Consider the following 57,671-nt stretch of genomic DNA (forward strand, 5'->3'; position numbering starts at 1 on the left):
TTTTTCATTATTCTAAGATATTTGTTTTTAGTTAAATAGTCTTAAAATTTCTGTCCGAGTAAATGTAGTAACTCCAGCTATAATGTAGTGCTACGATGCTTCCAGCGCTTGTGGGACCATAGGTAGAATTGAGGCTTTTTTTTGATCTGCTTTTCAACTTCATCTAAGAACAGTCTTGTAATTTGATATTCTTTGAGGTCTGAAGGATTTTCAGCTAGCGGAACAAAAGTGGCTTTATAATAGCCTCGCTTTAGTTTTTCGGTTTTTAGGTACATAGTTGTAAAATCCAACTTTCTTGCTAATTCTTCCGTACCCGTAAATACCGGAACTTCAATTCCCATGAAAGTGTCACGATGTTTAAAAGCACCGGGTTTTGGAGTTTGGTCGGCAACAATAAGTGTCATGGTCTTTTTTCCTTCCTTATGTAGCCTGAATAATGTAGACACTATTTTTTTATTACTAATAATAGTTGGTCCAAACCGGCCTCTAATTTTTTTGACTAATCGGTCAAAATAAGGGTTGTCCAGTTTTTTGTAAACAGCAAATCCCTCGTATGGATTTTGATTGTTCAAAATTCCGCTCCATTCCCAATTTGCATAATGGCCACACAATAGTAAAATACTTCTTCCATTTTCATATTGGGATCTTACAAGCTCAAGATTTTCAAATACAAATCTTTTGGAAGCCTCTGCTTTAGAAATAGTGAGGCCCTTAATGGCTTCAAAAATGAAGTCGCAAAGATGCTTGTAGAATAGTTTTGCAATTTGTTTTCTTTCGGCTTCTGTCTTTTCAGGAAAAACCAGCCTTAGATTATCCAAAACCACTTTTTTTCTATACCTGATTATATAATATACCAAAAAATACAAACAAGTTGATTTTAAGTACAATATAGGCATTGGCAATACAGAGGTAAGCCAGAGAAAAGGATATAATAATATATAAAGTAGTCGCTGCATAGGTAAATTTACCGTAAAACTAACTAAATTTATTGCATTACAAACGTAGGTTCAAAATGATTATTTATGCAAAGCATTCATATTGCTACCCTGGTTATTATTTTAGCTAACATAGCTGTTTCCATAAAGGGTTTTAAAGATTTCTCTTTTTTCGAAAAATACAAGTTTAACATAGCCGGGATTCGTCGCGGTGAGCAAATACGAATGATATCTGCAGGTTTTTTGCATGTAGACTTCACTCATTTGCTTTTTAACATGCTAACGCTTTATTTTTTTGCGGACGTAGTGATTGGAGCAGTTGGAGTGGTTAAATTTGTATTGATTTATTTGGCTAGCTTACTGGTTGGTAATCTATTATCATTTTACTTTCATAAAGAAGAGTATCATTACAGTGCTGTAGGGGCGAGTGGTGCGGTGACAGGAGTTTTATATTCGGCTATACTGTTTTTTCCGGATATGGGACTATATTTGTTTTTCGTCCCTATTGCTATTCCGGCATGGATTTTTGGCCTTTTGTATTTATTATATTCCATTTATGGAATGAGAAGCCGTATGGGTAATATTGGCCATGATGCACACTTTGGAGGTGCAATAGCCGGTTATGTATTAACCATCGCATTTGTACCTGCTTTGTTAGAGACCAGTTTATGGATTGTCGTTGTTTTGGCAGTTCCCATTCTATTATTATTTGTATTACACAAACTTGGAAAAATTTAAAATATATTATTATGAAAAAGAGAAGCACATTATTAGTAGTATTATTAACAACGTTATTTATGACAGCTCAAACACAATCATTACCTACTGTAGATGTTACGGGAAAAGGGATTGTACGTGTAGTCCCGGATGAAGTGACTATTACTGTACGTATTGAAAATACAGGAACGAATGCAAAAGAAGTCAAGCAGGAAAACGACCGGATTGTCAATGAGGTGCTTTCTTTTGTAAAGCGCATGAAGATTAAAGACAAAGACGTAAGTACACAGTACATTAGGCTTAGTAAGAACTATGAATACAATACAAAGACTTATAACTATGCAGCCAATCAGTCTATTGCCATAAAACTTCGGGAGTTAAAAAAATATGAAGAACTTATGAATGGGTTATTGGAAAGTGGTATTAATAGGATTGACGGAATTTCATTTTCAGCTTCCAATAAAGAGGAATTAGAATCTGAGGCCCGGAAAAAAGCAGTTGCCAACGCAAAAACAAAAGCTGAGGAATACGCTGGAGTTTTAGATCAAATTATTGGAAAAGCAATTTCCATTAGCGAATACAGAGCAAGCAATACTCCATCACCTATGTATAGAACAATGGCTATGGAGAGTCAGGCTTCTGCAGGCCAACAAACTATAGCTGCCGGCGAAATGGAAATTGTTGTAACCGTAAATATTAGCTTTTTACTGAACTGATTACTGACCTAACAGAGAAGCGATTTTTGCCTGTAAAGCATTTCCTCGCAAGTTTTTATCAATAATGTTTCCCTCTTCATCAAGTAAGAAGGTAGCCGGGATCGAGCGGACATTATACATTTTGGCTATTGGGTCATTCCAGAATTTCAGGTTAGAAACATGGTGCCAATCCATTTTATCATCTTTAATAGCTTTAAGCCATCTGTCCTTTTGGTTTTCTTTATCCAAAGAAACACTAATGATATTTAAGCCTTTATCATGGTATTGATTGTATACTTTTACCACATTCGGATTCTCTATTCTACAAGGTCTGCACCATGAGGCCCAAAAATCTATTATCGTATATTTTCCCAATACATCATTTAATGCAAGCATCTCTCCTGAAGGAGTAGGGGCAGAAAAATCCGGAGCTTTAGATCCAACATCCGCTTTTTTTGCATTAGCAACGGTTGTTTTAAGATTATTTGTGATTTGTGATGCAGCTATTTTTGGCGAGAGTGTATTTACAAAATCATTTGCATCTGCCGCAGTAATTTCTTTTCTTGAAAGCATTTCAGACATTAACATTACTGAAAATATAGAGTTATTATTGTCTGTAGCAAATTGTTTTTTATAATTAGACTCCTCTTGAATAAGCATCATGTTCTCTTTTTGAATATCATTTGCCAATAGGTTGTCCTGTTCATTTCTAGCTTGCTGATAACGTTGCACAATGTCCTGCTTTCGTTTGCCAAAAGATCTTATTTTTTCCGAAAAAACTTTATATGATTCATTTTGAGGGCTTCCAGAAAAGTATGATGAAACTAGGCTATCTTTATAAATTGTAGCCTTTATATCTTCGTTTTCAAGAAAGAAGATATGATTTACTTTATTATCGCCAACTTTTAGATAATGTAAAGCGATCTCATCACTCTTAGGGTAGCTGGTCATAAACTTTCCAGCGGTTATAGTAAGTGTATCTATTACTTCCGGTTGATTTCTTTCAACTTTATAGATATATACGGGAGTTCCATCGTCAAAACCCGCGGCAGTACCTTCAAATGTAAATGTATTGGAATCTTTTTCACATGAAAACAAAGAAATTGTAAGAAATACAGCTATTAATCGTCTCATAGTTATAGTATAATTTCGAACAAAAATAGTTACATTTTTTTCTGAAAAAAAATACAAGCCTCAAATTATTGTTAATATTCAATAATCTACAGCAATATTGCTTAATTTTATTGTACTAATTGATTTAAAATGAAAACTGAGAGTAATGACTTTCCATTATTGATAAAGATTAGCTTTTCAAAATTATTTGAAAAATATGAAGCTAACCTTACTTCTGAAAGCGAACTTGTTAGGCAACGCGCTCAGCGTGTGTTGGATATAGCAAAAAAACATCCTAAGCTTTCTGAAGGATTTTTAAATGAAAAGCAAGTGATCAAGCATCAGGCAGAAATAGATTTGGTATTGGAAGATTTGTTTTCTACAGTATTGCAGGACAATGAAATAAAGATTGCATCGATTCCGTATCAATATTTTATCATTAAATCGTCACAGCGGTATAAGAACATAGTTGCAACTGCCGGAGAGGATTACCAATTACAGCTTACGGATTTTGATAGTGACCAGGCATATATCATGGGTTGTGCCATGATCCTAAATATGTATTATGGTTATAAAGTAGATTTTAGAAGGCCTTTTTACTACAACATACCTGATAAACAAGGTATTATGAGATACTATAAGATGTTGTATAATGGTGACTTTATACATATTGAAAAGACAAAGAACTCTATTGAAATTACCCCTGAAGATGTTGCGGAACTAATTGAAAACTTTGATAACATTGCTTTGTGGAAAGAGAAATTCCCACCACATAGCTGGCTCTTTAAAGGGTTTGTAATTGCGAATATGTACGATGCCACTACAGATGTAGCCCTTTCTAATTTTAAAGCGAATTTATTAAAGGATGATGCAAAGAATGAAGATTTTGTTGAAGAGTTTCAGTCCATCATAAGAGCCATTTTTAATTTACCTGAATTAAAAGTAGGATATACCCTTTTTAACGATGAAGATGAACAGCTAGAACAATTACCTTATTTGGCCAATGCAGAAAGCTATATTTTGAATGGAAAAAATAACGCATCCTGTGGCACTGCACTTTGTGACCATTCAATGGATTCTTTGTTTAAAAAAAATGAGTTTTATTGTATTTCTGATGTTAAGAAATACCATAAACTATACCCGGATAACATACTTTACAAAACATTGGACCGGCAAAAGGTACAAAGTGCTATCATGACCTCACTTGTATTGGATGGTAAGGTTCAGGGTATTATGGAGATTGTTTCTCCTAACAAACAAGAGCTAAATACCATTAATGCTAATAAGTTGCATGATATTATGCCTTATTTGATCGACTCTGTAAGGCGATCCAAAGAAAAAGAAGAAAATGAGATTGAGTTGCTAATCCAGAGCGAATGTACTTCTATTCACCCAAGTGTTCACTGGAAATTCAGAAAAGAAGCAAAACGCGTTATCAAGGAGCATTTAGTTGGAAACCAAGTAGCTTTTAAAGAGGTGGTTTTTGACAATGTATATCCGTTATATGGGCAAATAGATATTAAAGGATCTTCTGAAGCCAGAAATGTGGCAACTCAAAAGGACCTGATATTGCAATTGAAACATGTTCAGAAAATAGTGAAGAGAATTTATGAATTGGAATCACTACCAATTTATGAGCAAATTGACTACAGGATAAATAGTTACCTGGAAGATGTAGATGAGCATTTGCAAGTAGATAGTGAACGCTCTGTTTTACGTTTTTTACGTACAGAAATCCTCCCTTTATACTCGCATTTAAAAGGAAAGAGTCCTGCACTCAAAGAGCTAATAGACGAGTATTATGAAATAATAGATGAAGACAAAGGTTTTATTTATCAGCACCGTAAGGACTATGATGAATCTGTGATGCTGATCAATAAAAAAATGGCTGCTATTTTAGATAAAAAACAAATAGACGCACAATTGATGTACCCTCACTACTTTGAACGTTTTAAGACAGATGGGGTAGAGCATAATCTTTATATTGGAGAATCGATCACAAAAAATAACAGTTTCCATAAAATATATCTGTACAATTTAAGACTATGGCAGTTACAGGTTATGTGTGAAATGGAAAACAGTTTCTATAAACTGAAAGAACAACTCCCGATTCCTCTCAATGCAGCTTCAATGATTTTAGCTTTCAATACATCGCTCTCCTTGCGTTTTAGAATGGATGAAAAGCGTTTTGATGTAGATGGAACTTATAATGCACGTTATGAAGTCATAAAGAAGCGTGTGGATAAAGCCAATATAAAGGGGACGAACAAACGAATTACCCAGCCGGGGAAAATCACTATTGTATATTCTCAAAACGAAGATGAAAAAGAATACCTGAAATATATTGCTTTCCTACAGTCCAAAAAGCAATTGGTTGATGACCTGGAAGTAGTGGAAGTGGAGGATCTACAAGGCGTTACCGGACTTAAAGCGATTCAGGTGAGTGTATTGTATTCAAAAAAGAAAGACAACACCAAAGAGTACTATACCTATGAAGATTTAATTAATCAGCTTACCTAAGCAGTTGGGTCTACAAGCTGTTTTACCTCTTCAACCGAAATGTCTGCAACATTGAACGAGATTCCAAATGCCACTATGGAAATTATGGTTCCAAGTACAAAGAAGGTATAAGTTAGACGCAATATCCTATACTTTCGATCCAGTACTTTTCCTAAAAAATACAAATCTTTTGTTAAGGAAGAATAGATATAATCCCGATCTTTTAGTAACTCGTTAATAGCCCATTGATATTGAGACAGTTCCATCTTGTGAAAATTTCCAAAAAAGGTTAGGTTTACCTTCTTATTAATTACATCTTCTTTGGTAAATTCTCCACGGGTTACATTAGGCCTCGTTGCAAAAACGGCCAACACCATAGTAACAGCACTCGAGATCACAAAAATAGCAGTAGGCCATATTAAGTATGGGTTGGTATCGAATTTAGAAAATAAGTTACCTATGGTAACCGAAATGATAATTGCATTAACCGAGAGCAAGATGTTAGCTTTCGTATCCGCAATGTCACTGAGCTTTATATGATTTCGCAGCGCAGTTCTGTAAAATGTTTGTATGCCTCTGTCTGGACTTGCGTCCTTATACTTCATTTTTAATTGTGCCTTGAGATCCTCATTCTTGAGCTTTTTCTTATCCTTTTTTCTGCTTTTAATAAGTTTGGCAAGGTTGTCCTCTTTTTGTTTTTGCCAGTTTTTTAGAGCATAATCGCTATAAAATTGATGTTTTTCAATTAGGACTCTTATATTCTCATTTCTCCACTCTCTTGGAGAATAGTTCTTTATATTTTGAGATTTATACTCCTGACGTAAAAACTCACTAGCTTCATGGAAATATTCTTTCCCGAAATGAGATGAATCAGCATCGCGAATGATCTCTTCCAGTTTTCCATCTGGCGTACCTTTAAATTTTGTTGCCATGATACATTTTTCTACTCCGTCAATAATATCCTGCTCAACACCTTGAGATTCCAGAAATTCTTTGGCGATTTTTACACTTTCCTCTTCATGGCCATCTCGTTTAACAATATAACCGGTATCGTGTAGCAATGCTGTAAGCCTTAGTATGGTTGCATCTTTGTCATCGATTTCTGAATCTTCAATAATTTCATTTATACTTTTATAAACTCGCTTTGAGTGCGTATAATTATGATAAACAAAGGTATTTGGGAGCTTTTCTTTGAATAAATTTATAATAAAATTATCTGTATCCTCAATTATATTACTCATAAAGTATTAATTTAATGGTCCAAATTACTAAAATTTTTTCTAGGACAATTCTTATGAACAAAATTAACAACATAATAATTTTTACATACACATTCTTATTTTTTGGGTGCGCTACCTATCAACCAAAATTTAAAGCGGAAAAGGCTTCTCATGATGTTATAAATGAAGAAAAAAAGGTAGATAGAACATTTTACCTGATAGGAGATGCCGGATATAGTGTTAGGTCCGAAAATAATATCGGCCTGAATTCTTTTCAGCAATACCTTCAAAAAAATAATAGTGCCAAGAATGACTATATTTTGTTTTTAGGTAATAGTTTTGATCCGGCAGGAATCCAGTCTGAAACCGTTGTAGCTGTTAAAAACCTTCAGCCACAGTTGAATGCTATAGAAGGCTTTAAAGGAAAAGTAATTGTACTTCCGGGGAATCTTGACTGGAAGGCTGGTGTTGATGGTTTGGAAACAGAAGAGGATCTTTTAAAAGATAAAATTAAAGGGAAGGACATATTACAACCTAATAACGGTTGTCCGATGGAAAGTATTGAGATAGGAGATAATATTCAGCTGATCTTGGTCGATACACAATGGTATATAGAAAACTGGGACGACCACCCAAAAATGAATGACAAATGTGAGATCAAAACACGTTCAAAATTGTTTGTGGAAATAGAAGGAGAGCTTAAGAAGGCAAAAGAAAAAATAATTGTATTTGCAATGCACCACCCTTTACTTACCAATGGGAAACACGGTGGCAAGTATCCCGCTAAAGATCAACTACTGCCAATTCCCGGGCTTGGAACTTTACTTACCCAAATACGCAGCCAGGGTGCTATTTCAAAACAGGACAGATATAATGAACGCTATGATGATTTTATGAAGAGGCTCCAGGTAATGGCAAAAGACCACGATCAACTCGTCTTTGTTTCGGGCCATGATCATTCGCTTCAATACATAGAAGATTACAATACCAAGCAAATTGTTTCAGGTTCAGGAGGAAATGCTACTGCAGCATCTTTAGGGCAATATGGAGAGTTTAGCTATGGAGGAGAAGGATTTGCAGTTTTAAAGTTATATGAGGACAGCTCTTTGGCTGTACAGTTTTATAAAGCTGAAGAAAATGGCGGTGCTACATTACTTTTTCAGAAAGAAATAATTAAAGCTCCGAAAAAATATGATACTTCTTCCTTGCCAGACAGTTTTTCCGAAACGGTGAAAGCATCTGTATATGAGGATGAACGTGTAGAAAAAACAGGATTGTATAAAACCGTTTGGGGAGATCACTACCGCAAGATATACGGAACCAATGTTACAGCAAAAGTGGCACTTTTAGATACCCTTTATGGGGGGCTCAAAGTGATTAGGGCAGGAGGAGGGCACCAAACACGCTCTCTGCGTTTACAGGATAAAGATGGTAAAGATTACAACATGCGCGCACTTAAGAAAAGCGCAGTGCAGTTTTTACAGACAGTTATTTTAAAGGACAAAGAGGTTGAGGAAGATTTTAAGAATACAATTCCTGAAGACCTTATTTTAGATTTTTATACTGCTGCTCATCCATATGGTGCATTTACCGTCCCAAAACTTTCAGAAGCAGCCAATGTATTTCATACCAATCCGAAACTATTTTATGTGCCTAAGCAAAAGGCACTTGGTCAATATAATACCGAATATGGCAACGAATTGTATATGATTGTGGAGCGCCCTGATAAACCTTATGATGGAGCAATATTCAATTTTGCCGATGATATAGAAAGTACGGACGATCTGTTAGATAAAATTCGCAGCGATGAAGAGAATGTAGTTGATGAAAAAGCATACATTCGGGCAAGAGTGTTCGATATGCTTTTAGGCGATTGGGACCGCCACAGTGATCAATGGCGATGGGCTGAGTTCAAAGATCGCAAAGGCAAAGACGTTTTTGTACCGATTCCACGTGACCGGGACCAGGTCTATGCCAATTTTGATGGAGGCTTACTGGATGTAGTGAGAGGTTTGTTTAGTGTCTCAAGACAGTTTCAGGTGTATGATGCCGAGTTGAAACATACGAAATGGTTCAATGCTGCCGGAATCAAATTAGACAGAGCCTTGATTGAAAATGCAGGAAGAGAAGAATGGTTGGCACAAGCAGAATTCCTTCGGAAGAGTATAACAGACAAAGTAATTGAAGAAGCTTTTGGGGACCTCCCTGAAGAAGCCAAAGATGCTACTGCTATGGAGATAAAGGAAAAACTGAAAGGGCGTAGAGATAATATTGTAAAGATCGCAGGAGAATATTTTGACTACTTTTCACAATTGCAGATAGTAACCGGAACCGATAAGGATGATTACTTTGAGATCACCCGCCTTCCGGATGGTAAAACAAGTATTAAGGCTTTCAGAATAAAGGACGGTAATAAAGCTGATGTTTTGGTTGATAGAACCTTTGATCGAAAAGAAACCTGTGAGATCTGGGTCTACGGCCTGGATGATGAAGATATCTTTGAAGTAAAAGAAAATGGAGATAATCCTATCTTCATTCGCATTATCGGAGGACAGAACAACGATATCTATAAAATTGAGAATGGACGTAAGATAAAAGTGTATGACCATAAGTCTAAAAAGAATACTATCGAAGAAAAGGGAGGTGCGACATTCAGGTTGACAGATAATTATAATTTCAATACCTACGATTATCAAAAACAGATACAGTCCACTAATCTGTTATTGCCATCTATTGGTTCTAATCCCGATGATGGTTTTAAAGCAGGAATTAGTTACGTTTACACTGTTAATGGTTTTCAACGTAATCCTTTTGCGAGCCAGCACAGGTTTGCAGCCGGTTATTATGTAAAAACACAAAGTTTTGATATTAGCTACGAAGGTGAATTCGCAAATATTTTTGGAAATTATAACTTTGTGATTGGAGGCCATTTTGAGAATCCGAATTATTCTAAAAATTTCTTTGGCTTCGGAAATGAAACCACGAACGCCGAAGATGCTGATCCGGACAACTTTGATGAAGAATACAACCAGGTACGTATAGGTGGTTACGGAGGACACTTTGGAGTTCAAAAAGATTCTCCATATGGGAGTTTTTATAAGTTTATTGCTAAATTTGAAGGCTTTGAAGTGGAAAATACCCCCGGTAGATTTATAACTATGTTTCCGCCAACTTCCTTGGGTGAAACCAAATTCTTTGCAAGTATGGACGGTACCTATGCCTACGAAAGTTATGACAACAGGGTGAACCCAACACGGGGAATGAAGTTTGAGCTTAATACCGGTGGGACGCTCAATGTTGAAGAAACAGATAATTCCTTCGTATATGTAAATCCGTATTTGAACTTTTACAATGCACTATCCGCCAACAGGAAGCTAGTCTTAAAAACTATTGTACAGGCACAGATGCGATTGGGTGATGGCTTCGAATTTTATCAGGCAGCTCAATTAGGAGGTGATAATGGATTGCGAGGGTATAGAGACGAACGATTTACGGGACGTAATTCTTTAGTTGGACAGGCAGACCTTAGATATAGTTTTAATAAATTTAGAACTGGACTAACTCCCATTCAGTTTGGAATTTTTGGTGGTTATGATGTAGGTAGAGTCTGGGTTAAAAATGATAGTTCTAATGTTTGGCATACTGATTATGGAGGCGGATTATGGGTAAATGCAGCCGATGTGTTAAGTGGAACTTTAAATTTATTTACTTCTGAAGAAGGGTTACGATTTACCTTCGGTATATCAGTATCAATGTAGGCTTATGTTAAACAAAGTAGTATTTATTATAGTAGCAATTATTCTATTAGGATCCTGTGCAGCTTATGAACCACAATATCGTGAGCCTGAAATACAAGCTATATTTCCTTTGGAAAAGAAAGTAGAAAAAACATTCTATTTGGTTGGAGATGCCGGAAAATCACCCATGGGAGGAATGAGCGATGCGCTTACAACTTTACAGAATTTACTTAAGGAGAAGGAAACCAAAGGAGATTATGTTATTTATCTGGGTGATAATATATATCCCGATGGAATGCCTCCCAAAGAAGATCTGAAGCGAAAATATGCCGAAAACCATATTGATGCTCAATTAAAAGCACTGAGCTCATTTGAAGGCGAAATTATCTTCATACCCGGAAACCATGATTGGTATAATGGAGGCCTTAAAGGATTGCAACGAGAAGCAGAGTACCTTAAAGAAATATCCGGCAATGACCTTATGAAGCCCTCCGGAGGTTGTCCTTTGGAGAGTATTTCGGTTTCGGAAGATATTCAAATGATCATTATAGATTCGCAGTGGTATCTGGAAGATTGGAATAAGGATCCTAATACCAATAAGCATTGTGAGATTAAGACCCGCGAAAAGTTTTTTATAGAAATTGAAATTGAACTCAAAAAACATCAAAATAAGACTATTCTTTTTGCAATGCATCACCCCATGTTTACTTATGGTACTCACGGAGGGCATTATGCACTTGAGAAACATCTATATCCATTACAGAAAAAGATACCTATGCCTGGTTTGGCCTCACTCGTAGCGCAAATAAGATCACAAGGAGGTGTTTCTGTTCAGGACAGGTACAACGAATTGTATAATAAACTTATGACCAGACTGGCATCCATCGCGAAAAATAGTGATAGATTGGTGTTTGCTTCCGGACACGAACATACGATGCATCATATTGAAAATGAAGGTCTTATTCAAATTCAGACCGGAAACGGGGCAAAATCCAGTTTTGCAGATCTGGGTCGTTTTGGTGAGTTTAGCTACGGTGGACAAGGATTTGCCGTAATGGATGTTTTTGAAGATGGTTCGTCTTGGGTTCGATATTATGGAGTAGGAGAAAATTACTCTCCAAAATTGCTTTTTCAGAAAGAAATGATTCCATCACCTATTTCTTATGACGTTAAAAGTTTACCGGAAATTCCTTTTAGTGAAAAAACCAGGAAAGTGGCCATCTACAAGCAAGATTCCATTAACGAAGCTCTTTTCTTTAAAACAACTTGGGGTAGAAAATATAAAGACGTTTACGGAAGGGAAGTTGATGTAAATATTGGTAGGCTGGATTCTATTTTTGGAGGCTTATACGTGATAGGAGAACGAAGTAATTCAAATTATAGAACCTTAATTTTAAAAGACAGGATTGGAAATGAATACCGAATGAGAGCCCTTAAAAAGAATGCCTTAGATTTTATTGGAAGAACAGAACCTGCCATTGACCCTCAAGAAGCGGAAGCCACCAGAAATATAGAAGTGAAAAAAACAGTTACTTTACCTGAATCCTTTGATAACGATTTTTATACCGCCACACATCCCTATGCACAAATGGCTATTCCTGCCTTGGCTGATGCTATTGGTATCTTCAGTACGGATCCTAAGCTATTTTATATTCCTAAGCAGAAAAGACTGGGAAACTATAATGAAAGTTTTGGAGACGATTTGTATTTTATATCCATTCAGCCTAATGAAGAAAGTGAAGGACAGTATACTTTCGAATATCCGGACGACATTGAAACTACAGACGATATTCTAATAAAATTGCGCAGACGTGGTGATATTTCCATAGATGAAGAAAATTATATAAAATCCAGATTATTTGATATGCTTATTGGCGACTGGGATCGTGAAAGTGACCATTGGCGTTGGGCTGAATATTATAATAGAGATAGTTTGAATGTCTTTGTACCCATACCCAGAGATAGAGATGATGCCTTTTCCAGCTTTGAAGGAAGTATTTTAGATGTTACAAAATCTATTCTTGGAAGTAATAACCAAAAGCACATTTATGGAGAAGATCTGAACGACCTGCAGTTTTTTAATAAAGAAGGGATCATATTGGATAGAGCACTGGTTGAAAGATCGGGAAGGACTCAATGGAAGTTGTTGGCTCAGGAAATTCAGAAATCTTTAACTGATTCGTTAATTGATTCAGCCTTTAAAATAATTCCTGAAGAAGTACAGGAAGAAACATTGAGTGATATAATTAAATTATTAAAGGCGCGCCGTGAAAATTTAGTAACTATAGCCGATAATTACTATACGTATTTAGCAACGCAGCAAACCATTGAGGGTAGCAATTTTAACGATGTGTTTGAAATTACAAGGTTGCCAAATGGAGACACCAATGTTAAAATGTATGCAAATTATAAAGATGAAACTTCCAAAGCAGTAATCGACAGAAATTTCCATAAAAGAGATACCGATGAGATCTGGATCTATGGTTTGGACGGTAAAGATACCTTCGAGATCAAAGGAGAAGGCGATGACTTAATTTTTGTGCGTATGATAGGCGGACAGGGAATAGACACTTACAAAATGATAAATGGTAAGAAAGCTAAAGTCTATGATCATGAAACCAATGAGAATATTGTTGAGGTTAAAAATGGGGGGAATGTTCGTTTTACAGATGTCTACAACCTAAATGTCTATGACTATAGAAAACAGATCAACAGGCAGAACTCATATGCGGCCCTATTGGGTTATAATCCCGATGACGGTATTTCAGCAGGGCTTCAGTATACATACCAGATAAACAGTTTTCAGAGAAACCCGTTTTCGCAAAAACATACGGCCAGAGGCGACTTTTACTTTGATACTTCAAGTTTTGATGTAGAGTATACGGGAGAATTTGCCAATATTCAAAATGATAAGAATTTAAGTATTGGAGTTTATTTCACCAGCCCTAATTATGTTGTGAATTATTTTGGTTACGGGAATGAAACTGTCAATCCGGAAGCAGACAAGAGTATTGACTTTAACAGGGTCGAACTCCAAACAATAACAGCACAGGTAGGCCTGGTAAGAAACTCAAATTTTGGTAGCTTTTTCAGACTGCAAACCAGGTTTAACGCAATTACACTCCATACTATGATCCCAACCTCCTCTTCTCCAAATGCTAGTTTTGTGCTGAATGAAACTGACTATTATGGAACACTGGAAGGAATTTATAATTATCGTAGTTATGATAACCCATTGAACCCTGCAAAGGGAATGATGTTTGATCTTAGTCTTGGTGCGACCGATAATTTACAAGACCTGGACAGATTATACGGTTTCTTAAAAACCCGCCTTGGGTTTTACAACGCTCTTACCAAAAATAATAAGCTTGTTTTAAAAACCAATATTCAAGCAGCGTTTAATTTTGATAATAATTTTGAGTTCTACCAAGGGGTGAAACTAGGCGGAAGTAACGGACTGCGTGGGTACAGAGAAGATCGGTTTACAGGAAAATCGGCTTTAGTGGGGAGCGCAGATATACGTTATAGTTTTAAGGAACTGAAAATAGAATTGGTTCCATTACAAATTGGAATATATGCCGGTACCGATCTCGGTAAGGTATGGATTCCGGGGCAAGTTTCAGATAAGTGGCACAATTCTGTAGGCGGCGGCCTTTGGGTTGATGGCTCGGGAGGCTTAAACGGAACTTTTAAAGCCTTTCATTCAACGGAGGGTACAAGATACACATTTGGATTTGGCCTATCATTTTAATACATAATAACATTTACATGAGATTATTTCCATATTTTGTTTTGGTATGTTTTATTCTAATGCTGGGTTCCTGTGCTTCTTCAGGGACTATTGTAAAAAATGAAGACACTGCGGTCGATTTTCCTGATAATACTTCAGAGCCAACAAATTTTTATGTGGTAGGTGCCGCATCCCGAAATTCGGCTCAACCGGTTCTAAATAAGGTTCGGAAGGCTATTAATAATGAAAGTACAACCAAAACACACGTTCTTTTTATAGGTGATAACATCAATGAAAAAAAGGAAGCTGCAGTTAAAGAAGATCTGGACAGGTATATTGAAATAATAAAAAAGACAAATACCACTCCCTATTTTATTCCCGGAAATTACGATTGGGGATTTGATGATACCGATGGTTTGGAAGTCATAGAAGATTATCTGGAAAAAGAGCTTGGTAAAGACAATGTTTTAACGCCAAATAATGGTTGTCCTTTGGAGAGTATTGAAATATCCGAAGATATTCAACTTGTTACAGTAGACAGTCAGTGGTATTTACAAGATTGGGATAAGCATCCCGGAATGAATGATAAATGTGAGATTAAGACTCGCAAGAAGCTTTTATTGGAAATAGAAGGAGAACTCAAGAAACATGCTAATAAACTTGTTTTATTCGCTATACATCATCCACTCTATACTAACGGATTCCATGGTGGACGGTTTTCGACACGGGACTATCTCTTTCCATTTCAAGGGAACATACCTTTGCCCGGGCTAGGCGCCCTGGTTACCCAAATTCGTTCTCAGGGTGCGCCATCCATACAAGACCGATTCAATATAAAATATAAAGAACTGGTTGACGAGCTATTACTAATGCTGAATGAAGAACAAAAGCGAATCCTTATAATTTCAGGACATGAGCAAAACTTACAATATATTGAACAGGGAGCGATCAAACAGTTGATCTCTGGAGCTGCTTCTGAAACAAAACCTGCAGGAATTAGTGATAACGGATTGTTTTCCCATGGAGGAAAAGGGTATGCGAAAGTTACAGTTTTTGACAACGGAAGTGTTTGGGTCTCTTTTTATGGAGTAGATGAGAAGAATAATGAAGCACTTTTGTTTCAGAAGGAGGTTTATACTGAAAAAAAGGAACCGGACCTTTCACATTTACCTACTGCTTTTCCTAAAACTGTAAAGGCTTCGGTATACAATTTGGAAGCAATAGATAAATCAGATTTTTTTAAATCGTTCTGGGGAAATCACTATCGCAAGGTTTATAGTACTATGGTGGAAGCCAATGTAGCCGTACTTGATACTTTGTACGGAGGATTGGAAGTAGTACGTCCCGGTGGAGGTCATCAAACCAAATCCCTGCGTTTGGTTACAAAGAATGGAAAAGAATATAATATGCGGGCGCTGAAGAAGAGCGCCACCCAGTTTTTGGAAACAACAGCTTTTAAAGGAATTGACGGGGAAAAGTACTTTTCGGGTACGGTTACTGAAGACCTTATTTCAGACTTCTATACCGCTGCACATCCATATGCTGCATTTGCAATCCCCAGGATAGCAAGGCCTGCACAGGTATATTATACGACACCGGAATTGTTCTATGTGCCCCAACAAAGATCCTTGGGAAAATACAATGAAGAATATGGTGACCAATTGTATATGATCGTTGAGAAACCTACCGAAGAATATACCAGCAAGAAGAACTTTGGGTATCCGGATGATATTGAAAGCACAGATGATGTTCTGCAAAGATTACGAGAAGATGAAGATTATATTATGGATGAAGAGGCTTATATTAGAGCACGAATCTTTGATATGCTTATAGGTGACTGGGACAGGCATAGTGATCAATGGCGGTGGGCGGTTTTTGAAAATGAAAGAGGTAAAACAGTTTTTGTACCAATCCCCAGAGATAGAGATCAGGTATTCGCAAACTTTGACGGCAGCTTTTTGAATTTATTGCGTAGTATTACAGGAGGAGTCAATCAATTTGGAGTTTATGGGGATGATATCATCGATGTAAAATGGTTTAATAAGGCCGGGTCAAAATTAGATAGGGCTTTAATACAGCGAAGTGATAAAAGTGTCTGGATAGCGCAAGCGAAATTTCTACAAAAAGCAATTGATAAAAGCACACTCGATGAAGCTTTTGCTTCCTTGCCAAAGGAAGTACAGGATAGTACAATTACACAAATAAAGGAACATTTTATAAACCGAAAAGCGAATTTGGTCGACATAGTGGATCGTTATTATAAAGAGTTTATTGTGTTTCAGATGCTAACCGGGACCGATAAAGACGATTACTTTGAAATTACCAGGCTTGCTTTAGGAAAAACAAGAATTGTAGCTTACCGTATTAAAGACGGCGAAAAAGGAGAAGTGCTTTTTGACAGAGTTTTCAATAGTTCAGAAACAGAAGAAGTCTGGCTGTACGGTTTGGACGATAAAGATATATTTGAAGTGAAAGGGAAGGGTGATCATCCGGTACTTATACGAATAATTGGAGGGCAAGAGAAGGATACTTACAAAATAGAACAAGGAAGGAAAGTTAAGGTATATGACCAAAAATCAAAAAAAAATAATATAGAAAAAAGAGGAGGTGCTATGTTTAGGTTCACCAACTTTTATGAAGCAAATTTGTATGATTATCAGAAGAAAAGGAGTAAAGGAGGAGGAATTGGTTTGTTCTTGGGCTACAATCCGGATGATGGCTTAAATACATCTGCATATTACGAAAAAACGGTTAACGATTTTATTACTAATCCTTACGGAAGGCGCTTCCTGTTAACATTTCAATATCAGTTCCTGACTCAGGGTTTAGATGCTCAATTTGAAAAGGCCTATGCTGCGGCCTTTCGGAAGTTTAATTTGATACTGAGCGGACGCTTTACTTCCAAAAATTATACTCAGAATTTTTTTGGCTTCGGAAACGAAACTCCTTATGAAGATGACAAAAATGCATTCGATTTTAACCGGGTGAACCTGAGTTTTTGTAATGGTGCTGTGGGATTAGAACGGACATCGGATTACGGAAGTTTTTTTCAGCTGAAGTTAGAACTTCAAACTACAGAGCTTATTGAAAATGGTGTGAATTTTTTCAATAATGTTGCACCTAATTTTTTTGGTACTCGAACGTATTTCGGAATTCCATCGGCAACATATCAATATAAAAACTTTAATGATAAAAGTTTTCCAACCAGAGGGATGCTCTTTTCTGTAAAAGGGGGGGCAATCGATAATTTTAAAACTAGCAACCTTAGTGGGTTTTTAAATTCTGAACTGATTTTTTATAATCCTTTGTTTAGTAATAACCGATTGATATTAAAGACTGCTGCAAGTACCCACCTTATAGTAGGTGATCAACCTGAATTTTATCAAAGTGCACGATTAGGTGGATCTACCGGTTTACGAGGGTATAGGAATCAACGATTTACAGGGCGACATAGCCTTTTGGGAAGTGCGGATATTTCATATAGCTTTCAGAAGTTAAAGACCTTCTTATTTCCATTAGATATCAATGTGTATGGCGGATACGACCTGGGAAGAGTATGGATTCAAAACGATACCTCCGAAATTTGGCATTCATCCTATGGGGGCGGACTATCATTTAAATGGACCGATGCCATTTTGGGAGGCTTCAGTATATTTAGTAGTACCGAAGGGACTCGTATAGCAGGGAGTTTCGGAATTAGTTTTTAAGAGTTAGTTCATATAGATTTCCTCCTTCAATTCCGTTGCGTTCGTCTGCAATATAAAGGCTTTTAGAATTCTTAAAACTTATACTCTCTTTTTGAGAGCGATGGTTTAATTTGATCTCCTTTACATCGCCCTTAAAGAAATTATCATTATTATAATTACTTAATATAAATACTTTATTATAGGTAAGTAGTGCAATAGCCCCTGTTTTGTAGTCGATCGCTGCAGAAGTTACATCACAATCCTTCGCATCTTTACATGTTTTAAATGTGTCAATTAATTTTGCTTCAAAATTTCCTTCCTGCGCCGGGACTTTATAAAGTTTGGTAGTTCCGTCAAATTCAGAGCTTCTATTTCTTGTAAATAAATAGAAATAATCATTTAAGTAAACAAATGCCTCCACATCGTAATTTCTTTCTTTCTTTTTAGGTGGAAACTTTGTTTGGTCTTCATAATAAAAATTCGTCTTGGTTGTCAAAATGGCTTCATTCCCTGTTCCAAGCAGATTTTTAACGGTGTATATAGTTAGATCCTTTCGTTTATTACCATTATTTCCAAAATCACCAATGAATAAATTTCCACTTTCATCTGAGGCAAGGTCCTCCCAATCCCTATTAGTGGCATTACTCAATTCAATTACGGTATCGAAGCTTTCAGTATTACTATTAAATCCGAAAACGGTTGATGAGTTCCCGGAATCATCTACCATCCATATAAGATCACTACCTGGAATTATTTCTATTCCACTTACTTCCTTCATTGCATTGGGAAGCGATGCTATTATATTAAGCTTGCCAAAATCCTGGCAACTGGCTGTAAAAGTTGAAACTAAAAATAAAAGAAAAAGATTTTTCATGAATAAAAGGCTTACCTGTTAGTAGGTTTTGGTTTTGTATAAGAATTATGCTTTAGGGAGTGTGTCATTGGTTTTCATAGTCCAGGCATCCAACATCCAACTCACTTTTTCTAAGTGCGCAATGTACGATCCAATTAAGTCAATAGTTCCTTCATCACCGGCATCATTAGCACTCTCGATCACTTTTCGCATTTGCGAAATAATTTTTGAATGATCCTCTACCAGTATTTTTACCATCTCCATATCATTTATATCCGAAGAAGACTCCTCAAGGTTCGATAGATTTAGATAGTCTGAATAATTACTTGCCGGTTGAAAGCGTAGCGTTAAAATACGTTCGGCAATTTCATCAATTTTGATTTTTGCATCTTCATATAATTCTTCGAATTTGATATGCAGGTCGAAGAAATTCTTGCCTATAATATTCCAGTGAAAGTTTCTGAGCTTTTGATAATATAGATGATAATCTGCCAGTAAAACAGTAAGCTCTTTAACTGTTTTTGCTATCTTTTTTTCATCGAGGTTTAAATAACTCATTTTTACTATTTTTTTTGATTTTAACAAATTTACGACTAAACAAATGGCTTACCAATTTTTAAATTTTGTTTAGCCTTTTTTTAACTTAATAAAACTGCTTTTTCAATTTTTTTTAGTATTTGAGGTGTTAGCAATTCTAAAGCATTAAAACCTTTTGTATTCTCCTATTTATTGTACCTTTGGACTTTTAAACTTCTTCCCAAATAAATGAAACAAGACCTAACTATTGCAATTAAAGCCGCTTTGGATGCTGGCAAAGAAATCTTAAAAATATACGCTACAGATTTCGATGTAGAGATCAAAGGTGACACTTCTCCATTAACAAAAGCAGATAAATATGCTAATAAGGTAATTGTATCGTATTTAGAAAAAACACCATACCCAATTATAAGTGAAGAGAGTAAGAATGTTTTATATACTGAGCGAAAAAACTGGGAGAGTTGTTGGATCGTTGATCCGCTTGACGGGACTAAGGAATTTATAAAACGCAATGGAGAATTTACAGTAAACATTGCATTGGTTATAAACGGAGATCCTGTATTGGGAGTTATATATGTTCCTGTATCCAAAACATTGTATTTTACTGCAAGTGATACCTCGACCTCTTACAAAATCGTTTTAGAATCTGAAGATGTTTCTACTGCTGAAATTTTTAATAATGCTTCGGAAATAGTTCCAGCTTCAACAATTGAACCACCTGTAAAAATAGTAGGTAGTCGTTCACATTTAAATGATGATACCAAAGATTTTATTTCAGAAATTGAAAAGAAAAATGATGTGGAAATAGTTTCAAAAGGGAGTTCTCTTAAATTTTGCCTGGTAGCAGAAGGGGAAGCACATATATATCCGCGTTATGCTCCTACAATGGAATGGGATACGGCTGCCGGTCAGGCAATTTGTCAAGCAGTAGGCGTTAGAGTTATTGATAATACAACGCAAGAGTCATTACGTTACAATAAAGAAAATTTACTTAACAATTATTTTTTAGTAAAAAAATAGTGAAAGACTCATCGTATAAAAGACACTTAGCAAAAACTATAACTTGGAGAATAGTAGGTACAACAGACACTATTATTTTGTCGTGGTTAATTACTGGTGATCCTCTTATTGGCCTCCAAATTGGTTTTGCAGAGGTAGTTACGAAGATGATACTGTATTTTTTTCACGAGAGAATATGGTTTAAAATAAATCTTTCAAAGAATGGCAGAGTGTTGGAAAGTAGAAAGAGACACTTTGCAAAAACAGTTACGTGGCGTGGACTTGGAACACTTGATACCATGTTAATTTCCTGGATTATTTCAGGAAATCCTTTTACCGGGCTTAAAATTGGTTTTGCAGAACTTATTACTAAAATGTTTTTGTATTATATTCACGAAAGAGTTTGGTACAGAATGGATTATGGATTAAAAAAACGGCATTAAGAAAGGCATGAAGAATATCATTCCACATCAATTTAGTATAACAAAGGAGCAGCGTAATAAGCTGAAAAACCACAGTGGTTTTCTATTGTGGTTCACCGGATTATCGGGTTCTGGGAAGTCTACTATAGCGAATGCTGTTGAAAAAGCATTGTTTGATAAAGGAATTCATAGCTACACCTTAGACGGTGATAATGTTCGTAAAGGATTGAATAATAATTTATCTTTTTCTCCTGAAGATCGTACTGAGAATATTCGCCGTATTGCTGAAGTTGCCAACTTAATGGTTGATGCAGGATTGGTTGTTTTAGCAGCATTTGTTTCTCCTTATGCTCGGGATAGAAAGAACATTAAACAAATTGTTGGCCATTCAAACTATATTGAGGTGTTTGTAAATACACCTATTGAAGAATGTGAACGTAGGGACGTAAAGGGGTTGTATGCAAAAGCCCGTGCAGGAGAAATAAAAAATTTTACAGGAGTCAATGCTCCATATGAAGTGCCTGTTGCTCCCGATATTGAAATTGATACTACAAAAAATTCGGTAGAAGAATCTGCTGCTATAATTTTAAACACTATTGAAAACAAATTAACATTATAAAATGAGTAAGTATTACTTAAATTATCTGGATGAATTAGAGTCTGAAGCCATTTTTATTCTTCGGGAAGTCTGGGCACAATTTCAAAACCCTGTTATACTTTTTTCTGGAGGAAAAGACTCAATTTTGGTTACTCACTTGGCTAAAAAGGCTTTTTACCCTTCAAAAATTCCTTTTCCCTTAATGCATGTGGATACAGGGCATAATTTCCCTGAGACAATTCAATTTAGAGACGATCTTATTGAGGAGTTGAATGTACAACTTATTGTAGGTTCTGTGCAGGAATCTATTGACCAGGGAAGAGTAGCTGAAGAAAAAGGAAAGAATGCAACACGTAACGCCTTGCAAATTACCACCTTATTAGATGCTATAGAAGCCAATAAAGTTGATTGTGCAATTGGCGGGGGAAGACGTGATGAAGAAAAAGCACGAGCTAAAGAACGTTTCTTTTCACATAGAGATGATTTTGGACAATGGGACCCTAAAAATCAACGCCCGGAATTATGGAATATATTGAACGGAAAACATTTTGAGGGCGAGCATTTTAGAGCTTTCCCTATTAGCAATTGGACAGAAATGGACGTTTGGAATTATATACTCCGGGAGAATATTAAGATTCCGTCTTTGTATTTTGCTCATGAAAGAGAGGTCGTTTGGAGAAGCAATTCATGGATTCCTGTTTCTAACCATTTAAGGTTAGATGAAGGAGAAGAAGTTCACACAAAAAAGATTCGTTTCAGAACATTAGGAGATATTACTATTACCGGTGGAATTGAATCTGATGCCGATACACTCGAAAAAATTGTAGCCGAAGTGGCTTCTATGAAACAAACGGAGCGTGGCAATAGAAGTGACGACAAACGCAGTGAAACTGCAATGGAAGATAGAAAACGACAAGGATATTTTTAAAACTTTCTGAATACAAAAAGATGCATATAGATAACAATCAATTATTAAGATTTACAACTGCAGGAAGTGTAGACGATGGTAAGAGCACACTTATTGGACGTTTATTATATGATAGCAAAGCTATTTTTGAAGATCAATTGGAAGCTGTAGAGAATACAAGTAAACGAAAAGGTCATGAAGGTGTTGACCTTGCTTTGTTTACTGACGGTCTAAGGGATGAAAGAGAGCAAGGAATCACAATAGATGTTGCATACCGCTATTTTACCACTCCTAAACGTAAATTTATTATAGCAGATACTCCAGGGCATATTCAATATACGCGAAATATGGTCACCGGTGCTTCTACCGCGAATGCAGCATTAATATTGATCGATGCCAGGAATGGAGTGATCGAGCAAACCAAAAGACACGCATTTATTGCTTCTTTATTACAGATACCACATCTTATCGTATGTGTAAATAAAATGGATTTGATGGATTATTCTGAAGAAGTGTACGAAGATATTATCAACCAGTTTGAAGAATTTTCGTCTAAGTTGTATGTAAAGGATATTCAATTCTTACCAATTAGTGCCTTGAATGGAGATAATGTGGTTAACCGCTCCAAAAATATGGATTGGTATCAAGGAGCACCATTACTACATACGCTGGAGCATATGCATATTAGTAGCGATATTAATAAGATTGATGCCCGTTTTCCTGTACAGACAGTACTTCGTCCGCAAAGGGAAGGATTTATCGACTACCGAGGCTACGCCGGACGTGTTGCAAGTGGAATTTTCCGACCAGGGGATGAAATAACTGTAATGCCTTCAGGTTTTACCTCAAAAATTAAGTCTATTGATACGATGGGGGAATCTTTAAATGAAGTTTTTGCACCTATGTCTGTATCAATTACATTGGAAGATGATATAGATATTGGTCGCGGGGATATGATTGTGAAAACGAATAACAAACCATCACCCGTTCAAGAATTTGATGCGATGCTTTGCTGGTTGAATAATGCATCCGCTAGACCACGTGCAAAGTATACTATTAAACATACATCTAATGAGCAAACAGCAATGATAAAAGAAGTACTTTATAAAATAGATATTAATACATATTCGAGGGAAGAAGAGGACAAGGAATTACACATGAATGATATTGCACGTATAAAAGTTAGAACCACTCGTCCGTTAATGATAGATGAATATCGTGATAATAGAATTACTGGAAGTTTTGTATTAATTGATGATGCCACGCATGAAACTGTTGCTGCGGGGATGATATTGTAGTTATCAATAAAAATAACTCATTACTAAATAGCGTTGTGAAATACTTAAAAATATTTAATAGTAAGGAAATAAGGATTTCAGCAATCGGTAGTTTAGGAATCAAATTTTTATCTGCATTTTTTGCATTCCTGAACAGTATTTTATTAGCACGAATCCTAGGAGTCAAGCAGTTTGGTATCTATGTCTTGGCATTTTCAATTCTCCTGTTTATTTCGGTAATTATCTCTCTCGGCATTCCCAAGCTTATGACCCGATATATTTCAAAGTATGAAGTAGAACAAAATATGGCAGCTATTAAAGGGCTATTGATTCAATCCCTAAAAAGTGTTGTAACTGTAACTATTGGTTTGGGTATAATTGCCATGCTGTTTCATTTTGCTTTGGGAGAAAAGGTGAACACAACTTTAAGACAAGCGATTTATATCGGGCTTATTGTAGTCCCAATTCTAGCACTTACCTCAATTTGCGCCGCTTCCTTACGGGGATTGCGTTACATCATTTTAGGTCAATTTCACGATGTTTTTTTGAGAAACTTTCTTTTTTGCATAGGGATTCTAACCTTTTATTTTTTAGACAAAACCATAAGTCCAAGTTCAGCAATTGCTTTGTTTACATTGGCTGCTTTATGTTCCTTTTTTACAGGACTTATTTTTTTGAATAGGAAATTACTTCAGAAAATTAAAAGAATAAAACCAATTTATTATAACAGGCTCTGGATAAAAGAAGTAGCCCCTTTTACTTTGGATAGTGGAATACAGGAATTAAAATCCAAAATAATTACCTACATATTGGCTGCATTTGGAAGCCTTGAAGCGGTTGCATTATTTGATGTTGCTTCGCGAGGAGCTACCTTAGTGGCTTTTACACTCGATGGTTTAAACACCGCTATTGCTCCCTATATTTCTAAGGCTTTTGAAAGTAGCAATATGATTAGCTTGCAACGAATCGTGACCAAAACCAGCAGGATCATTTTTGTATTTGCACTTCCGGTTGTGATAATCTTTGTTTTTGGAGGAAAGGCATTATTGAATTTCTTATATGGTGTGGACTATGAAGGTTCCTATATTCCCTTGGTAGTCCTATGTATCGGACAGCTTGTCAATGCGGCTACAGGTTCAGTTGGATTAATATTAAATATGACTGGATATCAAACAACCTATACAAAGGTAAATTTCTTTATTACTTTGGCTAATGTGGTGCTTAGTATTCCATTTGTGATTTATTTTGATGTCTTGGGTGCCTCAATTGTTTTTTCGACCTTATTGGTAATTCAAAACTTAGTCTTGGTTGTATATTTAAACAAAAGACTGAATATTAATTCCACCATTTTTACTTTTAAACTAATATAGGAAAGATTAAAATGCTAACGTTAATATTAACTGACATCTATTATTACTTTTTATATTTGTGAGAACCACACAATCTTAAAAAGCTAACTTTTTAATTAAATCTTTAATTTAATAATTGAATTTATGCTCTCAAAATCACTTACTGAAATTGCAAATGAATATGCAACAGACAAAGGCACAATAGGCCCTAGCAGCAGATGGAATGCACATAACTATACAGATGTGTATGATGCCTACTTAGAAGGATTCAGAAATCAACCTCTTAACTTTCTTGAAATAGGACTGGGTGTTAGGGGTGAAAATTGGAGGTCGGATATTGTTCACGGTGCTAATTCAGGAGGTGCTTCCATAAAAATGTGGCACGATTACTTTAGTAACTCAAAAATTTTCGGAATCGACATTAATGAATGTGCTTATCTTGATAATGACCGAATTAAGACATTTGTTGCCGATCAAGGAAATCCAAATGATTTAGATAATTTTTTTAAAAAATCTGAAGTTTCACAATTCGATTGTATTATCGATGATGGAAGCCATCGTCCAGACCATCAACAAATTAGTTTTAATTATTTTTTCAAGAAATTAAAACCAGGAGGATTGTATTTCATTGAAGACTTACTAGCGAATGGATATGGTGATAATAAAAGTGGAAGAATGTCAAGTGAAAAGGTAGTAAATACCCGGCGATTAATTAAACATTATGTAAAAACCGGGGAATTATTAGAGCCTAATGCAATAATGGATAAAGAATACCTGGATGAACATGTTGATTTTATAAGATTTCACGTACCAAGAGTGGGAGTGAGATATGTAGTTGGTAAATCGCTTCGACATCCTGTTGGTCGTGTTACGTATCATAAATTAAATACAGAAAAGCTTTGTGTGATACGAAAAAAATAAGCTTATTATAATCATTAATATTGTGTCTTTTACTGGCATAGTTGTATCGAATGTAGAGATTGAATAGAAAACCTAATTTATTTATTATTGGAGCACCTAAATGTGGGACCACATCGATGGTTCAATATTTGGGCCAGCATCCAAATATCTTTATTTGCTCTGTTAAGGAACCACATTACTTCAATTCAGATAGTCGACACAGATATTTTTTTACTGAAGAAAAATACGTGAAACTGTTCGCTGAAGCCACAATAGAGCATACATACCTTTGCGAAGCTTCGGTGTGGTATTTATACTCGCAAGTAGCTGTAGAAAACATTCTGAAATACAATAAGAACGCGAAATTTTTAGTCATGCTTCGAAATCCTGTAGATATGTTTTTTTCGCTTCATAACGAGTTGATCTTTGGTGGGAGTGAAGTCGAAACAACCCCTTCTGTAGCTTGGGAACTTCAAAGCTTACGATTACAAGGAAAATCAGTTCCGAAGGGAGCATATGCTCCCGAAATTTTACAATATAGCGAGGTTTGTAAATTAGGGCAGCAAGCTAAGCGAGTTGCTGATTTAGTTTCAGAAAAGAATTTAAAATTTGTTTTACTCGATGATCTAAGTGAAAATACGGAACGGGTATTTAATGGAGTCTTGGGATTTTTAAAACTCCCGAAAGTGGATTCTCTATCATTCGAAATAGCCAATAAAAGGAAAGCCAGAAAATTTCCGATGCTTTCAAAATTTGTGGCTCAAAGTATGTATCTCAAGCAAAAAATGGGAGTTCGAAAAGGTTTTGGTATCGCAAACAAGCTAAATGAATTGAACATTTCTCAAGTTCCGCCCCAGTTCGAAGAAGATGTTGTACAACTAAGGCCAAAGCTTTATGAATATTTCCAATCAGATATCAATTTATTGAGTAAGTTATTGGATAGGGATTTGTCTCATTGGAAACCAAAAAAGGTCTTATGATCTCTGTCGTAATCCCCTCATATAATAAAGAAGCGTTTATTGCAGACGCCCTACAGTCAATATTTGATCAAACATTTACTAATTGGGAGCTTATTGTAGTCGATGATGCCAGTACAGATAATTCCGTCTCACTAATAAATAGTTTTAAGGACCCAAGGATACGCCTTATAGAAATTGAGAAATCTGGGGTGTCGATAGCAAGAAATATTGGAATTGAAGCATCGCAAAATAATTGGATTTCATTTTTGGATGCTGATGATTGGTGGGCACCTACTTTCTTAGAGGAGATGATGAAAAGTATAGCCGAATTTCCTGAACACAAAATTTTTGCCAGTGGTAGGACTCATGTATTTAAATCATATAAAAAAAGATATACCAATCATTTTTTACCTGCTGATGGCACTGTTGCACCTGTCAATTTTTTTAAGGTTCTCGAACATTCGTTGCCATTGATCAATTCTTCGAATGCAGTAATTGAGAAATCGGTTTTGTTGGAAGACGGATTGTTCCGAAAAGGTCAAAAGCTTTACGAGGATCACGACCTATGGATACGATTATGTATTAATCGTGACGTAGTTTGTATCAATAAAAACCTTTCCTTTTATAGAAAAACGGAACCAAATTCGGCTTCGAAATTGCCTTATGAACCATCCGACTTTTGTTTGTTTTTAAAAACCTTGTTGGAATATAAAGACAAGTTAAAAGTTCCTGAACAGGTGTATTTTCAACGTTATTGTAATCGGTTTGTACTGTTAACCTATATAAAGAATTATAGTCGCTATAACACCGCCGAAGATAATGAAGTTTACGGCATGGCGATTCGTTTAGTTACTAAACATCACAAAAAGTTGTTGCAGTTTTTACGATTGCTCCCATTCAAGAATACTTATTCGATATTAAAAAAATTTCAGTTTAAATGAAGAATTCAAAGGTCAATTTATTTGTGGTTGGAGCCATGAAAGCAGGAACTACTTCTTTTGCGAAATTTCTTTCTTTTCATCCGAAAATATATGTTTCTCCAGTAAAAGAGCCTCATTTCTTTGTTGATATTATGCCATTGGAACTTTATGAACCTTCACGATTTTTTAATCTAAATTCATATTTGGAAAAAGACTTTCCGGAACCGCTGCATATTGCTAACATTCAAAATGAAGAACAATATCAAAAAATATTCTCAAAGGCAGAGAATGCTTTATATAAAGTAGACCTTAGTACAGCATACCTTCATGCCCCCGAAAGTGCTCAATTAATCTACAACTACAATCCAGAAGCCAAAATTTTAATTATTCTTCGTGATCCCTTAAAACGTGCGTTTTCACACTATAAAATGAATTTAAGCAAGGGAAGAACAAAAGAATCGTTTGAAACAGTCATGCAACGTGATCTAAAAGCTTACCATAATGAAAACCTATCTTGGTATTCCTATCTTGGAATGAGTTTATATACTAAAGCAATTCAACGGTTTCGTAAAAAATTTAAAAATGTACTAGTAATTCGTTTGGAAGATTTAATGGCAGATGAAGCGTCCGTTCTATCTGAAATTTCAACCTTTCTTCAAATTGATACTTTTCCTGAAAGCGAGTTCAGGTCAAGTAATAAAGGCAAAGAACTAAGGTATCAGAAATTATTCTATTTTTTAAAAAGACTGGGCTTGAAAGATTATTTTTCAAAGTACTTTAGCAATAGTTTTAGACAATTTTTATTTAAAATAGTAAGTAAAACACCTTCAAAAGAGATACAACTTACGGAAAGTACACGAAAAGAATTGGAAACAGTTTTTTCTAAAGAAAATTTGCAATGACAATACTGGACATATCCATCTGTTTAATAATTTTTTTGGTTGGTATCAATCTAAAAAACTTTTTCCCAACTTTTACGACTTCCGATAAAAGATGGTTAAATAGATTATTCTTTTTCCATTTTTTAATTGCAATCACTTTTCATTTTTACATACTTGCCAATGGGGGAGATGCTTTAAAATATTGGAACCTTCCTAAATCCAGAACCTTCGATGACGTTTTGTACCTTTTCATAAATCAGAAAGCATCAAGCTTTATGTATTTTATTAACTATTTCCCATCCAATGTCTTGGAACTTTCCTTTTTTACAGGGAATATGTTTTACGCTCTTCTTGGTTATTTGGGTTTTATTTACTTATATCTCATTGTCAAAGGTCTCTTTCTTGACTTTGAGGGAATTTCAAAGTTTAAACTATTTGGAATTCCCATTCATCCATGGATTTGGTTTTTACCTAATATTCATTTCTGGTCTTCTGGAATAGGTAAGGATGCTATTTTATTTTTGTGTATTGCACTATTTGCGTATTCGCTACAAAAACCAAAGGTGAAGTTTTTGGGGCTTGCTATACCAATTATTCTATCTATGGCAATTCGACCTCATATTACCCTATTTCTATTAGTGTCATTTGGGATTGGGTATACACTTGACAGTAACCTGAAGGTCTATAAAAAAATAATTGTTTTCGGTATTTTTCTTGCCGGATTTATTTCTATTTTTGACTATGTGATGGAGTTTGTGCGATTGGAAAGTTTTGAGATCTCTGCAATTGAAGAATATTCAACAAAAAAAGCTGCAAGCCTGAATCAGGAAGACGCTGGCTCTGGCGTTGACACTTCGGGCTATTCATTGCCATATAAGATTTTTACTTTTTTATACCGACCCTTTTTCTTCGATATAAATGGTTTATTGGCTATAGTGGCTTCTATTGAGAACTTATTGTTACTAGTTTTTACCATTTCAGTGTTTAGATTTAATATTATAAAAGGCTTTATAAAGGCAAATTATTTATTGAAAGGATTTTTGATATATTTTGTTATTGGCTCTATCGCTTTTTCATTGATTCTTGGTAATCTGGGAATTATGCTTCGTCAAAAAAATATGTTCTTTCCTCTGTTCTTTATTTTTGGAATGTGGGTGTACTATTCGTATCATAAAAAAATAAATAAGACCCCGGATGAAGGTACTACAAATCATCAATAGCCTTGGTACTGGCGGAGCAGAGAAGCTTCTTTTGGATTCTATCCCTTTGTATTTGGAAAAAGGTATTGCCATGGAATTACTTGTTTTGGATGGTACGGAGCATCCGTTTCTTAATAAATTCCAAGAAAAAATGCCACATATCTTGCATACGCTTGGTATAGGTTCGGTCTATAACCCTATACACATTTTCAGATTAATTAAATTTTTCAAAAGATATGATTTGGTTCACGTACACTTATTTCCTGCTTTATATTGGGTGGTTTTTGCCAAAATGATATCTTTTTCGAAGACGCCATTATTGTTCACAGAGCACAATACTTCGAACCGTCGCAGAAGTAATTTTATTCTTAAGCGATTGGATAGAGTAGTCTATAGAATGTATAAGCAAATAGTTACAATTTCTGAAGAGGTTGATTCTCAACTAAAATCACATCTTAGATTGACAACAAATAAATTCTCACTCATCCCCAATGGGGTAAATTTGAATGCAATTTGGACAGCTACTAGCGCAAATAAGGAAAAGCTAGGTATTTCCGAAGATAAAAAATGCATACTTCAAGTAGCAAGTTTTACACCACAAAAAGATCAAGCGACCCTCATAAAAGCTTTAGCATGTCTGCAAAATAAATGCAAGCTTTTGTTAGTAGGTACCGGGCCACTATTAGAAGACCATAAAAAGCTTGCTATTGAATTAGGCGTTGAGAATGATATTCTGTTCTTAGAAACACGTTTAGATGTGCCTAATCTTTTGAAAATGGCAGATATAGTAGTCTTATCAACAAATTATGAAGGATTATCTTTATCTAGCATTGAAGGACTGGCTTCTGGAGCTCCTTTTTTGGCTTCTAATGCCCCCGGCCTTGGCACCATAGTCGAAGGAGCGGGAATATTGTTTACTATTGGAGATGAAAAACAGCTTGCGTTAAATATCGATGAGTTATTAAATGATTCAAAATATTATGACGAAATTGTCGCAAAATGCCAAGAGCGAGCCAAACAATATGACATGGACAATATGATTAAATCACAACTGAAGCTGTATCGTGAATTACTTGAGAAATAATATATAATAAAAAAGAAGCAATTGAAAACACTTTTATTAGTAGTAAATGTAGATTGGTTTATGATTTCGCATCGCCTGTGTATAGCGGAAGAGGCAAAAAAGCAAGGATGGAATGTATACATTGCAGCTGAAGACACAGGTCGCTCAAAAGAGATTCGCGATACAGGAATCAAATTTATAAACTTTTCATTTTCAAGATCGGGGACCAATCCGTTGCAGGAAATAGCGACAATAAATAAATTCCGCAAACTTTATAAAAAAGTAAAACCGGATGTAGTGCATCATATAACATTAAAACCGGTCATTTATGGTTCTTTAGCAGCTAAACAGTTGAAGGTGCCGGGAGTACTTAATGCAGTTAGTGGTTTAGGGTATGCGTTTACGGGAGAGCGTAAAGGTATGGTCCAGAAGGTCATGGTGAAAATGATGAAGAAAAGTTTTAAGCGAAAGAATATTTCCTTTATTTTTCAAAACGAAGATGATTTTCGGGAATTGGAATCATTGGGTGTTATTTTTATGGAGAATGAGATTAATTTTATAAAAGGTTCGGGTGTAAATCTTTCAGTATTTAAACAAACTCAATTAGTAAATGGAAATCGAATAAAAGTACTACTTCCTACACGTATGTTGTGGGATAAGGGAGTGGCTGAGTTAAGAGAGGCAACAAAGATTTTAAAGAAGGAATTTTCAGAAAAAGCAGCATTTATTTTGGCAGGTCTTGCCGATGAAGAAAATAAAGCCGGTGTCCCGGCTTCCTATTTAAGAGATTGGGAAGACGGCGATTATGTAAAGTGGATAGGTTATCAAACTGACATGGTTTCGGTATATAACAATAGTGATATTGTGGTATTACCATCTTATCGTGAAGGAATGCCCAAAACACTTATTGAAGCCTGTGCAGTTGGACGTCCCATTGTAACTACAGATGCTATTGGATGCAGGGAATGTGTTGATGAAGGAGTTAACGGATTCAAAGTTCCTGTAAAGTCCACCAAAGAACTTGCTGCAGCCCTTAGAAAGTTATTGATAGACGCTGGTCTTCGGGAAAGAATGGGAAATGCTTCACGACGTAAAGCAGAAAAGGAATTCGACCAAAAAGAGGTGATTGCCAAACATCTATTAATTTATAATGCTTTGTTGAATGAATAGAATTCTTGTTACAGGTAGTTCAGGTTTTGTTGGGTCACATCTTTTACCTTACTTGAGTAATTCGGGCTTTACTGTAACGGGAGTTTCAAGAACTCAGGGGTCCAATACAATTACGTATCGACAATTAACTACGGAAATATGGAATCGGACAGATGTTATGATTCATTTAGCAGGAAAAGCACACGATTTGAAAAATGTTGCAAGCGAAGAGGCTTATTATGAAGCCAATACGTACATAACTAACAAACTCTTTGACCAATTCATAGAGAGTTCGGCATCTGTTTTTATTTATATGAGTTCGGTAAAAGCAGCTGCCGATGTGTTAGTCAAGCCGCTGACAGAAGATATAATTCCAAATCCCGTGACAACTTATGGTAAATCCAAATTAGAAGCTGAAAAATACATACTAAGCAAAAGACTGCCTGAAGGTAAAAAAGTTTTTATCTTACGTCCGTGTATGATACATGGACCCAATAATAAGGGAAATCTGAATTTATTATATAAGTTTGTTAAAAGCGGCATCCCTTTTCCTTTAGGGAGCTTTAAAAATAAACGATCATATTTGTCGATAGAAAATTTGTGTTTTGTAATAACATCTATGTTAGAAAAAAAGCCACAGTCCGGTATTTATAATGTAGCCGATAATGGAAACATTTCTACAATAGAATTAGTTAAACTAATTGCTGAAGTAGTTGACAAAAAGCCACATATTTGGAAGCTTCCTAAAGGTTTAATATGGACATTAGCGAAAATTGGGAGTTTATTTCGATTACCATTTACAAAAGAGCGTGTTCAAAAATTGACCGAAAATTACTTGGTAGATAATACTAAGATGAAAATGGCACTTGAAGGTGATCTTCCAATAACTATGAAAGATGGGTTAATGACAACAATAAAATCGTTTCAATAGTCATGGAAGGACTGATAACATATAGTATTTGTGCATTGGTTTTAATTGTAGCGATCTTTGTCTATATAAAGATAGCAACACATTTTAATATTGTTGATAATCCAAATTTTAGAAGTTCCCATACGATACCCGTCATTCGAGGTGGAGGAATATTATTCTTTATTGCCGTATTAATTTTCTTCTTTCTTTCAAATTTTTCCTATCCTTTTCTGGTTTTAGGAGTTTCTTTCCTAGCCATTATTAGTTTCATGGATGATATCTACACATTGTCTGCAAAAGTGCGACTACCTTTTCATTTTATATCTGTTGGATTGGTACTATATGAGATAGGCTTGTTAGATCATACGTTGTTTTTAACACTTGGATTATTAATACTTTCAGTGGGCTTCATAAACAGTTACAATTTTATGGATGGAATAAATGGTATTACATTTTTATATAGTACTGTTGTAGTTGGGGCATTCACTATTTTAAATTTTTTAAGTGGGGATATTGATATAAGGCTCCTTGTATTAGTTTTGATCTCATTATTGATTTTTGGCTTTTTTAATTTAAGGAGAAATGCCCGGCTTTTTGCCGGAGATATTGGTAGTATGACCCTGGCAGTTTTAATCCTTTTTTTAGGATTGCATTTTACATTTAAACTACAAACCCCTTTGATTGCCTGTATGGTGGCCGTTTATGCTGTTGATAGCGGGGGAACGATACTTTATAGGGTATTATTGGGAGAAAAGATTTCACAACCACATAGACACCATATCTATCAAAAGTTGGTAGATATTCTTGATTGGAGTTATTTAAAAGTATCAACCTCTTATGCATTATTACAACTAATAATCTGTATTGTAGTTCTTTTAAGTTATGAAAATACACTTACTATTCAAATTTATATTACGATCACTATAGTAATTGTCTTGTGTATCCTTTATTATATTATTTTTAGGAGACTAAAACCAAACCATTAAAATAAAGACCGTGCAAAAGCCTCCTTCAACACATATTCCTATTGTACGTCCTCATATGGGAGGAAGTGAAATTTATTATATTAAGAAAGCAATTGACAGTAATTGGGTAGCTCCTGTTGGAGAAAATATAGATTCTTTTGAGTACAAATTGGAATCGTATTTAGGAAAAAATAAAAAAGTATGTGCTGTTAGTTCCGGAACTGCAGCTTTACATTTGGCATTAATTCTTTTAAAAGTAGGAAGAGGAGATGAGGTTATTTGTCAGAGTATGACCTTTGCAGCCTCTGCAAATCCAATCCTTTACCAAGGTGCCACTCCTTTATTTGTTGATAGTGAAGCGAATACTTGGAATATATGTCCGGATTATCTTGAAGAGTGTATAAAAGACCGTATTGCAAAAGGGAAAAAGCCTAAAGCTATTATAGCTGTTCATTTATATGGAATGCCTTTTAATGTTTCTAGAATTAAAGCCATAGCACAATCCTATGAAATTCCGTTGATAGAAGATAGTGCCGAAGCTTTTGGAAGTTCATTCAAAGGGGAACCGTGTGGCACCTTTGGCACACTTTCCATTTTGTCGTTCAACGGAAGTAAGATTATTACAACCTCCGGAGGCGGTGCGTTGGTGACGAATACGGAAGAGCAAAAGGACAAAGCACTATTTTTAGCAACACAGGCAAAGGACAAAGCGCCTTATTACCAGCATTCACAAGTAGGCTACAATTACAGACTCAGTAATATTAGCGCCGGTATTGGCTGCGGGCAAATGGATGTCTTAGAAGAACACATCACTTTGAAACGTGATGTTCATCAATTCTATAAAGAACTTTTTGACGGAAATGAAGGAATTTCAGTTTTCGAAGAACCTGATGACGATTTCTTATCAAATCACTGGTTAACATGCATAATTGTTGATCCGCAAAAAACTGACCTCACTTCTGAAAAAATTCGAGTAGCTTTGTCCGAAGATAATATAGAATCACGCCCATTATGGAAGCCAATGCATCTGCAGCCTTTGTATAGAGATGCTCCATTTTATGGAGGGACTATTTCGGAAAAGCTTTTTATGAGAGGGCTCTGCTTACCGTCCAGCTCAAATTTAAAACCATTTGAATTGGAAAGGATCAAAAATAAAATAATGCAAATACAATAGATATTAAGTATATTTGTTCAGCTTAAGATATTCCCCCAAATCATATCGCAATATGCTTTACACAGGCGACAATAAATTGAAAATACTAGACCAGAGGTATTTACCTCGTTGGATAGTAATTTTAATTGATACTTTTATTGGGATAGTTTCTCTATTATTAGTTTATCTTATTTTATTGGGCACCCCTATTACATTTCTTGAAATACTAGCTGCCCCTATACAAGGCCTTATAGTTTTGTCGATAAATATTATTTTCTTCTTTGTGTTTAAAACATATTCGGGGATCATCAGGCATTCTACCTTTACAGATATTTTAAAACTTGCCTTTTCTTCATTTTCTACGGCGGGAGTTGTTCTATTGGCTAGTTTGATTTATTCAGCAGTTACAGAACAAGGAAAAGTTTTTTTAACTACCTCTGTTTTATTGTATATGCTTTTGTCTTTTACAATTATGTTACTCTTTAGAGTTGCTGTAAAAGAGAGCTATCAATTTTTAAGAAATACAGCTGCAGGAAATTTAAAGAAAAAGGTTGCCATTATTGGTGTAGATGACCATACAATCTCTTTAGGAAAAGCACTAACAACAGAGTCTAATATGCCCTTTCAATTAGTAGGTTTCATTACTGAAAGTTTTGATTCTAAAAGATTTAAGATTTTAGGAAAACCGGTAATCCCTATTAAAAAGAACTTTTCAGAAACACTTTCTGCATTGAATGTTGATGGAGTATTAATGATTAGCGGTTCTTTAAAAGGAAAAAGCAAGAATGAGATCGTAGAAGACTGTATTGCAAATAATGTGGAAGTTTTTAATGTCCCCAGTTTAGAAAAGTGGAATAAGAAAGAAGATATTAAAAACCAGATAAAACCTATTGATATTGAAGATCTATTGGAGAGAACTCCAATTAATATAGAGAATGAGCTCATAAAAAAAGACTTGGATGGAAAAACAATACTTGTCACAGGTGGGGCAGGATCTATAGGTAGTGAGATCGTTAAACAGCTGGCTGAGTTCAAACCAGAACTTGTTGTGATTTTGGACCAGGCCGAATCTGCACTATATGAACTTGAAGTTTACCTTCAACTTAATTACCCAAAACTCCATTTCATTACAGAACTGGCAGATATAAGTAATATGTACCGTTTAGGCTTGATGTTTGCCAAATATGAAGTTAATATTATTTACCATGCTGCAGCATATAAACATGTTCCATTGATCGAAAGAAATCCGCATGAAGCTGTCTATGTGAATATTCTTGGGACTGTAAATCTTTCAATTCTATCTGTAAATTATAATGTAGACAAGTTTGTAATGGTTTCAACAGATAAAGCTGTCAATCCCACAAATGTTATGGGAGCATCGAAACGTGTTGCAGAAATGTATGTACAGTCTCTTCAGAAAGAAAAAGGGGTTACTACCCGTTTTATTACAACACGATTTGGCAATGTATTGGGTTCCAGTGGTTCGGTAATACCACATTTCAGAAAACAAATATCTCAGGGAGGCCCTGTTACGGTAACACATAAAGATATCATCAGGTATTTTATGACCATCCCCGAGGCTTGTCAATTAGTCTTACAGGCAGGAACTATGGGTAATGGCGGTGAAATTTATGTTTTTGATATGGGAAAACCAGTCAAAATTTTAAATCTGGCTGAAAAGATGATCCGACTTTCGGGCTTAGAACCCTATGTAGATATTGATATTAAGATCACCGGATTACGACCTGGCGAAAAACTGTTTGAAGAATTGTTGAATGACACATCAACATCTTTACCTACACATCATCCAAAGATTATGATTACTAAAGTTCCTTTGGTAAATTTTGATGATTTTAAAGTAAAGATCAAACATATTATCAAAACAGCTACGAAGCGAAAAAATGAGAAAGTAGTGGAATTGTTAAAAGAAATGGTACCGGAATTTATAAGTGAGAATTCTGAATTTGAAGCATTGGACACACCTCGGAAATCTGAGATTGCCAAAGCAAAATAATGTATCATTCTAATAGATTTAATAAGTGACTTTTATTTTATAACCTATATTTGTATTATTAAAAAGCGAATGAAAAAAATACTTTTACTTCTTGTTATATTTTTAAGCCTCATTTCTTGCGCAACCAAAAAGCAAATTCTTTATTTTCAGGATGTTGAAAACCTTGATCAAGCTGCTATTGACCAAAAATTTGAGCCAATCATAGAACCCAATGATATATTGTATATTTCAATATCTTCTATTGATAGTGATGTTATAAAACCATTTGAAAGAACAAAAGGATTAGCATTTGCAAACAATAATAACAACCCAGAGTTACAAGGCTATTTAGTTAATATTGAAGGTGCTATTCGCTTTCCGGTCCTTGGCGATTTTGAAGTTGGAGGGAAAACCCGCGGAGAAGTAGAGACGGCTTTAAAAACTAAACTTTCAGAGTATATAAAAGATGTAGTAGTTGATGTTAGGATCATGAATTTTAAAATTACCGTGTTGGGGGAGGTAAACAATCCTGGTGTCTTTACTGTAAAAGATGAACGCGTAACACTGCCTGAGGCTATTGGCCTTGCCGGTGATTTTACAGTGGACGGCAACCGAAATGAAATAGTTATTATTAGGGAAGAAGGGGGTAAACGGAAAATTGCAAGGATGGATTTCACTCAAACGGAATTGTTCAGTAGTCCTTTTTATTTTCTGAAGCAAAATGATGTTGTATATGTAGAACCTTCTTTAAAAGGAGTGAAAAAATCAGGATTCCTACCAGACGTACCTGCATTACTTTCTTTAGTGACTGTTGTGCTAAGTACAGTAATACTTTTGACTAGATAACCTACTTGTTTTATGAATGAACCAAATACAGAGTTAAGAGAAAATTCACTACGCGAGCTCATCGAACAGTATACACGTCACTGGTTATGGTTTGTATTAGGAATAATCATTGCAATAACCTGTGCTTTTATTTATTTGCGTTACACTACTCCTTCTTATCAGAGTAATGCAATTGTAATCATTAAAGACGAACGAAGTGGGGGAGGACCTGCCGAGTTATCTGCTTTTACAGAATTAGGAGGCTTTTTTTCGAACCTTAATACCAGTAGAATTGAAAATGAACTTGCCATATTTAATTCTAAAAGAATTATTTCTGAAGTAGTTAAAGAACTCAATCTTAATATTACCTATGAGACTGTAGGAACTATAAAAGCTTCTGAATTATATGAATACAAACCTTTCATAGTTCAATATCTTTCCTTTACAGATAGTACAAGAACTACAGCAGTGCCAAAACTGTTTTTTGAAGTACTATCTTCAACAGAATATACTGTTGAAACTGCATTGGGTTTTGAAAAAGCAACTCATACTTTTGGTGAGCGTGTTACACTTCCTTTTGGAGATATAACCGTTTTACCTGTATTAGATGATCTCGAAATATTTGAATCTTTTAAAGGTAAAACAGTCTCTGTCACCTATCTTCCTATAGAAAGGGTTGCACTTTCTTACCAAAAAGAAATATCAGTCGCTAATGATATTAAAAACAGCGATGTTGTTTTTGTAAGTATGCGGTCTCCTGTTCCTAAAAAAGCTGAAGACTTCCTCAATGAACTTATATTTCAGTATAACAAAGATGCTATTCAGGATCAAGGACAGGTAGCTCAGAAGACATCTAATTTTATTGATTCCCGCTTAGAAATTATTACTAGGGAATTAGATTCAGTAGAGCGAAACAAAGAACAATTTAAAAGCAGCAATCGGCTTACTAATATTGAAATTGAAGCACAACTCATTCTGGAAAATGCTAGTGAATATAATAAGCGTCAATCTGGTGTGTCTACACAATTGGAACTGGCTAATACCATGATTGATTATATGGAAAAATCATCTAGTAATGATTTGTTGCCAGCTAATATAGGTTTAGATGGACAAGAAATAGGAGAGGCGGTAAATAATTATAATCAGTTGATATTGCAGAGAAACAAATTATTAAAATCTTCAACCGCTAAGAATCCTGTAGTAGTAAATGTAAATAACCAAATAGCCGAAATACGCTCTAGCATTTTGAGTAGCCTGAAGAATACAAGCAATGCGTTAAAAGTTGCAATGCGTGACCTTAATTTTCAGGAAGCAACACTTAATTCTCAAATTGCACAGGTTCCCACCAAAGAGAAATTGTATCGTGGTATTGAACGCCAACAAACCATTAAAGAACAACTGTATTTATTTTTATTACAACAACGTGAAGAAGCATCTATTTCGTTAGCAGTTACAGCTCCTAAGGCAAAGATAGTTGATAGTGCTTATAGCACTAAAGAGCCTGTAAGTCCAAATAAGTCTCTCATTTATATAGGAGCTTTACTGGCAGGACTACTGGCTCCTTTTATTGGATTATATGGCTTCTTTTTATTAAACACAAAAGTTTCCAACAGAAGAGATGTGGAACGAGTACTTACTAATACTACTCTGATAGGGGAAATCCCAAAACTTAAGAAAAGTGATGAAGAACTTATTCAGTATAATGACAGAAGTATATTAGCAGAGTCTTTTAGAATTTTACGCACAAATTTTCAATACCTGTTTATTAATAAGAATAACTCTGAAGCAACAAAAACTGTTTTTGTGACCTCTACCATTAAAGGAGAGGGAAAAACATTTATAGCTTTTAACCTGGCACTAACTTTAGCACTTACAGGAAAGAAAGTAGTTTTAGTTGGGGCAGATATCAGAAACCCTCAATTGCATAGATATTTACCTGAAAAATATAGAAAGAGGAAAGGGATTACCGAATTTATTATTGATGAAGAACTTACAATTGATGATCTTTCTACACAAAGTGAATATAATAAAAACCTATCTATTGTTCTTTCTGGAATAATACCACCAAATCCCGCAGAATTATTAATGCAGGAACGTACTACTCAATTGTTTAAAGAACTGAAGCAGAAGTTTGATTATGTAATTGTTGATACCGCTCCTTCTATGTTGGTAACAGATACTATTCTTATTAATAATTTTGCAGATATTATGTTGTATGTTGTTCGTGCTGGATATACAGACAAACGCTTATTAGGTTTCCCGAAAGATGCCATTAATGATGGACGATTATCAAATGTAGCTGTGGTTCTGAACAGTGTATCTATGAGTAATTTTGGTTATGGGAATAAATATGGATACACATATTCTAAAGAAAAAAAGGGCTGGTTAGATCGAGTTTTTAAAAGATAGTTTCTGAAGTATTATATTCCAAAAGCAAAAGACTAATCCTTTCTGTTTATGAAGAACCTACAAGCTATTTTATTTGTATTGAGCACATTTGTTGCAGTTGCACAGGATATTAAGGTAGATGGGTCAATTGAGATAAAAGGCGCAGGATCTAACGAAGACAATCTTCCTTTTTGGATGTATGCTAATACTAATACTGCTTTAGCCCCCGAAACTAACTTTTCCGGAACAGGGACATTTAAAGGGGCTTATCAACTTGAGAATATTAATTTAGAAGCCGGCGTAGGGTATTTTTATAGAGATGGGGTTACTGACGAATTTCAAAGAAGAGATCTATACGCTAAACTACAGAACAACTGGCTGAAAGTGATTGTTGGAGCAAAGCAACGGGAAGTAGCAATGGATGGACTTTCTGCGACAAATAAGAACTTTTTGTGGTCACAGAATGCACGTCCTCTACCAGGACTACTCTTAGAAGCAAATGCTCCTCTTAAAATTTCTGAGACTTTTGGTATTGATTGGGGTATTGCTCATTATAGCTTAAATGATGACCGATATGTAAACGATACACGGATTCATTATAAGCGAATTGGGTTGATCACAACATTCAATGAAAAGCATAAACTTACTTTAAAGTTACAGCATTTTGCTCAATGGGGAGGAACTTCGCCTGTATTTGGTAAACTTCCGGATGATTTGAATGCATTTATTGATGTATTTTTTGCTAAAAAATCTACAGAAACTATTGTGGTGGGAGAGCAGGTCAATGCTCTTGGAAATCATTTGGGAACCTTTTTATTAGATTACGAATTTACAACAGGTGCAGGAGATTTTTCAATTTATCACGAACACCCATTTGAAGATGGTTCAGGAACACGTTGGGCCAATTTTCCGGATGGTACCTGGGGAATCTATTATCAACCATCAGACAAAAAGATTATTGCTTCGATCTTATATGAATACATAGATACATCAGACCAAAGTGGAAATTCCGGGGATAGTGGGATTGATAATTATTTTTCAAATAATTTATATCGAAGTGGTTGGTCATATGATCGTAATATAATTGGAATGCCCTTTATTATTATAGATCCTGAACTTGAGATCACAGGGAGTAATACACCTATTATAAGTAATCGTGTAAGAGTACACCACTTAGGAGTATCTGGAAACTTTAAAAAAATAGACTGGATCATTAAATCATCATATGCGACAAACCTTGGAATCTATAGAGTTCCCATTACACCACTAAAGAACTGGCATAATTACCTTTTAGGAAGGTATAAAACTCTTGAATATGGTACTTTTACGTTAATTGGAGGAGTAGATTTCAGCAATTTGGCAGACACCACTTTAGGAGGAGGAATATCGTATATGTATTCCTTTTAAAAAATTCACATGATTATTGACCATGTATTCTTTAAGTTTTTGGGAGGCAGTTCAATTCTTATCAAAATCTGACCAGGAAAGCGAGTATTTGGTTTCTAAAATTGATCCACTTGGGACTTCTTTTTCAGAAGGGTCAAAGCTAGGGTGAGTGTACTCGTCACCAGCAGTCAAAGGACATTCCGAATCAGAAGGTATTGTTGTAACAATAAGAACAATTTCATCAATAGGTTTTGAGAAGTCGACTTCTGATAAATCTGAATCATTTTTAGAAAACTTTATTTTATTTCCATCCGGGCGAATTCTATTTATATTATTTTTAGCGCCTCCTTGTTTGATTATTAAACTGAACTCTACATCTGCACATAGCGGAATTTCAGGAAATTGAATGGAATCATCAGTAACCACAAATGTTGTACTGCAACTACTACAGATAAAAATTAAAGTGAGTAAAAGAAAAGCATTTTTAAAGTAAGACATGATTTCTAAAATTTGAATTATCTAAGATTAAAGATATGTAATTACTAAAGCTGGATAACTAGGTAAATGACTGTATTCTTAAGGGGAAAACCCCCTTAATTATTTTCTATAGAAGTTCAATTTTAAATATGTTTTACAACGTAGAGCTTTGAAGTAAGAAATATTATTATTAATTTTAAAGAGTTACCTCACACATAGAATTCGCATATATAATTTCCCCGCGATAGATCATTTCATTATGATCTTACAAGAATAATAGATAGATCATTTCAATTAAGAATATAATTTAATAATATATTCTTAACGATTTGAATATTCAGATTTTGTCATGAACCTGATAATTTTATACTAGATAAACCATTTAAATAACTAACATATGAAATACTCTTACCTAACTAAAAAACTATTCCTGCCAACACTATTTCTTCTATTCTTCATACAAGGTTTTAGTGCCCCGATGAATGATAGTAAAGAATTAAAAACGAATAATACTGAAATCATTGATGATGCTACATCAACTGAAGCCTCCTGTTTAGCTACTTTCATAATAAATGAACTGGATGCAGATACTGCCGGAACCGATACCATGGAATTTGTAGAGTTATATGATGGAGGTGTGGGAAATTCAGCTTTGGACGGACTGGTACTGGTATTCTATAACGGTTCCAATGACCTGAGCTATGCCGCTTACGATCTGGATGGACAAACCACCAATGCCGAAGGCTATTTTGTAATAGGAAATGCGGCAGTTCCTAACGTTTCAATTGTAATTCCAAGTAATGGCTTACAAAACGGAGCAGATGCTGTAGGACTATACACAGGTAATGCTACCGATTTTCCTAATGGCTCCGCTGTTACAACAGCTAACCTTTTAGATGCTTTGGTATATGATACCAATGACAGTGACGATGCTGAATTATTAGTCCTTTTGAATGCGGGACAGGCGCAAGTAAATGAAGGAGGAGCCGGAGATAAAGATGGCCATTCTTCTCAGCGTATTCCAAATGGGTCAGGAGGTGCTGGAAATACTTCAACTTATGCACAACTTGCACCAACACCTGGAGCAGAAAACGGAGAGCCGGTAGTTACTCCGGACTTTCTTATTAATGAACTGGATGCGGATACTGCCGGAACCGATACGATGGAGTTTGTCGAATTATATGATGGAGGTGTAGGTAATGCTTCGTTAGACGGATTGGTACTGGTATTCTATAATGGTTCCAATAACCTGAGTTATGCCGCTTACGATCTGGATGGACAAACCACCAATACCGAAGGCTATTTTGTAATAGGAAATGTGGCAGTTCCTAATGTTTCAATTGTAATTCCAAGTAATGGCTTACAAAACGGAGCAGATGCTGTAGGACTATACACAGGTAATGCCACCGATTTTCCAAATGGTTCAGCTGTTACAACCACCAATCTTATAGATGCTTTGGTCTATGATACCAATGATAGTGATGATGTAGAGCTACTGGTTCTGTTAAACCCCGGTGAAGCACAGATAAATGAAGGTGGGAATGGAGATAAGGATACACATTCGTTACAGCGATTTGCAAATGGATCAGGAGGCCCTGGAAATACATCTACCTATGTACAGGCAATTCCTACTCCCGGGGCGTCTAATACAAATGCTACAGACCCTGTTACATTGATCATAAACGAAGTTGATGCCGATACAGCCGGAACTGATACGATGGAATTTGTTGAATTATTTGATGGAGGAGTTGGAAACACTTCATTATCGGGATTTGTTTTGGTCTTGTACAATGGAAATGGTGATACAAGCTATAATGCCCTTGACTTAGATGGATTTACAACTAATGCCGAAGGATATTTTGTGATTGGAAATGTAGATGTTCCTAATGTCGGGTTGATAATTTCCAGCAATGGATTACAAAACGGGGCTGATGCGGTGGCTTTATATACCGGGAATGCCACAGATTTCCCTTCCGGTACGGCAGTTACTACGGCCGGTCTTATCGATGCACTTGTATATGATACTAACGATGCAGATGATGCAGGATTGTTGGTGTTATTGAATGCAGGACAAGCTCAGATAAATGAAGGAGAATTAGGCAATAAGGATGGAGATTCTTCACAACGTATTCCTAATGGTTCGGGAGGAGCCAGAAACACAGCTACCTATACACAGGCAGCTCCGACACCCGGTACAGAAAATGGAGCTATCATTCCTCCACCGGACCCTATTTCTATTTTAGAAGCCAGAAATACTACAGTAGGTGAATTGGTAACGATCAGTGGAGTGTTAACAGTTTCAGATCAGTTTTCCGGTTCTGCATATATTCAGGATAGTACTGCAGGGGTTGCCATTTTCGATGAATTGGTTCATGGTGATGGTAATTTTATAATAGGAGATTCTATCACAGTTACCGGAACCAGAAGTGTTTTTAATGATCAGGTACAGATTAGCTCGGTAACTTTAGTAGAAAATAACGGATTACCAAATGAGGCCATTGAACCGCTAACAATTACATTGGCAGAATTGGCCAACCATCCGGCCGAATTGGTACGTATTGCAGATCCTGCGTTTCCTATTCCGGGAGATATCCTTTTTGGGAACTCAAACTATATATTAAGTGACTTAAGTGGAACGGGAGAACTACGAATAGATAACGATGTTGAGGAAATAGTAGGATTAGGGCAACCGGAGTCCTGTGATGAGATTATAGGAGTTGTAGGAAGGTTTTTTGACAACTATCAATTATTACCCAGAATGGAATCAGATATGTCCTGTGCCGGACCTTATGTTCCTCCAACCCTTCCTATTGATGTGCCAAATGAGAAAACTTTAGATATTGTTACATGGAATATAGAATGGTTCGGTGATGAATCAAATTCACCTGCGGCTGGTGACCCTATGTCAGATACTATTCAAAAAGAAGCTGTAAAATCTGTGATCCTTGAACTGGATGCAGATATTTATACTGTTCAGGAGATTGCCGATGATGTTTTGTTTGAACAAATGGTAAACGAACTACCTGGCTATGATTATGTGCTTTCTACAGCAGTTTCAAGGCCTAATGACCCGGGGGTGAAACAAAAAATAGGATTTATCTACAATACAGCTACCGTAAGCCCGGTCAGTACCAAAATATTATTAGAATCTATTCATCCATTGTATAACGGAGGTGATGATTCAGCATTAGTAGGCTACCCAAGTACTACAGATCGTTTTTATGCCAGTGGACGACTGCCTTTTTTAATGACTGCAGATATTACGGTTGGCGGAGAAACAGAGCAGTACAATGTAGTGGCACTGCATGCCAGAGCAAATGGTAGTAGCCAGGCTCAAAACCGATATGACATGCGCAAATATGATGTTGAAGTTTTAAAAGACACTCTGGATGCTAATTACCCGAGTGTAAACCTTATTTTATTGGGAGATTTTAATGATGATGTAGATGAAACGGTTGCAGATGTTGTAACCACAATAACTACCTATGAGGAATATACAGATGACACCATCAATTACAATATTGTTTCAAGAGCTTTGAGTGATGGTGGATTCAGATCATTTGTATTCAGAGAGAACATGATAGATCATATATCGGTTACAGATGAATTAAATGATAATTATATAGATCAATCTGTTCGAGTGCATTATGAGTTTTATGATAGCCAGTATACCAATACTACTTCAGATCATTTTCCGGTATCTGCACGATTCCAATTAAAGCAATTTGAACTACTTGACACTTGGTCTACAAATGTTAGCTGTAATGGAGGAACGGATGGCACGGCTACAATATCAGTTTCAGGAGGGATATCACCCTATACTTATGAATGGAATGATGGTCAAACAACTGCCACTGCAACCGGGCTCGTAGCTGGAGAATATTCAGTAACAGTAACAGATGGCCTTGGTGCTGAATTTGTAGAGCTATTCTTAATTGAAGAGCCAGACTCAATAGAGATGATGACTTCAGAAAATACAACGGTATATATGGGCTATGAACCAGCATCTTGTACTACACTTGAAGTGATTGGTGTAATAGGGGGTACCGGGCCTTATACTTATGAATGGAGTACCGGGGATGTTACCACTTCTTTAGAGGTTTGCCCGGAAGAAACAACTATCTATACGGTTACAGTGACAGATGCAAACGGATGTACTTCTACGGCTAATATTGAAGTTGAAGTCATTGATGTTAGCTGTGGAAACAACCCAAACTGGCCCAAAGTGGAAATTTGCCATAACGGACATACGATCTGTATTCCGGCTTGGGCAGTGCAACACCATTTGAATCATGGAGATACTTTGGGGTCCTGTGAAAATTCAAATGAGGTATTTATTACCCGTTTAAGGGTAAACCCAAATCCTTTCAGCGAGAATCTGAATGTACAATTAAGATCCAATAAGGAAACTACAGCAAATCTGATCGTGTATGATTTTCACGGAAACAATGTATTTGAGTCTCAGGAACAATTGAATCAGGGACAAAATCTTTTTAATTATGATCTGTCTCAGTTAAATTTTGGACTTTACTTTTTAAAAGTAATTGTTGATGGAGAAGTGAAGAGAACTAAGATATTGTTAAAGTTATAATCAACTAATCTTTTATTTTATTTACCCCTTTTCAAAAAAGAGTTTTGGAAGGGGGTAATCATTTTAGAGCTGCTTCTTACTTCCACATACAAGTATATATTCCCTGCAGGTAAGCCTTATTAATGAAACCCAAAATACTCTAATTGATGTATCTCAATTAAGTAACGGAATTTACTTTGCACAAATCTCTATAGAAGGACAAACCTTTATCAAAAAGTTTATAAAGAATTAGAAGTTCTTATTTTTCATTTAGCTTATCATTTAAGTTTTAAAGAGGAGTTGGGTAGTTAAAAAGAGTTTAATGTCGTTAAGGTACAAATAAGATCGAATTTCCGATGAAATACGTATAAATACCTATTTACAGGATTTAGATATTCTTTTATCTTTAAAAAACTCTTTTAAATCTCTTATGATAGAACATTTGCCTAAATAGTCATATATAGGTATTTGACAAGGAAAATAAATTAGTAACTGTGAATGTACGTGCAGAGAAAACTCAAAAGAATAATGCCCACCCGGTTGTAAATAGTCCATCACAAAAGCAAAGCAATGATGAGTCTGTTTTTCAGTTTTTAGATAACCGGCCTGAATCTATTGTACAAAGAAGATTGCAAACTACAGTAAATAATAGTCTTCAGGTTAAACAACTGATAAAAGTTCATGAGATGGTGAATAGCAGTATTCGTCCATCGGTTATACAACGTTATCAGGGCGTTTCATTGCATGGAGGGGATAATGATGAAGTTTATAGAACACGCTCTAGGGACGATAATTTTGATCCGGGAAGCCAAAATAGGGGGCTAATAAAGATTGGAGTACCTGCAGGACACGCTCAGGAAGCTCATGCTAACTTCAATGCGGGTGTTATAACACTTCATGGTAATAGTGTACATGGAGAACGCCATGCGGAAGAACATCTTATTGCACAAGCACAAGCTCTTGGAGTAAATTTTAATGCTGCCCCTGGCGACGTAGGTCAACTCAGAGTTTTATCTATGTATACAGAACGGGCACCTTGTGACGGAATTGATGCAGATCATGCAAGGTCTCAACGTGGCGCAGGAGAGTGTACTACTGATCTTACAAATAGACTTCATGCTGCTGTTCCTGTATCACATTCTGTAGCAAATAATAATGCACAATTTAGTCGGTTAATGTATCGGCAGTTTATTCGTAAAAAGAAAGAACAAGCTATGACTGAAATATCAAAATACGCAGCAGAAACTCTTGCTAATTCTATTACTGCTTATCGGGCACAACATGGTAATGTTCCACCTCCTCCACATATTCTTGCTCCGTGGCGGCAAGGATTATTCCAGATTCGAGATCAGCATCGGGGGCTGGTCCAAGCTATACAAGCAGGAGATCCAACAGTTGAGGGAACTTATCAAGCTGATCTGGAATTAATTGAACAAGCAGAAGATGTAGGAACTGCTGCTATAGCTGAATATGGACCGTTGGAATAAAAAATAGTTTAGGTAATTGTTGCTTATGTGTTATTACTTCCCAATACAAAAATTCGCAAAGATATTGCCCAGCAGGTCATCATTGGTGATCTCACCCGTGATCTCTCCAAAGTGATACAGTGCCTGCCGTATGTCAATGGCCAGCAGGTCGCCGCTTAAACCGCTATCGATGCCTTCCTGTACCTTTTGGATTTCTTCCTGGGCTTTTAGCAATGCATCATAATGGCGTGAATTGGTCACGATAGTCTCATTATTACGCAAGGCTCCGGTATTTACAAAGTCGAGTAGGGTAGTCTTAAGGTCTTCAACGCCTTCACCTGTTTTTGCTGAAAGTAAATGTAACTGTGAGATATAAGATTTGAGCTGTGAGATCTGGGGCTTAGTAAGTTGATCCACTTTATTTGCAATAACGATCAATTGTTTCTGCGGAAACTTGTTCTTTAATTTTTCAATTTCAATTTTTATAGCATCTATAGCTTCACTGCCAACTGCCAACTGAACACTATCTATTAAAAAGATAACCACCTGCGCCTGTTCCATTTTCTGAAAGGTCTTTTGTATGCCCAAACCTTCAATCTCATCAACGGTCTCCCGGATTCCTGCAGTGTCAATAAAACGGAAGCCAATACCGCCTATGCTTATCTCATCTTCAATGGTATCCCTTGTTGTTCCGGCGATATCACTTACTATGGCACGATCTTCATTTAAAAGTGCATTCAGCAAAGTAGATTTCCCAACATTGGGTTCACCTACAATTGCAACGGGAATTCCGTTTTTGAGGACATTTCCGGTGGCGAAAGAATCGATAAGGCGTTTTAATACCTGAGTGATCTTTGAAATTAGTTCCTGAAATGCAGCCCGATCCGCAAATTCCACATCCTCTTCAGCAAAATCGAGTTCCAATTCAATAAGGGAAGCAAAATTCAATAATTCTTCCCGAAGTCTTTTTATTTCGTTGGAAAAACCACCACGCATCTGCTGAATGGCCAATTGGTGTGATGCTTCAGAATCACTAGCGATGAGATCTGCGACGGCTTCCGCCTGACTCAGATCCATTTTTCCGTTTAGAAAAGCACGTAGGGTAAACTCACCGGGAGTTGCCATACGGCACCCTTTCCGAAGTGCCAACTGTATTATTTCCTGTTGGATATAATGACTTCCGTGGCAGGAAAACTCTACTACATCTTCACCGGTATAACTATTGGGATTTTTGAAAATAGTCGCTAATACTTCATCGATCACACGCTCTTCATCTTTAATATGTCCTAAATGGACCGTATGTGTTTTCTGCTTTGCCAGTTTCTTTCCCGAAACCGATACAAACATCCCGGATGCAATAGTTATGGCATCATCTCCCGAAAGTCGGATAACGGCGATTGCACCCGCTCCTGTAGGTGTTGCTAATGCTACTATGGTATCGTTATAGATCATTGTGTACTGTTGCGTGCAAAAATACACAATTCCCATGAAGGCAGTTCATACTTTATACTTTCAAATCCTCTACCTGAAATCGCAATACCGTTTTGAGTTTTTCCGGGGTGACTTTTCTAAAATCAGACAAGTATATTTCCCTGTGACTTTTCGATAGCCGCCTGAGTCCTGATTCCGAAGCAAAACCTTCCATGATCTTAAAACTTTTGGGTTCATTGTCATAACTTCCCAAATGTAACATTTGGACACACTTTCCATCTTCAATTTCTTCAAATAAAACACTATCCAACAATGTATGAGGCTTCTTTTCTTTTGTGATCAAACGGATCTTGTCTACCAGGTCTGTATCTACAAAAACGGGTTGCCGTATCATTAACTTAAAGACCAGGTCATCTTTGTTTATAGTACCCTTAAAATTCTTTTTTGCCTCCTCGTTGATGTCCCACACTCCTTCGAGTGGATACACTGTATAGTCATAAAAACCCTTAGTTTCAATGCCCTTTCTGGGACTCATTTTTATGCCGTAGGACAAAGCATAAAGGACGGCAACGTATTCGGCGAAGCTTTCACTATTGGGGTTTCCTTCTCCTTCAATAGTTAGGTATTTGTGTGCCGGAACATCTATAAGTTCCGGTTTGTTTTTTGGGAGGTAAATTTCCTTTTCTTTTTTTCTCCATTCGTGTTTCATGTTTTCGCTTGTATTGGTTCAATACAAAAGTAGATACGATGAGTGACAACCCTATGTCAGTATAAGCAATAACTATATTTTAATCCATTAGTGTTTTAATATAAAAACCCTGTACGCTAACCAAATCTATAATTTCTTTTTCCGATAGATTTGTTGTGGCTTCAATCCTAAGGACATTGTCAATATCTTCAAAGTCTACAGACCAATTTAAAATATCCGAATGGCTGTTGAACATTGGTTTTAAGGACTTCACTTTTTTCTTCGATTTAATATCTGTACGAAATAATAGGAGTTCCATGATGAAATGTGATGTTATTCAGATTCTGAAATATCTTCCTGTGCTTGGCCCGACTGCCGCTCAACATATTGCTTATAATAGGCATCTCCTTCCTCTTTCCAGAATTTATCATAGTATTTCCACTTCGAAAAATCTGTTTTCGAATCCTTTTTGCATTTATCACCTGATCTTTTGGATGATTTTTTGCTACTGCTTCCGCCGCCAAAGCCACCAAAGATAAGTTTGGCAAAAATAATGAGGCCAACGGCTTGCCAGAACGTAAGGGTTGTCAATCCGAAAATTTCCGGCATCAACCAATTCCATAGCCACATGATCACAAAGCCAAATAGTATGGCTAATCCGGTGATGGCAATTGCCCCAAAAATGATTATTCCGGCAATCTCTAAGGGTGATTTTTTTCTGAATTTATGGGTGAAAAAATTTGTCATGATATATTGATTTTATGTTTGTTAAATTCTACTTCTATTTTTTTATATAATATTCCAATGGCCCGATGCCTTCTTGACATGAGTGTTCCTTCGGGAATCCCTATTTCTTGTGAGATCTCTTTGTATGTATACCCTTCAAAATCCACTGCTATGATAATATCTCTATAGGGTGGCTTTAGCTGTTCTATACAGTTTTTTAATATGGATATCATTGTGTCCGAAGCATACTTCTCTGCCGGCAGTTGCAATACTTCTGCTATCTCCAGTAAATTACTGTCAATATCTACCGAATCTGCCGGTTTCGAAGTTCTCATAAGGTCAATGATCTTGTTCTTTATGGACCGGTATACAAAACCGGCTACATTGTTTATAGGGGCGTACCTTTCTGCTCCTGCAAATAATTTTAAGGCAACATCCTGGATAATATCTTCTGCATCACGATTTGTGGTATCAGCAATTTTGGTATTTACATATACCTTGAGAGATTGGTATTCTCTTCCAAAAAAATCCTTAAGCTTTTTAGTGTTATCTGATTCCGGGTTCATTTAAAAACCTTTTACAAAGGGCCTTCGATTAGAAAGACGAAGTTTTTTCGATCTATTGCATTTTTCTGCATTTTTTATTTAAAAAAATACAAAGCCTAAGGTAAGTATAACTTTGTTGTAAAAAGGAATAGATATGTAAAGGTGAAGTATTGTTATAAAATCCAAAATGATTTACAGTACATATAAAACGGACTAGTACTATATATGTTGATATCTACTAAATTAAAAGACATATTTAATTAAACTACAATTAATTGTGTACTTTTTATCTATAGTCATTTTTGAAGAATTAGTTTGAATTCTGTCCGTTTATTACCACCAAAGCCCAACATAGAAAAATTAGTTTTAATTTCCATATTTCCGTCATATTCAATCCACATTCCTTTGTTAATTGAAAAATATCCAGTTGCTTGATGAGTCACTTTCATAAAAATTTCTTTATTGCCTTTTTCTGTAGTCATTATTATTAGTCCGTCTCTAAAATATCCTGACACAAATTCTTCAATATCATACTTAATTACTGCAATTTGATCACCATCTTTCTCAATAATTTTATCTAATCGAACTTCATTTTTTTTGAATAGTGTATCAGCGACAAAATTTTGGTCCATTTCAATCATATCTACTTTTAAGCTCCATTTGTCACCAACTTTAATTGGTTTGTTTGGAAGCTCAAATAATATAGAAATTAGATTATTTTGAGAACTTTTATAATAAAAACTCATTAATTCTCCTGCGGGACTTACTTTTCCTCGAAGCACTACATTTCCATTCATTTCCGCCATTTCCATAAATAGATTATCAGTCGTGTCTGTTTTGTCTCTTTTAAGAAACATTGCTATATCAATATTTCCTTTTTTATCAGGATAAAGCTTGGTTTCGTATTTTAAATTCTCAATACTTTTTTGCATACTTTTAAAAAAATCCAATGCTTTTCCAAAAACTGTATCGGTTTTCTCTTCTTTTTGATCTTGCTCAATTGCAGTTTCTTTCATTACAGTTTTATACATTAATGTATCAGTTACTTTCCACTTTAAATTTACAGTTCTATTTTGTTGTGCATTTACTGAGAAAGCAGAAAATAATAATAGCAGTAGAATTTTTTTCATAATTGTGGATGACAATTTTGTGTATGAAACTTGGACTATATTTAAAGGTAGAAACTTTGGGTTAAAAATATAACCCAGATGATTTAATAAATTATTAGTAGAAGTGCTATTTATTCTTCGCCTTATCTATAAGGTTAAGCATTCCTGTAAACTTCTCTTCAATCTTCTCCCAACCTAGTCTATCACCATATGATATTAAGTTTACTATCCCGTTGTTGATTTCTCCCCAAGCCTGTGAATGTAAGAATTCAAGTAGTTCTTTATCTTCTTTTGAAAGTTGCTCTCTATTCTCTAACCTTTTGATTGCTTCTAAGATCGTTCCTAGCATATTCTTAATTTAGATATTGTTCTCTCAAAAATAACAGTTTATTTTCAATATGGGTCTAGCTGACAAATTTTATTTTTATTCCATTGATCTATATTGCAAATTATAAAGTCTTCTAGATTTAAGCGAATAAATTAAGATGTCTAAATAGTAAAAATATAAAAAACAAGCAAAGTGATCTGATGGCAGGAACTTTCAGAAGCGGTGAGAACAAGCAATTACTTACAGCCACAGCTGTAGCACATTTTTATGCATTTTCTTTTTTCCATTGAGTAATATCGTTTTTGATATTCGTCAAGGTAATAATCATATCATCTATTTCGTCTTGATGCAAATAGTGTATATTTCCACTATGTTCGTCATCATAGTCTCCAGAAATAACCATAAGAAAGTCTTCGTCTCTTGATAGCTCGATATAAGTATCATTGTTTTTGTCAATTCCACTCGTGTTAAATTTGTAAACCATTTTATTCTAGTTTTTCATTTTCTAATTTCGCAAATTTCTGTTTATCAGTTGGTTTTATTTCAGTCAGTTCAAATCGGCTTTTATCCAAAACATTGAAATCGACCAAACTTAAATATAAGTCAATAACATTTCTGTCAATCATTATTTTTCCTACACTAGCCGAATGTCTGTCAGCTCCATTTTTCTTAATTCCAGAAACCCAATATTCATCTCTGTTTTCTATATCGTAGTAATTTCCTGTAATTCTTTGTGCATTTGAGTTTTTAAGAGCTTTTCCATTAAAATAGACAGTACGTCCAGATTTTGAAAATTCAGCCATTCCAATCCACGCCGGTCCATTATCGCCAAATCCACTTTTTAATTCAATATATTTTAATTCAGGCTTCATTATTTTCAAATGTACTACAACGGTATTGTATATGGTTTGTAGCGATTCAGCGTGTGTGGTGGCCGCTATCTCGGTCTATTCTGAGTAACTAAGATATGCTTTTTAAGATTGACTTTGAAACGAGTTCAGATGAAGCTATAAATTATATACGTTGTTAGACATCATATTTTAATGGGTAGCCTTCCACAAAAAATAATACTTGTCGTCCTTCATTTCATATTGTCTCGTTTGTAATTTAATTAAGTTTTCAATGAGTTTTGAACCCTGATGAAACCCAGCTAAGCCAGATACTGCCTGAGAAATAGCTAATGGCAATAATCCTGAAAATAAAGCAATACTTACAATCGAACTCCCAGTGACAAGTGTGGTAATAGTATTCTTAATTAATTTACTTTTATTAGAATTTATTGTTTGATTGAGTTGGTCAATGTTGGGTTGAATTTCATCCTTAAATGCTTCATTAATTTCTTTAGAGCTACTAGATTTATGTTGATTTAGAAACCGATCAAGTGAATTTCTATAGTTTAAAAAAGCTTCTGGTTCCTTTTCTCTCAATTCTATTAACTTATCTATCCTCACATTAGTTATGATAGGCACTGCATGTTGGATTCCCGAGAAGTAATTTTCGCTCATTGACTCGTTGTGTATTTCCTTTAACTTTTTAATTGCTTCCATTTCCACAACTTGATCAGTGACATAATTCGCGCCAAAATTCGTAGAATACCAATTTTGCATAATAATATTCCTCAAAACTCTATTAGCAAATATTTCATTATCGTGAGATTTAAGCATTTCTCTTTGATAGATTCTTTTAGATTTCCTGTTGTATGCGCTTTCATATTCTTTTGGCAATTTTTTAAATCCGATTTGAGATTTTTCGTGTTCAAAAATGTCTAAATCACAATTTGTCAATTGTACTTTGTAATTGTAGTTTTCATCGCCATCTCGTATAAAAAAATCTGCTCCTTTTGCATGTTTTTGCTTGACCTCTTTTTTTATCAGTTTAATTTTTTTCTGAAGATCTTTATTAATCTCATTTTCTTGAGAAATAGCTTTGAAGCAATTTAGGCAAAAATGATTTTGGCTTTTTGCAAAAGTGAACAAACCATTTTCGACAAGTGGTTTGTAGTGATTCAAAATGTAAAGGTCGTCGATTGCGCTTTCTCTGATCTGATCAACTGATAAGCTTGAATAGTTGCTAGTTTTCTCATATTTTTCTAATGGATTTACAACCCAAACCTTATTGGCATACAGGGTTGCTTTTCTGATCAAGCTGTTTAGTCTTCTGACCTTGCAGTTCAATCCACTACATTGACTATCTAACCCACTCATTGAAGAATTAGCGATTAGATCAAAATTGGAATCAGATTTTGATCTGTCAATAACCACTTCTTCGCTCAACGACTGTAATAAATCAATCAATTTAGTTTTATTCATTTTACCAATTTCATTGGTTAAATGGGATAAATCCAATCTATTGGCATATATTTTATCGTAAAGTAATCTATTATTCATAACTCAATATGATGTCTAACGGTTGTGTATAAGATTAGTTGTGTTGTTTAAGCACCTAAATTTAGCAAGTACAAACCGAATAGAAAATCTTCACGGATTTTCGTAAGTAGGCTGCACCACTAGCAATTAATTTTATACGGTGTTGTAATATGTTATTTCTGTTTAACTTTTAAATTTTCAGAATTAACAGTAGTATCCCTTCTGTTATATGCCAAATATTGGGGAGTAATTATTGTTTCGTCATCATATATATGCGACTTTATTGTAGCAACAGATTGTAATGCAATTGAAATAGAAGAAGGTGACAAGTCAGTGGTTGTAGGAATTAAACCGTTAATTTTTTGAGAACTAATTCCTGTAACCCTAACCTCAAGAGAACCCTCTACTTTTTTTGCATTTGCCACTAAGCTAAAAGGACTTGCAAGATTTATACCTGCTTTTTTAGTCTTTACTTTAGCTATCATTCTAACTCCGACACCAATTAATACAGATTCAGATTCTTTATCGCTTTCCCAAGTCAATGTTTGGGTTTGAGAAAAGTCATAAATTACTTGGTAAACTTCATTCTTTCCAGAAATTCCAATTCCTGCAATCTTAAGCTCTCCATCTTGATTGATTTTATAAACAGTAACATTTGAAACTATGTTTGGAAATGATTTCAATAATGATTTGTTATTTTTCAAATCTCTAACATCTTTTACCTCTTGCTTTAGACTGTCGCTAATATACCATATTTCGCCATCATAATGTTGAGGAACAGTAAGTGAAATATAGTCTGTTGTAAATACTGTTTGCGCTTTAGAAGTTAAGAAGATTAAGATGATCAATGTAAAAAGTAAATGTTTTTTCATTTTGCCAATTTTGATTGTTAATTATTTTTTGCTTAATTAATATATTAATTGTTTGGTCAGTCATTGAAATTGCCTAGTAGCTCATTATATATACTAATTTATTATTACATACGGTTAGATTATAGGTTCTGATAAGTTTTTTATGGTTACAATAAAACATATAATACATAGACTAAATAAGAAAGGTAATTCTTCTTACATCAATGCATAGATTGTATTATATGTCAGGGGGAGAAACCCAAAGATATAAAAAGTAGTGTTGAATGCTGTAGCATTTTTTTAAAAACCTCTACTTATAAGGTATAAATCAAATAGTATGGAAGTCATCAATCACTCAGCAAAACGCACCGATACCAGTCTATTGGTCATAACACACCTTACACAATTACTAGGATATGTGATAGGCTTTGGAAGCCTTATCGTTCCTTTGATCATTTGGCTTACCACTAAGGACAAAGTAGAAGGAATGAACGAACACGGGAAATCCATTGTTAATTTTCAAATAAGCTTATTACTGTATATTATTGTAAGTATACCTGCTATTCTATTATTAGGTTTGGGAATTCTAACGTTAATTGGCGCCGGACTCTTAGGTTTTATCATACCTATTGTAAATGCGGTACGGGCAGGCAACGGAGAAGCTCCAACTTACTTTATGACCATACGTTTTATCTCTTAAAGCACATTTAGAACGGGGACTAGTACCTTTTTCAACCCCTCTTTTTAGTGGTTTTTTCAAATTAACCTTGATGTTTGTATTCTATTAATCATTAAAACGAATACAATATGAATTACCATGTAAATGCAAAACTGTTAAGAGGAAATAGTTCCTTTGTAAAGAATGTATTCTTTGTTATCTGTTTGTTTCTGGCTACCACCATACAGGCACAGGATACAGCCGATACCAACAAAGGTGTTTTTCAATTTGAAGCCGCCGAAATAGACTACGGAACCATCCAACAAGATGCAAACGGAGAACGTACGTTCAAGTTTAAGAATGTTGGAAAGGCTCCTATTGTCATTACCAATGTAAAAGCGAGTTGTGGCTGTACGGTACCTACAAAACCAAGTGGGCCGGTTCTACCTGGAGAAACAGCAGAGATTGGCGTGAAGTATGACACCAACAGA

48 protein-coding genes (1 of these 48 running past the window's edge) are annotated in these 57,671 nt (G+C 35.4%); 31 read left to right on the forward strand and 17 right to left on the reverse strand.

Annotated features, from left to right (window positions below; translation table 11 throughout):
- Positions 1-77: 77 nt before the first annotated feature.
- Complete coding sequence (locus ACY2RT_RS14805) at positions 78-956, reverse strand: lysophospholipid acyltransferase family protein (RefSeq protein ID WP_490156707.1); 879 nt, start codon at positions 954-956, stop codon at positions 78-80.
- Between the two features lie 66 nt (positions 957-1,022).
- Here ACY2RT_RS14805 and ACY2RT_RS14810 point away from each other — a divergent pair, with 66 nt between their 5' ends.
- Complete coding sequence (locus ACY2RT_RS14810; protein WP_490156708.1) at positions 1,023-1,673, forward strand: rhomboid family intramembrane serine protease; 651 nt, start codon at positions 1,023-1,025, stop codon at positions 1,671-1,673.
- Between the two features lie 11 nt (positions 1,674-1,684).
- On the forward strand, positions 1,685-2,368 hold the full coding sequence (locus tag ACY2RT_RS14815; protein ID WP_490156709.1) for an SIMPL domain-containing protein: 684 nt from the start codon (positions 1,685-1,687) through the stop codon (positions 2,366-2,368).
- On the opposite strand, the gene ACY2RT_RS14820 is transcribed toward ACY2RT_RS14815, so the two are convergent.
- Positions 2,369-3,481, reverse strand: a complete 1,113-nt coding sequence (locus ACY2RT_RS14820) for a redoxin domain-containing protein (RefSeq protein ID WP_490156710.1) — start codon at positions 3,479-3,481, stop codon at positions 2,369-2,371.
- Positions 3,482-3,610: 129 nt separating this feature from the next.
- Here ACY2RT_RS14820 and ACY2RT_RS14825 point away from each other — a divergent pair, with 129 nt between their 5' ends.
- The gene (locus ACY2RT_RS14825; RefSeq protein ID WP_490156711.1) at positions 3,611-5,980 is read left to right on the forward strand and encodes a GAF domain-containing protein; all 2,370 of its coding nucleotides are present in this window, start codon (positions 3,611-3,613) and stop codon (positions 5,978-5,980) included.
- Here the strand turns inward: ACY2RT_RS14825 and ACY2RT_RS14830 are convergent.
- The gene (locus ACY2RT_RS14830; RefSeq protein ID WP_490156712.1) at positions 5,977-7,200 is read right to left on the reverse strand and encodes a Pycsar system effector family protein; all 1,224 of its coding nucleotides are present in this window, start codon (positions 7,198-7,200) and stop codon (positions 5,977-5,979) included. The two genes, ACY2RT_RS14825 and ACY2RT_RS14830, sit on opposite strands and share 4 nt — an antisense overlap.
- Positions 7,201-7,253: 53 nt before the next feature.
- On the opposite strand from ACY2RT_RS14830, the gene ACY2RT_RS14835 reads away from it, so the two are divergent.
- From ACY2RT_RS14835 to ACY2RT_RS14845, 3 genes are read left to right on the forward strand one after another with little or no spacing between them, the layout of a single operon-like run.
- Positions 7,254-10,937: a BamA/TamA family outer membrane protein gene (locus tag ACY2RT_RS14835; protein WP_490156713.1), complete on the forward strand. Its 3,684-nt coding sequence runs from the start codon at positions 7,254-7,256 to the stop codon at positions 10,935-10,937.
- A 4-nt stretch (positions 10,938-10,941) separates the two neighbouring features.
- Positions 10,942-14,667 carry a metallophosphoesterase gene (locus ACY2RT_RS14840; RefSeq protein WP_490156714.1) on the forward strand — a complete coding sequence of 1,242 codons (3,726 nt, stop codon included), beginning with the start codon at positions 10,942-10,944 and terminating at the stop codon, positions 14,665-14,667.
- A 17-nt stretch (positions 14,668-14,684) separates the two neighbouring features.
- Positions 14,685-18,353 (forward strand): phosphoesterase, encoded by a 3,669-nt coding sequence (locus ACY2RT_RS14845; RefSeq protein ID WP_490156715.1) that lies wholly within the window; start codon positions 14,685-14,687, stop codon positions 18,351-18,353.
- On the opposite strand, the gene ACY2RT_RS14850 is transcribed toward ACY2RT_RS14845, so the two are convergent.
- Positions 18,343-19,206: a hypothetical protein gene (locus tag ACY2RT_RS14850; RefSeq protein ID WP_490156716.1), complete on the reverse strand. Its 864-nt coding sequence runs from the start codon at positions 19,204-19,206 to the stop codon at positions 18,343-18,345. The two genes, ACY2RT_RS14845 and ACY2RT_RS14850, sit on opposite strands and share 11 nt — an antisense overlap.
- A gap of 45 nt (positions 19,207-19,251) precedes the next feature.
- Positions 19,252-19,743: a Dps family protein gene (locus tag ACY2RT_RS14855; protein ID WP_490156717.1), complete on the reverse strand. Its 492-nt coding sequence runs from the start codon at positions 19,741-19,743 to the stop codon at positions 19,252-19,254.
- A gap of 207 nt (positions 19,744-19,950) precedes the next feature.
- Here ACY2RT_RS14855 and cysQ point away from each other — a divergent pair, with 207 nt between their 5' ends.
- The 20 genes from cysQ (at position 19,951) to ACY2RT_RS14955 (ending at position 41,986) form a co-directional block, all read left to right on the forward strand.
- The gene (gene cysQ / locus ACY2RT_RS14860; RefSeq protein ID WP_490156718.1) at positions 19,951-20,742 is read left to right on the forward strand and encodes a 3'(2'),5'-bisphosphate nucleotidase CysQ; all 792 of its coding nucleotides are present in this window, start codon (positions 19,951-19,953) and stop codon (positions 20,740-20,742) included.
- A complete protein-coding gene (locus tag ACY2RT_RS14865) occupies positions 20,742-21,164 on the forward strand; it encodes a DUF2061 domain-containing protein (RefSeq protein ID WP_490156719.1) in 423 nt (140 codons plus the stop codon). The genes cysQ and ACY2RT_RS14865 overlap by 1 nt, the downstream gene beginning before the upstream one ends.
- Positions 21,165-21,171: 7 nt before the next feature.
- On the forward strand, positions 21,172-21,762 hold the full coding sequence (gene cysC, locus ACY2RT_RS14870; protein WP_490156720.1) for an adenylyl-sulfate kinase: 591 nt from the start codon (positions 21,172-21,174) through the stop codon (positions 21,760-21,762).
- A gap of 1 nt (position 21,763) precedes the next feature.
- Positions 21,764-22,669, forward strand: coding sequence for a sulfate adenylyltransferase subunit CysD (cysD, locus tag ACY2RT_RS14875; RefSeq protein WP_490156721.1), 906 nt, complete (start codon positions 21,764-21,766; stop codon positions 22,667-22,669).
- A gap of 20 nt (positions 22,670-22,689) precedes the next feature.
- Positions 22,690-23,946, forward strand: a complete 1,257-nt coding sequence (locus tag ACY2RT_RS14880; RefSeq protein ID WP_490156722.1) for a sulfate adenylyltransferase subunit 1 — start codon at positions 22,690-22,692, stop codon at positions 23,944-23,946.
- A gap of 35 nt (positions 23,947-23,981) precedes the next feature.
- Positions 23,982-25,295, forward strand: a complete 1,314-nt coding sequence (locus ACY2RT_RS14885; RefSeq protein WP_490156723.1) for an oligosaccharide flippase family protein — start codon at positions 23,982-23,984, stop codon at positions 25,293-25,295.
- A 123-nt stretch (positions 25,296-25,418) separates the two neighbouring features.
- Positions 25,419-26,195: a hypothetical protein gene (locus ACY2RT_RS14890; protein ID WP_490156724.1), complete on the forward strand. Its 777-nt coding sequence runs from the start codon at positions 25,419-25,421 to the stop codon at positions 26,193-26,195.
- 59 nt (positions 26,196-26,254) lie between these two features.
- Entirely contained in the window at positions 26,255-27,154 is a 900-nt protein-coding gene (locus ACY2RT_RS14895) for a sulfotransferase domain-containing protein (protein ID WP_490156725.1), read from the forward strand.
- Positions 27,151-28,074 carry a glycosyltransferase family 2 protein gene (locus tag ACY2RT_RS14900; RefSeq protein WP_490156726.1) on the forward strand — a complete coding sequence of 308 codons (924 nt, stop codon included), beginning with the start codon at positions 27,151-27,153 and terminating at the stop codon, positions 28,072-28,074. Before ACY2RT_RS14895 ends, ACY2RT_RS14900 begins: the two co-directional genes overlap by 4 nt.
- Positions 28,071-28,955: a sulfotransferase family protein gene (locus ACY2RT_RS14905; protein ID WP_490156727.1), complete on the forward strand. Its 885-nt coding sequence runs from the start codon at positions 28,071-28,073 to the stop codon at positions 28,953-28,955. Before ACY2RT_RS14900 ends, ACY2RT_RS14905 begins: the two co-directional genes overlap by 4 nt.
- On the forward strand, positions 28,952-30,154 hold the full coding sequence (locus ACY2RT_RS14910) for a hypothetical protein (RefSeq protein ID WP_490156728.1): 1,203 nt from the start codon (positions 28,952-28,954) through the stop codon (positions 30,152-30,154). Before ACY2RT_RS14905 ends, ACY2RT_RS14910 begins: the two co-directional genes overlap by 4 nt.
- Positions 30,129-31,217 (forward strand): glycosyltransferase, encoded by a 1,089-nt coding sequence (locus tag ACY2RT_RS14915; protein WP_490156729.1) that lies wholly within the window; start codon positions 30,129-30,131, stop codon positions 31,215-31,217. Before ACY2RT_RS14910 ends, ACY2RT_RS14915 begins: the two co-directional genes overlap by 26 nt.
- A gap of 21 nt (positions 31,218-31,238) precedes the next feature.
- On the forward strand, positions 31,239-32,366 hold the full coding sequence (locus ACY2RT_RS14920; RefSeq protein WP_490156730.1) for a glycosyltransferase family 4 protein: 1,128 nt from the start codon (positions 31,239-31,241) through the stop codon (positions 32,364-32,366).
- Entirely contained in the window at positions 32,359-33,276 is a 918-nt protein-coding gene (locus ACY2RT_RS14925) for an NAD-dependent epimerase/dehydratase family protein (RefSeq protein WP_490156731.1), read from the forward strand. Before ACY2RT_RS14920 ends, ACY2RT_RS14925 begins: the two co-directional genes overlap by 8 nt.
- A gap of 2 nt (positions 33,277-33,278) precedes the next feature.
- On the forward strand, positions 33,279-34,241 hold the full coding sequence (locus ACY2RT_RS14930; protein ID WP_490156732.1) for an MraY family glycosyltransferase: 963 nt from the start codon (positions 33,279-33,281) through the stop codon (positions 34,239-34,241).
- A gap of 55 nt (positions 34,242-34,296) precedes the next feature.
- The gene (locus ACY2RT_RS14935; RefSeq protein ID WP_490156768.1) at positions 34,297-35,394 is read left to right on the forward strand and encodes a DegT/DnrJ/EryC1/StrS family aminotransferase; all 1,098 of its coding nucleotides are present in this window, start codon (positions 34,297-34,299) and stop codon (positions 35,392-35,394) included.
- Positions 35,395-35,656: 262 nt separating this feature from the next.
- The gene (locus tag ACY2RT_RS14940) at positions 35,657-37,387 is read left to right on the forward strand and encodes a polysaccharide biosynthesis protein (RefSeq protein ID WP_490156733.1); all 1,731 of its coding nucleotides are present in this window, start codon (positions 35,657-35,659) and stop codon (positions 37,385-37,387) included.
- A 69-nt stretch (positions 37,388-37,456) separates the two neighbouring features.
- Positions 37,457-38,212 carry a polysaccharide biosynthesis/export family protein gene (locus tag ACY2RT_RS14945; RefSeq protein ID WP_490156734.1) on the forward strand — a complete coding sequence of 252 codons (756 nt, stop codon included), beginning with the start codon at positions 37,457-37,459 and terminating at the stop codon, positions 38,210-38,212.
- A 12-nt stretch (positions 38,213-38,224) separates the two neighbouring features.
- Positions 38,225-40,600, forward strand: a complete 2,376-nt coding sequence (locus ACY2RT_RS14950; protein WP_490156735.1) for a GumC family protein — start codon at positions 38,225-38,227, stop codon at positions 40,598-40,600.
- A 48-nt stretch (positions 40,601-40,648) separates the two neighbouring features.
- Complete coding sequence (locus ACY2RT_RS14955) at positions 40,649-41,986, forward strand: capsule assembly Wzi family protein (protein WP_490156736.1); 1,338 nt, start codon at positions 40,649-40,651, stop codon at positions 41,984-41,986.
- Between the two features lie 51 nt (positions 41,987-42,037).
- On the opposite strand, the gene ACY2RT_RS14960 is transcribed toward ACY2RT_RS14955, so the two are convergent.
- Positions 42,038-42,463 carry a hypothetical protein gene (locus ACY2RT_RS14960; protein ID WP_490156737.1) on the reverse strand — a complete coding sequence of 142 codons (426 nt, stop codon included), beginning with the start codon at positions 42,461-42,463 and terminating at the stop codon, positions 42,038-42,040.
- 376 nt (positions 42,464-42,839) lie between these two features.
- Here ACY2RT_RS14960 and ACY2RT_RS14965 point away from each other — a divergent pair, with 376 nt between their 5' ends.
- The 3 genes from ACY2RT_RS14965 to ACY2RT_RS14975 all read left to right on the forward strand — a co-directional run bounded on the left by ACY2RT_RS14965 (position 42,840) and on the right by ACY2RT_RS14975 (position 48,499).
- Positions 42,840-47,033: a T9SS type A sorting domain-containing protein gene (locus ACY2RT_RS14965; protein ID WP_490156738.1), complete on the forward strand. Its 4,194-nt coding sequence runs from the start codon at positions 42,840-42,842 to the stop codon at positions 47,031-47,033.
- Between the two features lie 103 nt (positions 47,034-47,136).
- Positions 47,137-47,265, forward strand: coding sequence for a T9SS type A sorting domain-containing protein (locus ACY2RT_RS14970; RefSeq protein WP_490156769.1), 129 nt, complete (start codon positions 47,137-47,139; stop codon positions 47,263-47,265).
- Between the two features lie 241 nt (positions 47,266-47,506).
- Positions 47,507-48,499 carry a hypothetical protein gene (locus tag ACY2RT_RS14975; RefSeq protein WP_490156739.1) on the forward strand — a complete coding sequence of 331 codons (993 nt, stop codon included), beginning with the start codon at positions 47,507-47,509 and terminating at the stop codon, positions 48,497-48,499.
- Positions 48,500-48,532: 33 nt separating this feature from the next.
- Here ACY2RT_RS14975 and mnmE read toward each other — a convergent pair whose 3' ends face one another.
- The 11 genes from mnmE to ACY2RT_RS15030 all read right to left on the reverse strand — a co-directional run bounded on the left by mnmE (position 48,533) and on the right by ACY2RT_RS15030 (position 56,543).
- Entirely contained in the window at positions 48,533-49,930 is a 1,398-nt protein-coding gene (mnmE, locus tag ACY2RT_RS14980) for a tRNA uridine-5-carboxymethylaminomethyl(34) synthesis GTPase MnmE (RefSeq protein ID WP_490156770.1), read from the reverse strand.
- Between the two features lie 52 nt (positions 49,931-49,982).
- Positions 49,983-50,618 carry a GyrI-like domain-containing protein gene (locus tag ACY2RT_RS14985; RefSeq protein ID WP_490156740.1) on the reverse strand — a complete coding sequence of 212 codons (636 nt, stop codon included), beginning with the start codon at positions 50,616-50,618 and terminating at the stop codon, positions 49,983-49,985.
- A gap of 79 nt (positions 50,619-50,697) precedes the next feature.
- Positions 50,698-50,916 carry a hypothetical protein gene (locus ACY2RT_RS14990; RefSeq protein WP_490156741.1) on the reverse strand — a complete coding sequence of 73 codons (219 nt, stop codon included), beginning with the start codon at positions 50,914-50,916 and terminating at the stop codon, positions 50,698-50,700.
- Positions 50,917-50,930: 14 nt separating this feature from the next.
- Positions 50,931-51,344: a hypothetical protein gene (locus tag ACY2RT_RS14995; protein ID WP_490156742.1), complete on the reverse strand. Its 414-nt coding sequence runs from the start codon at positions 51,342-51,344 to the stop codon at positions 50,931-50,933.
- A complete protein-coding gene (locus ACY2RT_RS15000) occupies positions 51,341-51,889 on the reverse strand; it encodes an RNA polymerase sigma factor (RefSeq protein ID WP_490156743.1) in 549 nt (182 codons plus the stop codon). Before ACY2RT_RS15000 ends, ACY2RT_RS14995 begins: the two co-directional genes overlap by 4 nt.
- A 275-nt stretch (positions 51,890-52,164) precedes the next feature.
- Complete coding sequence (locus tag ACY2RT_RS15005; RefSeq protein ID WP_490156744.1) at positions 52,165-52,998, reverse strand: hypothetical protein; 834 nt, start codon at positions 52,996-52,998, stop codon at positions 52,165-52,167.
- A 106-nt stretch (positions 52,999-53,104) separates the two neighbouring features.
- Positions 53,105-53,326: a hypothetical protein gene (locus ACY2RT_RS15010; protein WP_490156745.1), complete on the reverse strand. Its 222-nt coding sequence runs from the start codon at positions 53,324-53,326 to the stop codon at positions 53,105-53,107.
- 244 nt (positions 53,327-53,570) lie between these two features.
- Positions 53,571-53,789: a hypothetical protein gene (locus ACY2RT_RS15015; protein WP_490156746.1), complete on the reverse strand. Its 219-nt coding sequence runs from the start codon at positions 53,787-53,789 to the stop codon at positions 53,571-53,573.
- A 1-nt stretch (position 53,790) separates the two neighbouring features.
- Positions 53,791-54,177 carry a hypothetical protein gene (locus ACY2RT_RS15020; RefSeq protein WP_490156747.1) on the reverse strand — a complete coding sequence of 129 codons (387 nt, stop codon included), beginning with the start codon at positions 54,175-54,177 and terminating at the stop codon, positions 53,791-53,793.
- A 168-nt stretch (positions 54,178-54,345) separates the two neighbouring features.
- Positions 54,346-55,614 (reverse strand): hypothetical protein, encoded by a 1,269-nt coding sequence (locus ACY2RT_RS15025; protein WP_490156748.1) that lies wholly within the window; start codon positions 55,612-55,614, stop codon positions 54,346-54,348.
- A gap of 230 nt (positions 55,615-55,844) precedes the next feature.
- The gene (locus ACY2RT_RS15030; RefSeq protein WP_490156749.1) at positions 55,845-56,543 is read right to left on the reverse strand and encodes a hypothetical protein; all 699 of its coding nucleotides are present in this window, start codon (positions 56,541-56,543) and stop codon (positions 55,845-55,847) included.
- Between the two features lie 316 nt (positions 56,544-56,859).
- Between ACY2RT_RS15030 and ACY2RT_RS15035 the strand changes: the two genes are divergently transcribed.
- Positions 56,860-57,222: a DUF4870 domain-containing protein gene (locus ACY2RT_RS15035; protein ID WP_490156750.1), complete on the forward strand. Its 363-nt coding sequence runs from the start codon at positions 56,860-56,862 to the stop codon at positions 57,220-57,222.
- 107 nt (positions 57,223-57,329) lie between these two features.
- On the forward strand, positions 57,330-57,671 hold the 5' portion of the coding sequence (locus ACY2RT_RS15040; protein ID WP_490156751.1) for a DUF1573 domain-containing protein. It continues 153 nt past the right edge of the window; 342 of the gene's 495 nt are visible here — the first part of the coding sequence; it begins with the start codon at positions 57,330-57,332; its stop codon lies off the right edge, out of view.

Source organism: Ulvibacter sp. 2210JD10-4 (genome assembly GCF_058148525.1).

Bases quoted from the DNA above. Each gene is read 5' to 3' on its own strand.
- cysC (WP_490156720.1), top strand. From the start codon at position 21,172: ATGAAGAATATCATTCCACATCAATTTAGTATAACAAAGGAGCAGCGT.
- cysD (WP_490156721.1), top strand. From the start codon at position 21,764: ATGAGTAAGTATTACTTAAATTATCTGGATGAATTAGAGTCTGAAGCC.
- ACY2RT_RS14830 (WP_490156712.1), bottom strand. From the start codon at position 7,200: ATGAGTAATATAATTGAGGATACAGATAATTTTATTATAAATTTATTC.
- ACY2RT_RS14930 (WP_490156732.1), top strand. From the start codon at position 33,279: ATGGAAGGACTGATAACATATAGTATTTGTGCATTGGTTTTAATTGTA.
- ACY2RT_RS14965 (WP_490156738.1), top strand. From the start codon at position 42,840: ATGAAATACTCTTACCTAACTAAAAAACTATTCCTGCCAACACTATTT.
- ACY2RT_RS14825 (WP_490156711.1), top strand. From the start codon at position 3,611: ATGAAAACTGAGAGTAATGACTTTCCATTATTGATAAAGATTAGCTTT.
- ACY2RT_RS14855 (WP_490156717.1), bottom strand. From the start codon at position 19,743: ATGAGTTATTTAAACCTCGATGAAAAAAAGATAGCAAAAACAGTTAAA.
- ACY2RT_RS14990 (WP_490156741.1), bottom strand. From the start codon at position 50,916: ATGGAACTCCTATTATTTCGTACAGATATTAAATCGAAGAAAAAAGTG.
- ACY2RT_RS14890 (WP_490156724.1), top strand. From the start codon at position 25,419: ATGCTCTCAAAATCACTTACTGAAATTGCAAATGAATATGCAACAGAC.
- ACY2RT_RS14960 (WP_490156737.1), bottom strand. From the start codon at position 42,463: ATGTCTTACTTTAAAAATGCTTTTCTTTTACTCACTTTAATTTTTATC.
- ACY2RT_RS14950 (WP_490156735.1), top strand. From the start codon at position 38,225: ATGAATGAACCAAATACAGAGTTAAGAGAAAATTCACTACGCGAGCTC.
- ACY2RT_RS14820 (WP_490156710.1), bottom strand. From the start codon at position 3,481: ATGAGACGATTAATAGCTGTATTTCTTACAATTTCTTTGTTTTCATGT.
- ACY2RT_RS15025 (WP_490156748.1), bottom strand. From the start codon at position 55,614: ATGAATAAAACTAAATTGATTGATTTATTACAGTCGTTGAGCGAAGAA.
- ACY2RT_RS15015 (WP_490156746.1), bottom strand. From the start codon at position 53,789: ATGGTTTACAAATTTAACACGAGTGGAATTGACAAAAACAATGATACT.
- ACY2RT_RS14805 (WP_490156707.1), bottom strand. From the start codon at position 956: ATGCAGCGACTACTTTATATATTATTATATCCTTTTCTCTGGCTTACC.
- mnmE (WP_490156770.1), bottom strand. From the start codon at position 49,930: ATGATCTATAACGATACCATAGTAGCATTAGCAACACCTACAGGAGCG.
- ACY2RT_RS15020 (WP_490156747.1), bottom strand. From the start codon at position 54,177: ATGAAGCCTGAATTAAAATATATTGAATTAAAAAGTGGATTTGGCGAT.
- ACY2RT_RS14815 (WP_490156709.1), top strand. From the start codon at position 1,685: ATGAAAAAGAGAAGCACATTATTAGTAGTATTATTAACAACGTTATTT.
- cysQ (WP_490156718.1), top strand. From the start codon at position 19,951: ATGAAACAAGACCTAACTATTGCAATTAAAGCCGCTTTGGATGCTGGC.
- ACY2RT_RS14835 (WP_490156713.1), top strand. From the start codon at position 7,254: ATGAACAAAATTAACAACATAATAATTTTTACATACACATTCTTATTT.
- ACY2RT_RS14925 (WP_490156731.1), top strand. From the start codon at position 32,359: ATGAATAGAATTCTTGTTACAGGTAGTTCAGGTTTTGTTGGGTCACAT.
- ACY2RT_RS15000 (WP_490156743.1), bottom strand. From the start codon at position 51,889: ATGAACCCGGAATCAGATAACACTAAAAAGCTTAAGGATTTTTTTGGA.
- ACY2RT_RS14850 (WP_490156716.1), bottom strand. From the start codon at position 19,206: ATGAAAAATCTTTTTCTTTTATTTTTAGTTTCAACTTTTACAGCCAGT.
- ACY2RT_RS14880 (WP_490156722.1), top strand. From the start codon at position 22,690: ATGCATATAGATAACAATCAATTATTAAGATTTACAACTGCAGGAAGT.
- ACY2RT_RS15010 (WP_490156745.1), bottom strand. From the start codon at position 53,326: ATGCTAGGAACGATCTTAGAAGCAATCAAAAGGTTAGAGAATAGAGAG.
- ACY2RT_RS14810 (WP_490156708.1), top strand. From the start codon at position 1,023: ATGCAAAGCATTCATATTGCTACCCTGGTTATTATTTTAGCTAACATA.
- ACY2RT_RS14955 (WP_490156736.1), top strand. From the start codon at position 40,649: ATGAAGAACCTACAAGCTATTTTATTTGTATTGAGCACATTTGTTGCA.
- ACY2RT_RS14910 (WP_490156728.1), top strand. From the start codon at position 28,952: ATGACAATACTGGACATATCCATCTGTTTAATAATTTTTTTGGTTGGT.
- ACY2RT_RS15005 (WP_490156744.1), bottom strand. From the start codon at position 52,998: ATGAAAAAAATTCTACTGCTATTATTATTTTCTGCTTTCTCAGTAAAT.
- ACY2RT_RS14845 (WP_490156715.1), top strand. From the start codon at position 14,685: ATGAGATTATTTCCATATTTTGTTTTGGTATGTTTTATTCTAATGCTG.
- ACY2RT_RS14840 (WP_490156714.1), top strand. From the start codon at position 10,942: ATGTTAAACAAAGTAGTATTTATTATAGTAGCAATTATTCTATTAGGA.
- ACY2RT_RS14935 (WP_490156768.1), top strand. From the start codon at position 34,297: ATGGGAGGAAGTGAAATTTATTATATTAAGAAAGCAATTGACAGTAAT.
- ACY2RT_RS15030 (WP_490156749.1), bottom strand. From the start codon at position 56,543: ATGAAAAAACATTTACTTTTTACATTGATCATCTTAATCTTCTTAACT.
- ACY2RT_RS14900 (WP_490156726.1), top strand. From the start codon at position 27,151: ATGATCTCTGTCGTAATCCCCTCATATAATAAAGAAGCGTTTATTGCA.
- ACY2RT_RS14995 (WP_490156742.1), bottom strand. From the start codon at position 51,344: ATGACAAATTTTTTCACCCATAAATTCAGAAAAAAATCACCCTTAGAG.
- ACY2RT_RS15035 (WP_490156750.1), top strand. From the start codon at position 56,860: ATGGAAGTCATCAATCACTCAGCAAAACGCACCGATACCAGTCTATTG.
- ACY2RT_RS14945 (WP_490156734.1), top strand. From the start codon at position 37,457: ATGAAAAAAATACTTTTACTTCTTGTTATATTTTTAAGCCTCATTTCT.
- ACY2RT_RS14985 (WP_490156740.1), bottom strand. From the start codon at position 50,618: ATGAAACACGAATGGAGAAAAAAAGAAAAGGAAATTTACCTCCCAAAA.
- ACY2RT_RS14915 (WP_490156729.1), top strand. From the start codon at position 30,129: ATGAAGGTACTACAAATCATCAATAGCCTTGGTACTGGCGGAGCAGAG.
- ACY2RT_RS14905 (WP_490156727.1), top strand. From the start codon at position 28,071: ATGAAGAATTCAAAGGTCAATTTATTTGTGGTTGGAGCCATGAAAGCA.